Annotated in this window: 49 protein-coding genes, 4 tRNA genes, 1 rRNA gene and 1 pseudogene; 29 read left to right on the top strand and 26 right to left on the bottom strand. The window is 73.0% G+C overall.

All coding sequences use genetic code 11. From position 1 onward, the window contains the following. Positions 1–107 (top strand): 5S ribosomal RNA (gene rrf / locus L6241_RS15660); the annotation flags it as partial. Between the two features lie 60 nt (positions 108–167). Here the strand turns inward: rrf and L6241_RS15665 are convergent. From L6241_RS15665 to trxA, 6 genes are all read right to left on the bottom strand, one after another. Beyond that, entirely contained in the window at positions 168–908 is a 741-nt protein-coding gene (locus tag L6241_RS15665; protein ID WP_368247011.1) for an MBL fold metallo-hydrolase, read from the bottom strand. Between the two features lie 150 nt (positions 909–1,058). Then, entirely contained in the window at positions 1,059–1,295 is a 237-nt protein-coding gene (locus L6241_RS15670; protein ID WP_191682586.1) for a hypothetical protein, read from the bottom strand. Positions 1,296–1,362: 67 nt separating this feature from the next. Continuing rightward, on the bottom strand, positions 1,363–2,196 hold the full coding sequence (locus L6241_RS15675; RefSeq protein WP_368247012.1) for a sigma-70 family RNA polymerase sigma factor: 834 nt from the start codon (positions 2,194–2,196) through the stop codon (positions 1,363–1,365). A gap of 154 nt (positions 2,197–2,350) precedes the next feature. Then, a complete protein-coding gene (locus tag L6241_RS15680) occupies positions 2,351–4,219 on the bottom strand; it encodes an acyl-CoA dehydrogenase (RefSeq protein WP_191564489.1) in 1,869 nt (622 codons plus the stop codon). A gap of 220 nt (positions 4,220–4,439) precedes the next feature. Next, a complete protein-coding gene (locus tag L6241_RS15685) occupies positions 4,440–5,867 on the bottom strand; it encodes a cytochrome P450 (RefSeq protein WP_368247013.1) in 1,428 nt (475 codons plus the stop codon). Between the two features lie 49 nt (positions 5,868–5,916). Continuing rightward, positions 5,917–6,282: a thioredoxin gene (trxA, locus tag L6241_RS15690; protein ID WP_068272517.1), complete on the bottom strand. Its 366-nt coding sequence runs from the start codon at positions 6,280–6,282 to the stop codon at positions 5,917–5,919. A gap of 88 nt (positions 6,283–6,370) precedes the next feature. Here trxA and L6241_RS15695 point away from each other — a divergent pair. After that, a tRNA-Gly gene (locus L6241_RS15695) sits at positions 6,371–6,441 on the top strand. Positions 6,442–6,564: 123 nt separating this feature from the next. Here L6241_RS15695 and L6241_RS15700 read toward each other — a convergent pair. Continuing rightward, entirely contained in the window at positions 6,565–7,116 is a 552-nt protein-coding gene (locus L6241_RS15700; protein ID WP_252975959.1) for a hypothetical protein, read from the bottom strand. Positions 7,117–7,274: 158 nt separating this feature from the next. Here L6241_RS15700 and L6241_RS15705 point away from each other — a divergent pair, with 158 nt between their 5' ends. The 4 genes from L6241_RS15705 to L6241_RS15720 all read left to right on the top strand — a co-directional run bounded on the left by L6241_RS15705 (position 7,275) and on the right by L6241_RS15720 (position 10,053). After that, positions 7,275–7,940: a hypothetical protein gene (locus tag L6241_RS15705; RefSeq protein WP_368247014.1), complete on the top strand. Its 666-nt coding sequence runs from the start codon at positions 7,275–7,277 to the stop codon at positions 7,938–7,940. Positions 7,941–8,061: 121 nt separating this feature from the next. Beyond that, positions 8,062–8,721, top strand: coding sequence for a hypothetical protein (locus tag L6241_RS15710; RefSeq protein ID WP_368247015.1), 660 nt, complete (start codon positions 8,062–8,064; stop codon positions 8,719–8,721). Between the two features lie 76 nt (positions 8,722–8,797). Further along, on the top strand, positions 8,798–9,352 hold the full coding sequence (locus L6241_RS15715) for an RNA polymerase sigma factor (protein ID WP_123091490.1): 555 nt from the start codon (positions 8,798–8,800) through the stop codon (positions 9,350–9,352). Continuing rightward, positions 9,352–10,053: a hypothetical protein gene (locus tag L6241_RS15720; protein WP_368247016.1), complete on the top strand. Its 702-nt coding sequence runs from the start codon at positions 9,352–9,354 to the stop codon at positions 10,051–10,053. Before L6241_RS15715 ends, L6241_RS15720 begins: the two co-directional genes overlap by 1 nt. Positions 10,054–10,110: 57 nt before the next feature. Here the strand turns inward: L6241_RS15720 and L6241_RS15725 are convergent, their stop codons facing one another. After that, positions 10,111–11,235 carry an alkene reductase gene (locus L6241_RS15725; RefSeq protein WP_368247017.1) on the bottom strand — a complete coding sequence of 375 codons (1,125 nt, stop codon included), beginning with the start codon at positions 11,233–11,235 and terminating at the stop codon, positions 10,111–10,113. Positions 11,236–11,387: 152 nt separating this feature from the next. On the opposite strand from L6241_RS15725, the gene dcd reads away from it, so the two are divergent. The 6 genes from dcd (at position 11,388) to L6241_RS15755 (ending at position 15,840) form a co-directional block, all read left to right on the top strand. After that, a complete protein-coding gene (gene dcd, locus L6241_RS15730; protein WP_368247018.1) occupies positions 11,388–11,969 on the top strand; it encodes a dCTP deaminase in 582 nt (193 codons plus the stop codon). Beyond that, positions 11,966–12,493, top strand: coding sequence for a MauE/DoxX family redox-associated membrane protein (locus tag L6241_RS15735; RefSeq protein WP_368247019.1), 528 nt, complete (start codon positions 11,966–11,968; stop codon positions 12,491–12,493). The genes dcd and L6241_RS15735 overlap by 4 nt, the downstream gene beginning before the upstream one ends. Next, positions 12,490–13,260, top strand: a complete 771-nt coding sequence (locus L6241_RS15740) for a hypothetical protein (protein ID WP_368247020.1) — start codon at positions 12,490–12,492, stop codon at positions 13,258–13,260. The genes L6241_RS15735 and L6241_RS15740 overlap by 4 nt, the downstream gene beginning before the upstream one ends. A gap of 92 nt (positions 13,261–13,352) precedes the next feature. Further along, positions 13,353–13,961: a sulfite exporter TauE/SafE family protein gene (locus L6241_RS15745; protein ID WP_368247021.1), complete on the top strand. Its 609-nt coding sequence runs from the start codon at positions 13,353–13,355 to the stop codon at positions 13,959–13,961. Continuing rightward, complete coding sequence (locus tag L6241_RS15750; RefSeq protein WP_201465204.1) at positions 13,958–14,455, top strand: hypothetical protein; 498 nt, start codon at positions 13,958–13,960, stop codon at positions 14,453–14,455. The genes L6241_RS15745 and L6241_RS15750 overlap by 4 nt, the downstream gene beginning before the upstream one ends. Continuing rightward, the gene (locus tag L6241_RS15755; protein WP_368247022.1) at positions 14,452–15,840 is read left to right on the top strand and encodes an LGFP repeat-containing protein; all 1,389 of its coding nucleotides are present in this window, start codon (positions 14,452–14,454) and stop codon (positions 15,838–15,840) included. The genes L6241_RS15750 and L6241_RS15755 overlap by 4 nt, the downstream gene beginning before the upstream one ends. 12 nt (positions 15,841–15,852) lie before the next feature. Here the strand turns inward: L6241_RS15755 and L6241_RS15760 are convergent, their stop codons facing one another. Beyond that, positions 15,853–17,274 (bottom strand): MFS transporter, encoded by a 1,422-nt coding sequence (locus L6241_RS15760; RefSeq protein WP_368247040.1) that lies wholly within the window; start codon positions 17,272–17,274, stop codon positions 15,853–15,855. Between the two features lie 33 nt (positions 17,275–17,307). On the opposite strand from L6241_RS15760, the gene L6241_RS15765 reads away from it, so the two are divergent. The 6 genes from L6241_RS15765 to L6241_RS15790 all read left to right on the top strand — a co-directional run bounded on the left by L6241_RS15765 (position 17,308) and on the right by L6241_RS15790 (position 23,227). After that, on the top strand, positions 17,308–18,735 hold the full coding sequence (locus tag L6241_RS15765; protein WP_368247023.1) for an amidase: 1,428 nt from the start codon (positions 17,308–17,310) through the stop codon (positions 18,733–18,735). 84 nt (positions 18,736–18,819) lie between these two features. Further along, positions 18,820–19,944 carry an ABC transporter ATP-binding protein gene (locus tag L6241_RS15770; RefSeq protein ID WP_123091481.1) on the top strand — a complete coding sequence of 375 codons (1,125 nt, stop codon included), beginning with the start codon at positions 18,820–18,822 and terminating at the stop codon, positions 19,942–19,944. Continuing rightward, positions 19,919–20,569 (top strand): ABC transporter permease, encoded by a 651-nt coding sequence (locus tag L6241_RS15775; RefSeq protein ID WP_368247024.1) that lies wholly within the window; start codon positions 19,919–19,921, stop codon positions 20,567–20,569. The genes L6241_RS15770 and L6241_RS15775 overlap by 26 nt, the downstream gene beginning before the upstream one ends. Next, entirely contained in the window at positions 20,566–21,312 is a 747-nt protein-coding gene (locus L6241_RS15780; protein WP_123091480.1) for an ABC transporter permease, read from the top strand. The genes L6241_RS15775 and L6241_RS15780 overlap by 4 nt, the downstream gene beginning before the upstream one ends. Next, the gene (locus L6241_RS15785; RefSeq protein WP_123091479.1) at positions 21,309–22,235 is read left to right on the top strand and encodes an ABC transporter substrate-binding protein; all 927 of its coding nucleotides are present in this window, start codon (positions 21,309–21,311) and stop codon (positions 22,233–22,235) included. The genes L6241_RS15780 and L6241_RS15785 overlap by 4 nt, the downstream gene beginning before the upstream one ends. Then, a complete protein-coding gene (locus L6241_RS15790) occupies positions 22,232–23,227 on the top strand; it encodes an enoyl-CoA hydratase/isomerase family protein (RefSeq protein ID WP_123091478.1) in 996 nt (331 codons plus the stop codon). The genes L6241_RS15785 and L6241_RS15790 overlap by 4 nt, the downstream gene beginning before the upstream one ends. 15 nt (positions 23,228–23,242) lie before the next feature. Here L6241_RS15790 and L6241_RS15795 read toward each other — a convergent pair whose 3' ends face one another. Together L6241_RS15795 and L6241_RS15800 are read right to left on the bottom strand one after the other, a co-directional pair. Continuing rightward, on the bottom strand, positions 23,243–23,938 hold the full coding sequence (locus L6241_RS15795) for an MOSC domain-containing protein (RefSeq protein ID WP_123091477.1): 696 nt from the start codon (positions 23,936–23,938) through the stop codon (positions 23,243–23,245). 97 nt (positions 23,939–24,035) lie between these two features. Beyond that, positions 24,036–27,713, bottom strand: a complete 3,678-nt coding sequence (locus L6241_RS15800) for a heterodisulfide reductase-related iron-sulfur binding cluster (protein WP_368247025.1) — start codon at positions 27,711–27,713, stop codon at positions 24,036–24,038. A 230-nt stretch (positions 27,714–27,943) separates the two neighbouring features. Between L6241_RS15800 and cysK the strand changes: the two genes are divergently transcribed. Together cysK and cysE are read left to right on the top strand one after the other, a co-directional pair. Beyond that, positions 27,944–28,873 (top strand): cysteine synthase A, encoded by a 930-nt coding sequence (gene cysK, locus L6241_RS15805; protein ID WP_229300404.1) that lies wholly within the window; start codon positions 27,944–27,946, stop codon positions 28,871–28,873. 4 nt (positions 28,874–28,877) lie between these two features. Further along, positions 28,878–29,519: a serine O-acetyltransferase gene (gene cysE / locus L6241_RS15810; protein WP_224767028.1), complete on the top strand. Its 642-nt coding sequence runs from the start codon at positions 28,878–28,880 to the stop codon at positions 29,517–29,519. Positions 29,520–29,602: 83 nt separating this feature from the next. Here the strand turns inward: cysE and L6241_RS15815 are convergent, their stop codons facing one another. Next, positions 29,603–29,893, bottom strand: coding sequence for a hypothetical protein (locus tag L6241_RS15815; protein WP_068272581.1), 291 nt, complete (start codon positions 29,891–29,893; stop codon positions 29,603–29,605). Positions 29,894–30,002: 109 nt separating this feature from the next. Between L6241_RS15815 and L6241_RS15820 the strand changes: the two genes are divergently transcribed. After that, positions 30,003–30,087: transfer RNA gene (locus L6241_RS15820), tRNA-Ser, on the top strand. Between the two features lie 29 nt (positions 30,088–30,116). Here the strand turns inward: L6241_RS15820 and L6241_RS15825 are convergent. After that, positions 30,117–30,692, bottom strand: coding sequence for a TetR/AcrR family transcriptional regulator (locus L6241_RS15825; RefSeq protein ID WP_191681640.1), 576 nt, complete (start codon positions 30,690–30,692; stop codon positions 30,117–30,119). Then, positions 30,692–32,224: an MFS transporter gene (locus tag L6241_RS15830; RefSeq protein ID WP_368247026.1), complete on the bottom strand. Its 1,533-nt coding sequence runs from the start codon at positions 32,222–32,224 to the stop codon at positions 30,692–30,694. Before L6241_RS15830 ends, L6241_RS15825 begins: the two co-directional genes overlap by 1 nt. An 81-nt stretch (positions 32,225–32,305) precedes the next feature. Here L6241_RS15830 and L6241_RS15835 point away from each other — a divergent pair, with 81 nt between their 5' ends. The 5 genes from L6241_RS15835 to L6241_RS15855 all read left to right on the top strand — a co-directional run bounded on the left by L6241_RS15835 (position 32,306) and on the right by L6241_RS15855 (position 36,428). After that, positions 32,306–33,727 carry a protealysin inhibitor emfourin gene (locus tag L6241_RS15835; protein WP_368247027.1) on the top strand — a complete coding sequence of 474 codons (1,422 nt, stop codon included), beginning with the start codon at positions 32,306–32,308 and terminating at the stop codon, positions 33,725–33,727. Positions 33,728–33,736: 9 nt separating this feature from the next. After that, a complete protein-coding gene (gene aroQ / locus L6241_RS15840; RefSeq protein WP_368247028.1) occupies positions 33,737–34,219 on the top strand; it encodes a type II 3-dehydroquinate dehydratase in 483 nt (160 codons plus the stop codon). 199 nt (positions 34,220–34,418) lie between these two features. Then, positions 34,419–34,622, top strand: coding sequence for a cold-shock protein (locus L6241_RS15845; RefSeq protein WP_068272603.1), 204 nt, complete (start codon positions 34,419–34,421; stop codon positions 34,620–34,622). A gap of 129 nt (positions 34,623–34,751) precedes the next feature. Further along, on the top strand, positions 34,752–36,290 hold the full coding sequence (locus tag L6241_RS15850) for an LCP family protein (protein ID WP_368247029.1): 1,539 nt from the start codon (positions 34,752–34,754) through the stop codon (positions 36,288–36,290). Between the two features lie 48 nt (positions 36,291–36,338). Continuing rightward, positions 36,339–36,428, top strand: a tRNA-Ser gene (locus L6241_RS15855). Between the two features lie 77 nt (positions 36,429–36,505). Here L6241_RS15855 and L6241_RS15860 read toward each other — a convergent pair. Together L6241_RS15860 and L6241_RS15865 are read right to left on the bottom strand one after the other, a co-directional pair. Beyond that, positions 36,506–37,756: a glycosyltransferase gene (locus L6241_RS15860; protein ID WP_368247030.1), complete on the bottom strand. Its 1,251-nt coding sequence runs from the start codon at positions 37,754–37,756 to the stop codon at positions 36,506–36,508. After that, entirely contained in the window at positions 37,753–39,834 is a 2,082-nt protein-coding gene (locus tag L6241_RS15865) for a glycosyltransferase family 39 protein (protein WP_368247031.1), read from the bottom strand. Before L6241_RS15865 ends, L6241_RS15860 begins: the two co-directional genes overlap by 4 nt. Before the next feature lie 184 nt (positions 39,835–40,018). Here L6241_RS15865 and L6241_RS15870 point away from each other — a divergent pair, with 184 nt between their 5' ends. Continuing rightward, complete coding sequence (locus L6241_RS15870) at positions 40,019–40,288, top strand: hypothetical protein (protein ID WP_368247032.1); 270 nt, start codon at positions 40,019–40,021, stop codon at positions 40,286–40,288. Positions 40,289–40,319: 31 nt separating this feature from the next. Here the strand turns inward: L6241_RS15870 and L6241_RS15875 are convergent, their stop codons facing one another. The 8 genes and pseudogenes from L6241_RS15875 to L6241_RS15910 form a co-directional block, all read right to left on the bottom strand. After that, on the bottom strand, positions 40,320–41,366 hold the full coding sequence (locus tag L6241_RS15875) for a sulfate/molybdate ABC transporter ATP-binding protein (protein ID WP_368247033.1): 1,047 nt from the start codon (positions 41,364–41,366) through the stop codon (positions 40,320–40,322). Further along, on the bottom strand, positions 41,363–42,178 hold the full coding sequence (locus L6241_RS15880) for an ABC transporter permease (RefSeq protein WP_123091466.1): 816 nt from the start codon (positions 42,176–42,178) through the stop codon (positions 41,363–41,365). Before L6241_RS15880 ends, L6241_RS15875 begins: the two co-directional genes overlap by 4 nt. Next, a complete protein-coding gene (gene modA, locus L6241_RS15885; RefSeq protein ID WP_368247034.1) occupies positions 42,135–42,893 on the bottom strand; it encodes a molybdate ABC transporter substrate-binding protein in 759 nt (252 codons plus the stop codon). The genes L6241_RS15880 and modA overlap by 44 nt, the downstream gene beginning before the upstream one ends. Further along, positions 42,890–43,294 (bottom strand): molybdopterin-binding protein, encoded by a 405-nt coding sequence (locus L6241_RS15890; protein ID WP_068272616.1) that lies wholly within the window; start codon positions 43,292–43,294, stop codon positions 42,890–42,892. The genes modA and L6241_RS15890 overlap by 4 nt, the downstream gene beginning before the upstream one ends. Positions 43,295–43,324: 30 nt before the next feature. After that, the gene (locus L6241_RS15895; RefSeq protein WP_368247035.1) at positions 43,325–44,788 is read right to left on the bottom strand and encodes a sensor histidine kinase; all 1,464 of its coding nucleotides are present in this window, start codon (positions 44,786–44,788) and stop codon (positions 43,325–43,327) included. Next, positions 44,785–45,516, bottom strand: a pseudogene (locus L6241_RS15900) (response regulator transcription factor). The gene L6241_RS15895 and the pseudogene L6241_RS15900 overlap by 4 nt, the downstream one beginning before the upstream one ends. A 483-nt stretch (positions 45,517–45,999) precedes the next feature. Then, a complete protein-coding gene (locus L6241_RS15905; protein WP_368247036.1) occupies positions 46,000–46,797 on the bottom strand; it encodes a GNAT family N-acetyltransferase in 798 nt (265 codons plus the stop codon). A 142-nt stretch (positions 46,798–46,939) separates the two neighbouring features. Then, positions 46,940–49,960 (bottom strand): M36 family metallopeptidase, encoded by a 3,021-nt coding sequence (locus tag L6241_RS15910; RefSeq protein ID WP_368247037.1) that lies wholly within the window; start codon positions 49,958–49,960, stop codon positions 46,940–46,942. A gap of 140 nt (positions 49,961–50,100) precedes the next feature. Here L6241_RS15910 and L6241_RS15915 point away from each other — a divergent pair, with 140 nt between their 5' ends. After that, entirely contained in the window at positions 50,101–50,952 is an 852-nt protein-coding gene (locus L6241_RS15915) for a class I SAM-dependent methyltransferase (protein ID WP_368247038.1), read from the top strand. A gap of 88 nt (positions 50,953–51,040) precedes the next feature. Here L6241_RS15915 and L6241_RS15920 read toward each other — a convergent pair whose 3' ends face one another. Further along, positions 51,041–51,364: a hypothetical protein gene (locus L6241_RS15920; RefSeq protein WP_123091459.1), complete on the bottom strand. Its 324-nt coding sequence runs from the start codon at positions 51,362–51,364 to the stop codon at positions 51,041–51,043. Then, positions 51,361–52,560: an acyclic terpene utilization AtuA family protein gene (locus L6241_RS15925; RefSeq protein WP_368247039.1), complete on the bottom strand. Its 1,200-nt coding sequence runs from the start codon at positions 52,558–52,560 to the stop codon at positions 51,361–51,363. The genes L6241_RS15920 and L6241_RS15925 overlap by 4 nt, the downstream gene beginning before the upstream one ends. Before the next feature lie 49 nt (positions 52,561–52,609). Here L6241_RS15925 and L6241_RS15930 point away from each other — a divergent pair. Then, positions 52,610–52,682: transfer RNA gene (locus L6241_RS15930), tRNA-Arg, on the top strand. Positions 52,683–52,809 lie beyond the last annotated feature (127 nt).

Raw genomic sequence — 52,809 nt, forward strand, 5'->3', positions numbered from 1 at the left:
ATAGCGAAGGGGAAACGCCCGGCTCCATTCCGAACCCGGAAGCTAAGCCCTTCAGCGCCGATGGTACTGCACTGGTGACGGTGTGGGAGAGTAGGACGCAGCCGGACAACCATTCACCACCCCCGATTGTGGGGTGGACAAGAAACGCCCCGCGAGACCATTCATGGTCACGCCGGGGCGTTTCTTGCGTTCGGATGCGGCGAGCCCCCGAGAGGGACGCGTCGCCGCCGGCGGGGCGTCGCCAGCACATGCACAGCGTTAGCGATAGCGTTGCGCTGCAATGGAACCCACAGCCCTCCGGGTCGTCGTGCTGGACGACGAGCCCGGACCGTGGGTGCGGTGCCGCCGCCGAACTTGGGCTGCTGGCCGCCGGCCGGGCCGGGGCCGAGGACCGGCACCCGACGCTCGATGTGGTCGCCGTTCTGGTTCTTGATGTGCCCGCCGAGCATTAAGAAGTTGTAGTAGTCGGCGATGTGATCGGCGTGCAGGTGGGTGAGGAAGATGCCGCGGATGGAGTCCAGCCGCAGCCCGGCCTTGACGAACTGGGTCACCGAGGCGCGGCCGCAGTCGACGACATAGGTCTGGCCGTCGACGAGGGCGGTCGCGGCGCCCACCTGGTGCAGGTCGACCGGCGGGCCGGCGCGCGTGCCGAGCAGGACGAGCTCGAGACCCCGCGTGCCCGGGGCTGCGGGCGGGCGGTGCGCCGGGCTCGCCGCGGCAGCGGGGGCGAGGGCGGCGCCCGCGGCGGCCAGGCCGACCCCGGCGACGATGCTGCGTCGAGAGAGCGACAGCCCGGAGCGGGCCTGGTCGATCGCCTCGTCACGCTCGCTCGTCACCGCCTCGACGGGCAGCCGGTCGCACAGGCACTCGGCTCCGTGGTCGTGATGGTCGTGCGGTGCGCGCACCATGAGAACTCCTTCGTCCAGTGGGTGCGCGTGACGCTATGGGTGGAGCAGGCGCCCCAGGGACGACGTTCCCCTGCGACGAACCGTCCTCGGCGCGCACGAAGGGGGCGAGGAGACTCGCGTCTCCTCGCCCCCTTCGCCCCGCCGCGCCGCTCAGCTCTCCGGCAGGTCCGCGAAGGTCTGCTTCATCTCGCGGTACCAGCCGAGCGACTTCTTCGGGTGGCGCCAGCGGCCCTTCATGTCGTCGCGGGCCGGCTGGTGCGCGGCGTCGCCCGCCCGCTCCATCTCCTTGAGGTGCTGGTCCTGGGCGTTGATGACGTCGTCCGCGTTCTCGCCCCGGTGGGCGAGGTCGCACGGGCCGCCGAGCTGGCTGCAGGTCATGGTCTTCATCTCGTGCTCCTCCTGTGGGTGGGGTCCGTCGTCGAGATGACGAGCGGGATCGCGCAGGTGTGACAGGTCATCGCTCCCGGTCCTCCTCGCGGCGCACCACCGCGGCGAGGACGTCGGGGTCGGCCCGGAAGTCGACCCGCGTCACCACGCCGTCGACGACGGTGAAGTCGAAGGCGACCATGGCCGCGCCCCGGTGGTACCACGCGTACCCCGGGCGGCCCTCGACGAGCGCGGGCAGGGCGGCATGGGCGCTGCCGTCGAAGAAGCCGGCGACGCTCTCGCGCCCCGACATCCGCGCGGGCGTGCCGACGAGCACCGCGGCCGCGTCGCCCTCGACGACGGCGTCGGGCGCGAGCAGGCGCAGGAGCCCGGCGAAGTCACCCTCGCGTGCCGCCGCCATGAAGGCGTCGACGACCTGCCAGTCGTCGAGCCGGTCGGCGGGTGCGGGCCGGCTGACCTTCGCCCGGGCCCGGGACGCGAGCTGACGGGCCGCGGCGGGCGTCGTGCCGAGGATGGTGGCGACCACGGGGAAGTCGACGGCGAAGCTGTCGTGCAGGACGAAGGCGACCCGCTCGCGGGGGGAGAGCCGGTCGAGCACCGCCTGGAGGGCCACCCCGACGGTGTCGGCGAGCGCGACGTCGTCGGCGGGGTCGGGCGCGACGTCGGCGACGCCGAGGTCCTCGACGGGCATCGGGGTGCGGGCGCGCAGGCGGTCCAGGCACAGCCGGGTCGTCACGGTCGTCAGCCAGGCGGGCAGGCTCTCGATCTCGGCGTCGGTCCGGTGCATCCTCAGCCACGCCTGCTGCACGACGTCCTCGGCCTCGCCCGGGTCGCCGAGCACCTTCGTCGCGATGCGCTGCAGCCGCGGCCGCTCCGCCTCGAACGCCGCCGTCGTGTCCATCCACTCATCGTCTCGTCTCATGCCCTGATGACGCACGCGGCGGGCGAGATGTGACGCGGGAGAGGGGTCCCCCTTCGCCCGGTGCCGGGGGACGACGAAGGGGGCGCCCCCGGGTCGACCCGGCGGCACCCCCTTCGTCGTGGGGCGAGCTGGCTCAGAAGGCCGCCTCGGGCACCTCCATGAGGGCGTTGTCCGTCGCCTCGGCGATGGCGCGCTCGGAGGCCAGGCGCGGGAGCACCTGGGTGGCGAAGAAGCGGGCGGCCGCGATCTTGCCGGTGTAGAAGTCGACGTCCTTGCCCTGCGCGCTCTCGAGCGCGTCGACCGCGACGGCGGCCTGGCGCAGGAGCAGCCAGCCGATGACGAGGTCACCGGCCGCGAGGAGCAGGCGGGTCGTGTTCTGGCCGACCTTGTAGAGGTTGGTGACGTCACCGCCCTCCTGGCGCGGGTCGGACGCCGTGAGCGGGCCGACCATCGCTCCGAGGATGCCCTGGGTGTCCTCGAGCGCCTGGGCGAGGAGCCGGCGCTCCTGGGTGAGCCGACCGCCCTGGGCCTCGACGTCCTGGGCGAACTGCTGGATCTGCGTGGCGAGGTGGCCGAGGGCCTGGGCCTGGTCCCGGATGATCTTGCGGAAGAAGAAGTCCTGGCCCTGGATGGCGGTCGTGCCCTCGTAGAGGGTGTCGATCTTCGCGTCGCGGACGTACTGCTCGACGGGGTAGTCCTGGAGGTAGCCCGAGCCGCCGAAGGTCTGCAGCGACTCGGTGCCGAGGAGCACCCAGGCCCGCTCGGAGCCCAGACCCTTGACGAGCGGCAGGAGCAGGTCGTTGACCCGGCCGGCCATCGCGGCGGGGGAGTCGGGCGCGATCTGCTCGGCGCCGGTGCGACGCTGCTCGAGGTCGACGACGTCCTGCTGGGTGGCGGTGAAGAGCACGAGCGCGCGCAGGCCCTCGGCGTAGGACTTCTGCAGCATGAGGCTGCGGCGCACGTCCGGGTGATGGGTGATCGTCACGCGGGGCGCGGCCTTGTCGCTCATCTGGGTGAGGTCGGCGCCCTGGACGCGCTGCTTGGCGAACTCGAGGGCGTTGAGGTAGCCGGTCGACAGGGTGGCGATGGCCTTCGTGCCGACGAGCATCCGGGCGTTCTCGATGACGCGGAACATCTGCGCGATGCCGTCGTGGGTGCCGCCGAGGAGGGTGCCGATCGCCGGCTCCTTCTCGCCGAAGGTCACCTCGCAGGTCGTCGAGACCTTCAGACCCATCTTCTTCTCGAGGCCGGTGACGTAGGCGCCGTTGCGCTCGCCGAGCTCACCGGTCTCGAGGTCGACGTGGTACTTCGGGACGATGAAGAGGGAGAGGCCCTTCGTGCCGGGGCCGGCACCCTCGGGGCGGGCGAGGACGAAGTGGATGACGTTGTCGGTCATGTCGGACTCTGCCGAGGTGATGAAGCGCTTGACGCCCTCGACGTGCCACGTGCCGTCCCCGGCGTCGACGGCCTTCGTGCGGCCGGCGCCGACGTCGGAGCCCGCGTCGGGCTCGGTGAGCACCATCGTGCAGTGCCAGCCGCGCTCGATGATCCAACGGGCGAGCTTCTTCTGCTCGTCGGTGCCGAGGATGTAGAGCAGGTTGGCGAAGGAGTAGGACGCCGAGAACATGCCGATGGCGGGGTTGGCACCGAGGACCATCTCGTTCATCGCCCACTTCAGCGACGGGGGCGCCGGGGTGCCGTCGAGCTCGGCCGGCACGTCGACGGACCAGAAGCCGGACTCGGTGTAGGCCTGGTAGCTCTTCGCGAAGGAGCCCGGCATCGTCACCGACGACGTCGTCGGGTCGAAGATGGGCGGGTTGCGGTCGGCGTCGGCGAAGGACTCGGCGAGCTCGTTCTCGGCGAGGCGGGAGACCTCCTTGAGCATGTCGCGGGCGGTCTCGCCGTCCACCTGGTAGGGCTCGACGCCGAGGACCTCGTCGCGGCCCAGGACCTCGAAGAGGTTGAACTCGATGTCACGGAGGTTGCTCTTGTAGTGACCCATCGCGGGCTGTGCTCCTGGACGTGCTCGGGGACGTGAGGTAGGTGAGCGCTTGCTTACCTACCGCCATGGTCCGTCCGAGGCCCGCGCTGCTGCAAGGCAGGGCCTGGTGATGTGGCGCACACGGGCTCGCCTCTGTCGTCGAGGTGAGCGATCTCGATGGTCGAGGTGCGAGCGCCGGCGAGCCTCGAGACCACGACCCGACCTCCCCCTTCGCCCGTCGTCAGCGCGGCCGCAGGGACAGCCGCAGGTCCCGCGGCATGAGCGTCAGCCGCTCGGTGATCTCCAGCTCGTACCCCGGGTCGGCCTCGATCTCGAAGCGGTGGAGGACGCGCGCGAGGACGAGGACGGCCTCGTGGAGCGCGAACTGGCGCCCGATGCACGCGCGCTCGCCGGTGCCGAAGGGCTTGTACGTGTGTGCGGGGCGGGCCTTGACCTCGACCGGGAGGAAGCGGTCGGGGCGGTACTCCTCGGCGTCGTCTCCCCAGACCGCCGGGTCGCGGTGCACCGCGGGCAGCAGCGCCATCGCCCAATCACCAGGCTCCATCTGCCAGCGCCCGCCGAGCACCGTCGTCTCGCGCGGCCCGCGGGCGAAGGCGGGGGCGGTCGGCCACAGCCGCAGCGCCTCGTCGAGGCAGCGGCGCAGGTGCCGCAGCTTCGGCACCTGCTCGAAGGTCGGCCGGGCGTCGCGGTCCGGACCGAGGACGGCGTCGGTCTCGGCGTAGGCAGCAGCCAGGGCCTGCGGGTCCCGCGAGAGGTAGTGCAGGGCGAAGGAGAGCGCGCCCGAGGTCGTCTCGTGCCCGGCGACGAGGAAGGTCTGGATCTGGTGACGGATGTTCTCGTCGTCGAGCATCGCGCCGGTCTCCGGGTGGGCGCTGCCGAGCATGATGCCGAGCAGGTCACGGTCGTCGACCTCGCCGGACGAGCGCCGCTCGGCGACCCACCCGTCGATCATCGCGTGCACCTCCTCCCGGTGCTGCGACATGCGCGCGTCGACCCGGTCGGCGAGACGCCGGCCGACGAGGGGGAGGGAGCCGACGGCGGCGATCCGCTGACCCGCGCCGAGGGTGCGCTCCATGCCCTGGACGAAGGGGTGGACCTCCGCCGAGGTGAAGGAGCCCATGTCCTTGGAGAAGGCGCAGCGGCTGATCGTCTCGAGGGTGAGCCGGGTGAGGTCGCCGGGGACGTCGACGGGCTCGTCGGCGGCGGCCGCGGCGTCCCACTTCGAGACGAGCTCGTCCGCGGCGCCGAGCATCGTCGCGTGGTAGCGCAGCATCGCGGGCCGGGCGAAGGCGGGGAGCAGCCGGTCGTGCGCGAGCCGCCAGTTCGTCTCGTCGTTGTAGGCGGTGAAGAGCCCGTCGCCGGCGTTGCGGCGCAGGGCGACGAGACCGGGCGGGAGCGCCTTGACGAAGCGGCGCTCGTCGCACAGCTCGGCCATGAGCTCGCCGGTCGTCACGAGGACGAAGCGGTTGCGGAAGGCCTTGAACTCGCAGATGTCGCCGAGCCCCTCCACCCCGCGCAGGATCGTCTGGACTGGCGTACGGGGCAGCCCGCTGAGGTCGCCCACGAGCGGGCGACGACCTGGGGGGTGCGGGAAGGTCGTGCGAGCGAAGCGCGGCAGGGCCTGCGACCTCGCCGTGGTCGGGCTCATCGAGCCACGATATCGGCGCGGCGACGTCGAGGTCGCCGCGCCGAGAGGGTCACTGCTGCTGCTGGGTCTCCAGCTGGCGACGGATGTCGTCCATGTCGAGGTCGCGGACCTGCGAGATGACCTCCTGGAGCGCGGCCTCGGGCAGGGCGCCCGGCTGCGAGAAGACGAGGATGCCGTCGCGGAAGGCCATCGTCGTGGGGATCGAGGTGATCGACGCGGCGGCGGCGAGCTCCTGCTCGGCCTCGGTGTCGACCTTGCCGAAGACGACGTCGGGGTGGGCGTCGCTCACCTTCGAGTAGACCGGGGCGAACTGCTTGCACGGTCCGCACCACTCCGCCCACCAGTCGACGAGCACGATGTCGTTGCTCGTGATGGTCTTCTCGAAGTCTTCCGTGGTCAGGTCGGTGGTGCTCATGACGCTCCTGTCCGCCGGGACGCGACTGGGTCCGGGGGGCGCTCGGGGGTGGGTTACGATGGCCGCCGCACCCGCTGGTCGGGTGCGCGCCGGTGTAGCTCAATGGTAGAGCGCCAGCTTCCCAAGCTGGACACGCGGGTTCGATTCCCGTCACCGGCTCAGCAGCGCGAAGGGGAGGTGGCCACCGGCCACCTCCCCTTCGCCGTCCCCGCCCCCGCGAGCCCGGTGGTTCGAAGAAGGATCGTCACCTCGAGGTGCCGATCCCTCTTCGAACCAGGTGCCTCACCCGGTGCAGGCCGTCCCCACGGCGAAGCGGAGATAGGAGCGGTCGGTGCGCAGGACGTCAGCGCTGCCCTCGACGCGATAGTCGACGGTCAGCCCCTCGAATCTCGCCCCGTCCGCTCCCCGCAGGTGCAGGACCAGGCCCGGTTGCTTCTCGCCCTCGCGGACGTCGGCGGCGGGCAGGACGACTGCGCCCGGGACGGGCAGCAGCGCCTCCTGGGTGCGCTTCGACACGGCGTGGCCCGGCCAGCCCGTCAGGCCACCGAAGTCGCCCCGCACGGGCTCGGGCGCGACGTAAGCCTGCACCAGGTCGAGACCTTCGGCGTCGACGAGGTTCACGGCGACGAGCTCCACCGGCTCGGTGCCGGCGACGGTGACGGTCTCCATCCCGAACGACATGTCCTGCGGGTCGGTACTGCCTGGCAGGCACAGCTCACCGGCGTCCGACTCGCCAGTCAGCACGATGTCGTCGCCGTGAGAAGGGGAGGAGCCGCCGCACGCGCTGGTGACTGCCGCCGCGAGGAGCAGCGCCAGCCCGGTCCTCATCGGCACGGGTTCCTCCCTTCGCGGTGTCATGGGTGGGCAGTCTCTCAGGTGCCGGTCGAGCGGTGCGGGTTCTGCCGAAGCGGTGCGGGAGGTGGGTGGTGGTCGCTACGGTGCACCTGTCGCGGTGCAGGGTCGCGGCATCCACGACTCACGAAGGACTCGCCATGCTCGCGCGCGTCGCGGCGGTCGCCGCCATCTCCCTCGTCCCCACGGCTGTCGCCGTCGCCCCGGCCCAGGCCGCCGGCAGCTGCTCGATCAGCGTGCCGAGCAAGGTGTCGATCTACTCGCCGTACCGCGAGATCACCGCGAAGTTCAGCGCCGGCTGCGTGAGGTACGCACAGGACGCGTGGTGGGACATCGTCCACCCGACCCAGGGCTACTCCGGGGGGTTCAATTACGACGGGACCCACTCGACGGACACGATCGACTGGTACGACTTCGAGGGCACGGGGACCTTCAAGATCCGGCCCGAGGGCGCGTACGACGACGACTACGACGACCTGCCGCAGAACTCCACGACGATGACCGTCAAGCTCGGCTCGCGCACGACCGCGAGCAGCACCCGCTCCGGCAAGTACGTCACCGTCAAGGGCACGGCGAAGCGCTACTCGCCCGGCGCCGGCGGCTACCGCCCCTGGTCGGGCGCGAAGGCCAGCCTCCAGATGAAGTCCTGCTCGTCGTGCTCGTGGAAGTACGTCAAGAGCGGCACCGCCAACGGCTCGGGCGTCGTCACGATGAAGTCCTACGCCTCGACGAGCCGCTACTGGCGCGTCGTCACCTCCGACACCTCCTCCACCTGGGGCCGAGCCTCCAGCTACACGAAGCGCTGACGGGCGAACCCCGACCCCGTATGTTGCCGATCCGCCTCTGCCGCAGGCAGATCGGCGCTAGGTTGCGCTAGCCACCGGCGCTGGGCCGGGGTCTGATCCCCCTTCGCCCGACAGGACCCTCATGCTCACGCGCCTCGCGGCCCTCGCCGCTGTGTCCCTCGTCCCGCTCGCCGTCGCCGCCCCTGCCCAGGCCGCCGGCAGCTGCTCGATATCCGTGCCGAGCAAGGTCTCGGTGAGCTCGCCGACCCGCGACCTCACGGCGACCTTCAGCGCCGGCTGCTCGAAGTACGCCGTCTACGCGTGGTGGGGCGTCATGACGCCCGCGGGCGAGGACGCTGACATGTTCCACTTCGACGGCGCCCGGACCGACACCATCGAGTGGTACGACGTCAACCGCACCGGGACCTTCCCGGTCCAGGCGGACGAGGCGTACGACGAGGCGCACAACCTCGTCCCGCAGAACTCCACGTCGATGTCGGTCCGCTTCGCCTCACGCACCGCCGTGACGAGCACCCGCTCCGGCAGCACCGTCTCCGTCACCGCGACGACGAGCCGGTACGCGTGGAGCGCCTCCGCCTTCCGCCCGTGGGCCGGCGCGAAGGCCACCCTCGAGTCGCGCAAGTGCTCCACGTGCGCGTGGATCCCGATCAAGACCGGCACGACGAGCACGAAGGGGGTCGTCACCCTCACGGCCTACGCCTCCACCGCTCGCTCGTGGCGCGTCGTCACCGCCGACAGCCCCTCGACATGGGGCAAGGTGTCGAGCACGACGACCCGCTGACCCGTCTCGTGAACCCCTCGGTCCGCTTCGGGCAACTAGGGGTGTGAGGACACCCGAGGGGAGACGAGGACTCGTCATGACAGCGAGCAGCAGCCCGCCTCTGGCTCTGGGCGCGGACCCGCTGGCAGCGGTCTTCGAGCGCCACTACGCCGAGGTCTACCGCTACCTGGCGCGACGCGTGCCGCGTGCCGTGGCGGAGGACCTGGCGAGCGAGACCTTCGCGCAGGCGGCCGCCCGACCCGGCGGCTTCGACCCGGCGCGGGGGAGCGCGCGAGCCTGGGTCTTCGGCATCGCCACCCACCTGCTCTCGCGGCACCACCGCGACGAGGTACGGGCCTACCGGGCCTGGGCGCGGACCGGGGTCGACCCGGTCACGACAGGTGACGAGACCGAGCACGTCGACGCCCGCGTCGACGCCGGCCGTCGCGCGAGCGGCCTGCCGAGCGCCCTGGCGGCGATGACGGACGGCGACCGCGACGTGCTGCTGCTCGTCGCCCTGGCCGAGCTGTCGTACCCCGAGGTGGCGCAGGCGCTCGACATCCCCGTCGGCACCGTGCGCTCCCGTCTCCACCGCGCCCGCCGCGACCTGCGTGCGGCGCTGTCGACCGACGACCCGAAGGGGGAGCAGTGATGGACCTGGACATCGAGGACGCACCGGAGCTGCGCGCGCTGCGCGAGATGCGCGCGGACGTGGAGGGACCGACGCAGGACCAGCGACGTGCCGCTCACGAGCGGTGGCAGCTCGCGTCGGTCACGCCCGCGCAGCCACCCCGGCGTCACGGCCGCGCCGCGCTGCTCGTCTCCGTCGCCGCAGCCGCCGCGCTCGTCGCGGCGCTCGCCGCGATCCCGGCACTCACCCGTGACGAGGGAGCCGCCCCCGCCACGACGGGCACGAGCACGACGAGCGCTGCACCGACGCCCTACCGGACCGGTCGTGTCTGGCAGCCGTACGGGGCGAAAGAGACCGCGAGGCTCGTGGAGTACCGCTCCGAGCGGGTCGAGCGCCTCCCCGACGGCCGGGTGCGCATCGACGTCAGCCTCGAGGGCCTGGATCTCGGCACCCTCACCCGGGCGACGAACGCCGAGGGGATCCCGGTGCGCTTCTGGGGCGACGACGGAGAGACCGGCGACTGGCGCACGGAGCGGGCCTGGAAGATCGACCCCGATCGTGGGCTGGTCATGAACGAGTACGAGGACGAGTCCGCCGCGGCCTACCCACGATCACGGATCACCGCGGAGCACGTCGACGGACCGGGCAGCGAGCTGAGATACCTCACCTTCGACTCCGTCCCGACCGAGCCGGTGCTGATCCGCATCGTCACCAACTGGTGAGCCGACGACGAAGGGGGAGGGCACCTGCCCTCCCCCTTCGCCATGCCCGTCGACCGCTCAGGCGGTGCGACCCTCCTGCGACTCGATCTCCTCGAGCGTCGGGTAGTCGGTGTAGCCGTCGGCGCCACCGCCGTAGAAGGTGGCCTGGTCGGGGGTGTTGAGCTGCGCGTCGTCGCCGTGCTCGCGCCAGCGCCGCACGAGGTCGGGGTTGGCGAGGAAGGGGCGGCCGACGACGACGGCGTCCGCGACGCCCCCGGCGAGCAGCTCCTCGACCTCGGCGTAGGTCGTGATCTTCGAGAAGCCGGTGTTGAGCAGCACCGGGCCGCCGAAGATCTCGGCGAGCTCACCGGTGAGCGCCATCGACGCGGCGTCGAAGGCGAGGATCGACAGGTACGCGAGGTCCATCGGGGCGAGCTGCTCGAGCAGCGAGGTGTACGTCGCGCGCAGGTCTGCGGCGTCGGGCTCCTCGATACCGCTGGCCGGGTGCCCGGGGCTGATCCGGATGCCGACGCGGTCGGCGCCGATCTCGTCGGCGACGGCCTGGGCGACCTCGACGACGAAGCGGGCGCGGGCCTCGGGGGAGCCGCCGTAGGAGTCGGTGCGCTGGTTCGTGCTCGGCGCGAGGAACTGGTGGAGGAGGTAGCCGTTCGCGGCGTGCAGCTCGACCCCGTCGAGACCGGCGTCGACGGCCAGGCGCGAGGCGGCGACGAACTCGTCGCGCACGCTCGCCAGCTCGTCGGTCTCGAGGGCACGCGGCTCGGCGAAGGGCTTCGAGCCGTCGGCGGTGACGATCTCACCGGGGGCACGGACCGCGCTCGGCGCGACCGTCTCGAGGCCGTCCTTGTTGTCCGGGTGGGCGACGCGACCGGCGTGCATGAGCTGGACGACGACGTGGCCGCCGCCCTCGTGGACGGCGTCGGCGACGAGACGCCACCCCTTCGCCTGCTCCTCGCTGTGGACGCCGGGCGTCGCGAGGTAGCCCTGGCCGACGGCGCTGGGCTGGCTGCCCTCGGTGATGATGAGACCGGCGCTCGCGCGCTGCCCGTAGTAGCGGGCGTTGAGCTCGGTCGGGGCCTGGCCCTCGCCGGCGCGGTTGCGGGTCAGGGGCGCCATGACGAGACGGTTGGACAGGTCCCAGCGACCGATCGTGACGGGGGAGAAGGGGGAGGGGGTACGGCTCACGAGAGCCTCCTTCGCGAAGGGGGGATGTCGGGGGTCGACGACGCGGCAGCGGGTCGTCGCACGGGTCTCACCCAGGGCGTAACCGCGCAGGGGCGTCGGGGATTCCCGGCCGTCCGGTGCCGGCCGTCAGGGCGCCAACTAGGGTGTGCGCCATGCTGCTCTCCGACCGTGACATCCGCGCCGAGGTCGACGCGGGCCGGGTCGTGCTCGACCCGTGGGACCCCGCGATGGTCCAGCCGAGCAGCGTCGACGTGCGGCTCGACCGGTACTTCCGGCTCTTCGACAACCACAAGTACCCGGTCATCGACCCCGCGCAGGACCAGCCCGAGCTCACCCGGCTCGTCGAGGTCGACCCCGCCGAGGGCTTCGTGCTGCACCCGGGCGAGTTCGTCCTCGGCTCGACGCTCGAGACGATCACCCTGCCCGACAACCTCGCCGCGCGGGTCGAGGGCAAGTCGAGCCTGGGCCGGCTCGGTCTGCTGACCCATGCGACGGCGGGCTTCGTCGACCCGGGCTTCTCCGGGCACGTGACCCTCGAGCTGAGCAACGTCGCGACCCTGCCGATCATGCTGTGGCCGGGGATGAAGATCGGCCAGTTCTGCTTCATGCGGCTGACCTCGCCCGCCGAGGTGCCCTACGGCAGCGCCACCTTCGGGTCGCACTACCAGGGCCAGCGCGGACCGACCGCCAGCCGCAGCTTCGAGAAGTTCCACCGCAGCGGTCTCACCCCATGACCGACGCGCTCGTCCCCTTCGTCCTCGCGGCCGCGGTGCTCCTCGTCGTCGCCGGGGCGCCGAAGGTGCTCGACCCCGCCGACACCGTGCGCGGGCTGCGCTCGGCCGGTCTGCCGGGCAGCCCCGCGCTGGTGCGGGTCCTCGCCGTCGCCGAGGTCGTCGCCGGCGCCGGCGCGCTCCTCGGCCCCAGCCGTCCGGCCGCTGCCGTCGTCGCCCTCCTCTACGCCGGGTTCACCGGCTTCGTCCTGCTGGCGCTCGCCCGCGGCGGCGTCGTCGAGTCGTGCGGCTGCCTCGGCCGTTCGGACACCCCGCCGACCCGGGCGCACGCCGTCGCGACGGGCCTCGTCGCGCTCGCCGCCGCCGCGCTCGTCGTCTCCCCGCCCGCCCAGCCCTGGTGGTCCGTGCAGCCCGCGCTCGTCGTCGTGCTCGCGGCCGTCCTGGGCTTCCTGCTCTGGCAGGTCATCGCCGTCCTGCCCACCGCCACCGCCGCCGCTGCCCGATCTGCCGGGAGATCCATCTCATGAGCACCCCCGTCCTCACGACCCTCGTCGTCGTCCTGCTCATCGCCGTCGTGCTCCTGGCGATGCTCGTCCTCGGCCTGCTGCGCAGCCACGCCCTCATCCTCAAGGCCCTGCACGACCTCGGGGCCGGTCTAGAGCTCGACCGCCAGGCGGAGCGCGAGAGCGCGGCGGGCGGCGCCGGTGGGCCCGTGCCCGTCGAGATCGAGCGCGGCGTCATGGCTCCCGCCCGCTCCCAGCACGTGCGGGTCGCCGGCATCTCCGGCGCGACCCTGGACGGTGCTCCCGCCCAGGTCGACCTCACGAGCGGCCGCTACCTCCTGGCCTTCCTCAGCACCGGGTGCACGGTGTGCGGCGCCTTCTGGCAGGCCTTCCGCACCGAGACCGAGGTGCCCGGCCAGGCCCGCCTCCTCGTCGTGGCGAAGGGGGACGACGGCGAGTCCCCGAGCGCGCTCGCCGATCTTGCGGAGGGCGGGGCCGAGCTGGTCCGCTCCTCGGCCGCGTGGGACGACTTCGTCGTCCCGGGCTCGCCGTACTTCGTCTACCTCGTCGACGGCGACATCGTCGGCGAGGGCTCGGCCTCGTCCTGGCCGCAGGTCAGCGACCTCATGGGCCAGGCCGTCGCCGACCACGAGCACCGCACCGCCGCCCCCGTCGAGGACCGCGGCGAGCGCGACGACCCGACCTCCGTCGACGCCGAGCTGCGCGCCGCCGGTCTCGGCCCGGGTCACCCGAGCCTCTACCCCGACCCCTCCGGGCGGGACGGCGCGTGAGCCCCGACCCCACCATCCTCGGGCTCGCGCTCGGGGTGCCGGTGGCGATCGTCGCGGCCGTGCGCGCCACGTGGTCGCCTTGAGGCGAGTCGATGCTCTCGAGCATCACCCCGCTCGGTGAGCGGGGACGCGCCTCCCGGTGGTCCGTCACGGCCGCCGCCTACGTCATCTCCTCAGCGCTCGCGGGCGCCCTCCTCGGAGTGCTCCTAGGTGCGGTCGGCTCGGTCGTGCCCGACGGGGTGCTCGGCTCGCCGGCGGTCCTCGGGCTGCTCGCGCTCCTGCTCCTGCTCGGTGCCGTCCTCGACCTGCGCGCCGGCGGGCACGCCGTGCCGTCCTGGCGCCGGCAGGTCGACGAGGCGTGGATCGGGCGCTACCGCGGGTGGGTCACGGGGGTCGGCTTCGGGGCACAGCTCGGGCTCGGCTTCGTCACCATCATCACGAGCACGACGACGTACGCCGTCTACCTCTTCGCGCTGCTCGCCTCGACGTGGTGGGCCGGCGGGCTGGTCGGGCTGACCTTCGGGCTCGTGCGGGCGCTCCCGCTGCTGCGGGTCCGCCGGGCGCAGACCCCCTCTGCCCTCCACGACACCTTCCGTACCCTGAGGCGGTGGGCGCAGCCCGTTGCTAGGGTCGCGGCCATCGCGCTCGTCCTCTCGGGCGCCGTCCTGCTCGCCGCCGCACTGACAGGGGTCCCCGCATGAGGTCCATCGACCGTCACGGGATCGAGCTCCAGCTCCCCGACGACTGGGACGGCCGGGTGCAGCGCCGACCCGTCCTGCAGCCCGCACCGATGACCGACGGGCGCGCGGCACCGGGGGCGCGCGACGTCAGCCGCCCCGTCCTGCACGTGTCGAACCGCGCCCTGCCGAGCAGCCTGTCCGACTTCGGCGGCGACGTCGTGCCGGGCATGCGCGCCGACGACGTCTTCCTCGCCCTCGTCGACTACGGCGAGGAGTGCGCCGACACCGCGCTCTTCGCCGCCCGTGGCGTGCCGACCCTCGCGCCGTCCCACTTCGCCCAGAACAGGATGGCCCGCTACGTGCCCGGTCGCAGCGCCTCGCAGAAGTTCTTCACCGCCGGCGGTCGGGGCTTCTGCCTCTACGCCGTCGTCGGCTCGCACTCGCGCCGGATGATCACCGTGCCCCGGCTCTCGCGCGTCGCCTCGACGCTGAAGATCCGCGCGGTGGTCTCATGAGCGCCGAGCGCCAGCCCGCGAGCGTCCGGGTCGTCGAGGCCATCGCCCGCCGCCTGGGCGGCCGCGGCGTCGACCGGCGCAGCGTCCTGCTCGGCACGGCCGTCGCCGGCAGCGCGATCGCCACCGACCCGAAGGGGTACGTGCTGCGCCCGCAGACCGCGTACGCCTCGATCTGCGGCCCGGGCACCGGCCCCGGCGCGGGCTGGACCGTCTTCTGCGCGAGCATCAACAACGGCAAGAACGCCTGTCCCGAGGGCAGCTTCGCCGCCGGGTGGTGGAAGGCCGCGGACTCGTCGTGGTGCGGCGGGCGCTACCGCTACATCGTCGACTGCAACGCCCGGTGCACGAAGTGCACGACCGGCTGTTCCGACGGCATCTGCGACAGCAAGTGCTGGAACTGCTCGTGCTCGCACGGCGTCTCGGGCAGCTGCGACGACCGCCGCAACTGCTGCAGCGCCTTCCGCTACGGGCAGTGCAACACCCACGTCGCCTGCAGCGGTGGCGTGCGCTGCCGCCTCGTCAGCTGCACCCCGCCCTACGAGTGGGAGAGCTGCACCTCGCTCTCGCTCGTCGACAACCGCACCTCCGAGCACAGCTCGGACAAGCTGCCCCAGTGGGGCGCCATCAGCGCGAAGTACTTCGCGATGGGCGAGCAGAAGTCCTATCTCGGCTACTCCATCGGCCCTGTGCGGCCCGGGGGCGTCGGCACCGGCCGCTTCGTGCGCTACAGCGGTGGCCGGATCTACCAGGCGACGTCGAAGGCAGCGGCGGTCCCGGTGCGCGAGGCGGTCGTCAAGGCGATGTCGACCGTCGGCTCGATCCCGACTCTCGGCTACCCGGTGGCGACGGAGTTCATCGGCAGCACCGGCAGCACCCAGCGCTTCCAGAAGGGCGCGATCACCGCGCCGAAGGGCAAGCCCCTCGTCGCCGTCCACGGCACCGCGTACGAGGTCTGGGAGCGGCTCGGGCGCGCGGGCGGCACGCTCGGCTACCCGACCGGGGGCCGGCAGGTCGTCGCCAACGGCTACCAGCAGATCTTCGAGCGCGGCGCGGTGTGCCAGAACTGGTCGGGCGGCGAGACCCGCGCGGTCACTGGCGTCCACTTCACCGCGTGGACGACCTTCGGGCGCGGCACGGGCACGGCGCTCGGCATGCCGACCACCGATGTCTCGACGCTCGCGCGAGGCACCCGCCAGCGCTTCCAGCGCGGTGAGACCTGGTCGCTCGGCACCGGCGAGGCGTGGGCGGTCTACGGCCCCGTCCTCGACGCGTGGAAGGCGGCGCGCAGCCACGTCGGCAGCTACGGCTACCCGACCGGTCACGTGCAGCAGCGCAGCGACGGCCAGTGGGAGGGCACCTTCGAGGGCGGGACGATCGTCGCCTGAGCGACGGGGGAGTCAGCGCTGCGTCGTCGTGCCGCGGGTGCCGGCCAGACCGAACCACGACACGAGGCCGCCGGCGAGGAGCAGCCCCGCGACGACGAAGGTCGCCAGCCGGTAGCCCTGCGTCATCGCCGTCGGGTCCGTGTAGTCGTCGCCGGACAGCCCGACGAGCGGGGGGATGGCCGCGACCGCGAGCAGCGTGCCGGTGCGCGCGACCGCGTTGTTGATGCCGCTGGCCGACCCGGCGAGCCGGTCCGGCGCCGCCGCGAGCACGGCCGCGGTGAGCGGGGAGACGAGCGTGGCCAGGCCGAGGGCGAAGACGACCATCCCGCCGAGGACGAGACCCCAGCCGGCGCCCGGCCCGATCGCCGACAGGACGAGGACGCCGGCGGCGCACAGCAGCGGCCCGAGCGACATCGGCAGGCGAGGGCCGGTGCGCTGCGCGAGCTCGGCCATGCGTGGTGAGAGCACGAGCAGGAGCACCGTGACCGGCAGGGTCGCCAGACCGGACTCGAGGGGCGACCACCAGGCGGAGGTCTGCAGCTGCACGACGAGGACGAACATGATGGCGCCGAGCGCCCCGTAGACGAGGAAGGTCATGAGGTTCGCCGTCGCGAAGACCCGCGACGCGAAGAGTCCGAAGGGGACGAGCGGCTGGGCGGCGCGGCGCTCGGCGACGACGAAGCCAGCGGCCGACCCGACGGCGACGACGAGCCCGACGAGCACGAGGGCGGCGCTCGCCTCGGGCCCGCTGATGAGCAGCCAGGTCGTCGCCCCGAGCGCCACCGCACCGCACACGGTCCCGGCGACGTCGAAGCCGCCGGTCACCGAGACGTCCCGGCTCTCCGGCACCGCCCGCAGGGTGAGCACGACGACGAGGACGCACAGGGGCACGTTGATGGCGAAGAGCCAGTGCCAGCTGAGGTGGTCGAGCACCCATCCGCCGAGGAAGGGGCCGATCGCGGTCGCGATGCCCGAGACGCCGGCCCAGGTGCCGATCGCCCGCGCCCTGTCCTCGGGACGGAAGCTCGACTGGATGATCGCGAGCGCGCCCGGGGTGAGCAGCGCGGCTCCGATGCCCTGGACGACCCGCCCGACGACGAGCGACTCGGTCGACCAGGCGAGCGCGCAGCCCAAGGAGGCCAGGGCGAACCACACGACGCCGACGAGGTAGACCCGGCGCCGGCCGAGCCGGTCGCCGAGGCTCCCGCCGAGCAGGATGAGCGAGGCGAGCGCGAGGACGTAGCCGTTGTTGACCCACTGCAGGCCGGAGAGGCTGCTGCCGAGGTCGCGCCCGATCGTCGGCAGCGCGATGCCGACGATCGTCCCGTCGAGCAGGGCGATGCCCGAGCCCAGGGTCACGGCGGTGAGCGCGAGCCGTCCCTGCGCCGAGGTGCGGCTGACGAGCTCGGGGGAGGGTTCGGTCACGACGACCATCATGGGCTCCTACCCGCGGGTAACGTGGTGGTCATGACGACGACGTCCGCGACCCAGACCCGCGTCCACGCCTTCGCCGACGACGCGCTGCGCGACGACGACGCGACGGGCGTGGCTGCTCGCGTGCGCTCCGGCGAGATCAGCCCGCGCGAGGCCGTCGACGCGGCGATCGCCCGCATCCGCTCGGTCGAGGTGCTCGGCGCCGTCGCCGAGTGGGACGACGAGCGTGCCCGTCGCCGCGCCGACGCGATCGGGGCCGGCGGGCCGGGCGCCTTCCACGGCGTGCCGACGGCGATCAAGGAGAACGTCGTCGCCGCCGGTCTGCCCCTGCGGATGGGGTCCGACGCGGTCCCCGAGCGCCGCAGCAGCCGGGACGGCGACGTCGCGACGCAGCTGCTCTCCACCGGGGCCGTCCCCGTCGTGCAGACGACATGCCCTCCCTTCGGCTGGACGGCGACGACCGAGCGCATCACCGACGTCACCCGGAACCCCTGGGACACGACGCTGTCCTCCGGCGGCTCGTCCGGGGGCACCGCCGCGCTCGTCGCGTCCGGGGCGCTCCCCTTCGCCCACGGCAACGACGGCGGCGGCTCGATCCGCATCCCGGCCGCCGCGTGCGGTCTCGTCGGTCTCAAGACGACCCGCGGCCGGCTGGCCGGCGACGAGACGACGAAGGGGATGCCCGTCCCGATCGTCGTCGACGGCGTGCTCACCCGCACCGTGCGCGACACGGCGCGCTACCTCGCCGCCGCCGAGCGGCACCGCCCCCCGCGCTCGCTCGAGCCGATCGGGCTCGTCGAAGGGCCGGTCGAGCGACGGCTGCGCGTCGGGGTGCTCGTCGACAGCCCGCTCGCACCAGCGACCGACGCCCCGACGGCGGCCGCGGTGCGCGCGACCGGCGAGCTGCTCGCCGGGTTCGGGCACGACGTCGAGGACTACGACGCCGCGGTGCCGCTGCGCTTCAAGGAGGACTTCCTCCACTACTGGTCGATGCTCGCCTTCGGGATCCACCGGAACGGGCCGCGGATGTTCGGCGCGGGCTTCGACCGCGACCGGCTCGACCCCTTCACCCTCGGGCTGTCGCGCCGCTTCGCCCGCAAGATCTGGCAGACGCCGTACACGCTGGCCCGAGTCGCCGCGGCGGGCGCCGTCTACGACCGCACCTTCGGCGACGTCGACGTCGTCGTCAGCCCGGTGCTCACGCACACGACCCCGCCGATCGGCTACCTCGCGGCCGACCTCGACTTCGAGACCCATCTCGAGCGGGTCTCCGCGTACGTCGGTTTCACCCCCCTGCACAACGTCACCGGGGCACCTGCGATCTCGCTGCCGCTCGGGCGCACGCACGACGGCACACCCATCGGCGTCATGGTCCAGGCGCGGCGGGGGGCAGACCGCCTCCTGCTCGAGCTCGCCTTCGAGATCGAGGCCGCTCGGCCCTTCGCCCGGATCCAGGACTGACCTGGGCAAAGAGCCTCGACATGCGCGGGGCGCTGTCGGTGGTCCTCGGTTAAGTTTGGCGAGCCAACGGCAGGAGGCCTGAAGATGATCCGGCTCGACGGAGTCACCAAGCAGTACCCGGACGGCACGACCGCGGTGGACGACCTCAGCCTCGTCGCCCCGACCGGCAAGATCACCGTCCTCGTCGGGCCGTCCGGCTGCGGCAAGACGACGACGCTGCGGATGATCAACCGCATGATCGACCCGACGAGCGGGACGATCACGGTCGGCGACGCCGACATCATGTCGATGGACGCCGCCGAGCTGCGCCGCGGCATCGGCTACGTCATCCAGCACGGGGGCCTCTTCCCGCACCGCACCATCGAGCGCAACATCGCCACGGTGCCGATGCTCCTCGGGCAGGACAAGCGTCAGTCGCTGAGCCGCGCCCGTGAGCTCATGGAGCTCGTCGGTCTCGACGCCTCGCTGGCCAAGCGCTACCCCAGCCAGCTCTCGGGCGGCCAGCAGCAGCGTGTCGGGGTCGCCCGCGCCCTGGCCGCGGACCCGCCCGTCATGCTCATGGACGAGCCCTTCTCCGCCGTCGACCCCGTCGTGCGCGAGCAGCTGCAGGAGGAGTTCCTGCGGCTGCAGGACGAGCTCGGCAAGACCATCGTCCTCGTCACCCACGACATCGACGAGGCGATCAAGCTGGGCGACCACATCGCCGTGCTGCGCGTCGGCGGGCAGATCGCCCAGCTCGCCACGCCCCACCAGCTGCTCACCCACCCGGCCGACGCCTTCGTCGCGGACTTCCTCGGCAAGGACCGCGGCTACCGCGCGCTCGGCTTCGACGGGGCCCGCATCCCGCTGCACGACGAGGCGAGCGTCGTCCTCGGCGACTCCGGCGACGCGGCTCGCCGGGTCGGCGTCGGCGGCTGGGCCCTCGTCGTCGACGAGGAGTCGCGCCCGCTCGGCTGGGTGCAGCCGGAGCGTCTCGGCGACTCCTTCGTCGAGGCCGACCTCGCGCTCGGCGGCACCCTCGCTCGCGAGGGCGGCTCGCTGCGCTCCGCGCTCGACGCGGCGTTGTCCTCGCCGAGCCGGCGCGGTGTCGTCGTCGACGCCGACGGCGTGCTCGTCGGCACGTGCCGGGCACCCGAGGTCGTGCGTGTCATCGAGGAGCAGGAGCGTCCCGAGGGAGGCGACGATGGAGTGGATCCTCGAGCATCCTGACGACATCGCCCGGCTGGCGCTGCGGCACACCTGGCTCGCCGGGCTGCCCCTGATCATCGGCCTGGCCATCTCGCTCGTCCTCGGCTGGCTCGCCCACCGGCTGTCCTGGCTGCGCGCCGTCGCGCTCACCGGCTCCGGGCTGCTCTACACGATCCCGTCGCTGGCCCTCTTCGTGCTCATGCCGCTGCTGCTCGGCACGAGCATCCTCTCGCCGGTCAACGTCGTCGTCGCGATGACGATCTACACGATCGCCCTCCTCGTGCGCACGGTGGTCGACGGGCTCGACTCCGTGCCCGCCGAGGCGACCCAGGCGGCGACCGCGATCGGCTACGGCCGCGTCCAGCGGCTGCTCTCCGTCGAGCTGCCGCTCGCCGTGCCGGTCATCGCCGCGGGCCTGCGCGTCGCCGCGGTGAGCAACGTGAGCATCGTCAGCGTCGCCTCGCTCGTCGGCGTCTCCCAGCTCGGCGACCTCCTCGTCGACGGCTTCAACCGCGCCATCGGCGGCGAGCTCGTGGCCGGTGTGCTGGGCTGCGTCGTGCTCGCCCTGTTCTTCGACGCGATCATCCGTCTCGCCGAGCGACTGCTCACCCCCTGGCGCCAGAGCACGAAGGGGGCGCGCGCATGACCTCCTCGATCATCGAGTGGCTGACGAGCGCGTCGTCCTGGCAGGGTGACGGCGGCATCGGGGCCCGTCTGCTCGAGCACCTCATGTACACGGCGATCGTCCTCGTCCTCGCGGCTGCCATCGCGATCCCGCTCGGTCTGTGGGTCGGGCACACCGGCCGCGGCCGGTGGCTCGTGTCGCTGGCCAACGCGCTGCGCGCCGTGCCGACCCTCGGTCTGCTCTTCGCGCTCGTGCTGTGGCTCGGACCGCGGCTGAGCGGTGAGCTGTACTTCCTCCTGCCGAGCGTCATCGTGCTCGTCCTGCTCGCCGTGCCCCCGCTGCTCTCGGGCACCTACGCCGGTGTCGAGGCCGTCGACCCGGCTGCCCGCGACGCGGCGAAGGGGGTCGGCCTGTCCTCCGGGCAGGTGCTGCGCCAGGTCGAGATCCCCTGCGCGCTGCCGCTCATGCTGTCCGGGCTGCGCTCCGCGCTGCTCCAGGTCGTCGCCACGGCGACCATCGCCGCCTACGTCGGCCTCGGCGGTCTCGGCCGCTTCATCATCGACGGCCTCGCCGTCCAGGACTACGCGCAGACCGCCGGGGGCGCCGTCCTCGTCGCCCTCCTCGCCGTGCTGCTCGACCTCGTCGCCTCGAGCGTCGGCCGGCTCGTCGTCTCACCAGGCCTTCGGGCCGACCCCACCCGCGCCACCCATCGGCGCACCCCCCTTCGCCGCTCGACGGCACCCACCACAGGAGACATCGCATGAGCACCGTGACCCGCCGATCGGCCCTCGCCCTCACCGGCCTCGCGGCCCTGACCGGACTCGCCGCCTGCGGCGGCGGGGACGACCCGCTGGCCAGCTCGTCCACCTCGCAGGAGGGCGGCGGCGGCTCGGGCAGCGTCGTCGTCGGCTCCGCCGACTTCTCCGAGTCGATCCTGCTCGCCGAGATCTACGCCGGGGCCCTCAAGGCCAAGGGCGTCGACGCCTCGACGAAGACCGGCATCGGCGCCCGCGAGGTCTACCTCAAGGCGCTCGAGGAGGGCTCGGTCCAGGTCGTGCCCGAGTACACCGGCGCGCTCGCCCTGTACTACGACAAGGACTTCGCCGAGACCGACCCGGAGAAGACCTACGAGGCGCTCGAGGCCGCCCTGCCCGACACCCTCGCCGTCCTCGACAAGTCGGCCGCCGAGGACAACGACTCCATCGTCGTCACCAAGGAGACCGCGGACAGCAAGTCGCTGACGAAGGTCTCGGACCTCCAGCCGATCGCCGGTGACCTCACCCTCGCCGCGCCGCCGGAGTTCAAGAGCCGCGCGCAGGGCATCCCCGGGCTGAAGAAGACCTACGACATCACCTTCGGCAGCTTCCGGCCGCTCAAGCCCGGTCAGGCCACGGTGCAGGCGCTGAAGAACGGCCAGGTCGACGCGGCGAACATCTTCAGCACCGACCCCTCGATCGCCGAGAACGACTTCGTCGTGCTCGAGGACGACAAGAAGCTCTACGGCAGCCAGAACATCGTGCCGCTCGTGCGCAAGGACCAGGAGGAGGCCGTCGCCGAGACGCTCAACGCGGTCTCGGAGAAGCTGACGACCGAGGTCGTCGCGGACCTGCTCAAGCGCACGGACATCGACAAGGAGGACCCGAAGGACGTCGCGCAGGCCTTCCTCGAGGAGCAGGGTCTCGCGTGAGCGAGCCCTCGGTCCTCACGCAGGTCCGAGGTGTCCTCGGCGTCATCACGCTCAACCGGCCGCGCGCGATCAACGCGCTCGACCTGTCGATGATGCAGTCGGTCACCGAGGTGCTCGACCGGTGGCGTGACGACGACGCGGTGCACGCGGTCGCGCTCGTCGGGGCGGGGGAGCGGGGGTTCTGCGCGGGGGGCGACGTCCGCGCGGTGCGTCAGGCCCACCTCGACGGCCACGACGCGGCCGCCTTCTTCGCGCAGGAGTACGCGGTCGACCTGGCCCTCGCCGAGTACGCCAAGCCCGTCGTCGCCGTCATGGACGGCATCACGATGGGCGGCGGCGTGGGGCTTGGGATGAACGCCGACCTGCGGCTCGTCACCGAGCGCACGCGGATGGCCATGCCCGAGACGGGGATCGGCTTCTTCCCCGACGTCGGCGCGACCTACCGCCTGTCGCGCTCGCCCGACGAGCTCGGCACGCACGTGGCTCTGACGGGCGCCACCTTCGACGGGCCGGACGCCGTCGTGCTCGGGCTCGCCGACGTCGTCGTCGACTCCGGTGAGGTGGAGGGGCTGCTGGCCTCGATCGCCGACGGAGCGCCCGTCGAGGTCCCGGCGACGGGCGAGGTCGCGTCGTCGCTCGACGCGCAGCGCAGCTGGACCCGCGCGTGCTACGCGGGCGACGACGCCTCGGCAGTCGTCGCCCGGCTCGAGCAGAGCGGCGTCGAGGCGGCACATGAGGCTGCGCAGGTCATCCGTTCGCGATCTCCGCTCGCCGTCGCCATCACCCTGGCGCACCTGCGCCGCGCGGCGTCGGCGGGCTCGCTCGCCGAGGTGCTCGACGCCGACGCGGCCCTCGCCGCGGCGATGCTCGACGGCTCCGACTTCGCCGAAGGGGTTCGCGCCCAGCTCGTCGACAAGGACCGCACCCCCCACTGGCAGCACGAGCGGGTCGAGGACGTCACCCCCGAGCAGGTCGCCGCCTACCTCGGCTGACGAGGACCCGCGCGCTCACCCGAGCGGGCCGACGACGACCTCGTCGCCGACCCGCAGCACCCCGCCGCGCTCGACGTCGAGGTAGACGGCTGCGCACGTCTCGCGCTCGGCGGCCAGGCGCTTGAGCCATCCGTCGCCGGGCGCGATCGCCCCGTCCTGGTCGATGTCGATCATGCGGCACCGGGGGATCCGCTCGGCCACGACGAGGGTGACCTCGCCGACGGCGACCGGGCGGCCGACCCAGTCGTCCTCGACGAAGGGCTCGTCCGTCTCGACGACGAGGTTGGCCCGGAGCCGACGCGGGTCGGCGGCCACCCCCCAGCGCTCCTCGCACCAGGCGAGGGTGGCGGTCCCGACGAGGGAGACGTGACCCGAGTCGAAGTGCGGGGTGCTCGTCTCGGGGAGCACCCGGACCATCGCCCCCATCGCCTCGCTGAGGTGAGCATCGAGGACCGGGTCTTCGGCCGACGCGGACCCACCACCCCACGACACCTCGACGGTGCCGTCGGACCGCGTGGTGGCCCGGTGCTCGAAGACCGCGTCGCGCCGGCGGAAGCGGCGGCTGCTCTTGCCCGACGCGAGCTTGCCGTCGTCGTCGACCACCGCGTACCAGCGATCCCCGACGAGGCCTCGTCGGTCGACGTCGACGTGCTGCAGGTCTTCGCCGCCCATCGACTTCACCGGGTAGCGACGGATGCTGCGCAGGGTCATGGGCACCCGACGACGCTATCGGGTGCCGGCCGGCCGGGTCGCAGACATGACGAAGGGGGACCCGCCGATCCGCGAGTCCCCCTTCGTCATCGGGTGGTCACTCCCAGGAGGGCTTCGCGTTCTGCTGGCGGAGGTCGTCGAGATCGGTGTCCTCGGACGTGGCCGTGGCGGACGGCTCAGCGGGCGAAGGGGTGTCCGCCGCGGGCTCGGTCGGGGTGACCTCGCCCTGGGTGGGCTCCTCGGAGCCGGTGACGGTCTCCTGACCGCCGACCTCGGGCTCCGTGGCCTCGCCCGCGGCCGGGGACTCCGGCTCGGGCTCGGGCTGGGCGGCCGGGGCGGGGGAGGAGGTCTCCCAGGACGGGGCGGCGTTCTGCGCCGCGAGGTCGCCGTCCGACGCCGTGTCACCGGCCGGGGTCGGCGCATCTGACGCCGGCTCGGTGGGGGTGACCTCGCCCTGGGTGGGCTCCTCGGAGCCGGTGACGGTCTCCTGCCCGCCGACCTCGGGCTCCGTGGCCTCGCCCGCGGCCGGGGACTCCGGCTCGGGCTGGGCGGCCGGGGCGGGGGAGGAGGTCTCCCAGGACGGCGCGGCGTTCGCCGAGGCGACCTCGGTCTCCCATGAGGGGGCGGCGTTGGCCGCGGCCTGGTCGGTCGCGGGGGAGGGCTGGTCCGCCGCGGGCTCGGTCGGGGTGACCTCGCCCTGGGTGGGCTCCTCGGAGCCGGTGACGGTCTCCTGACCGCCGACCTCGGGCTCCTTGGCCTCACCTGCGGCCGGGGACTCCGGCTCGCCCCCGCCGGTGGGGGCGGGCGAGCTGGTCTCCCACGACGGTGCGGCGTTCGCTGCCGCAGCGTCGGACGGTGCCGTGGCCGGCTCGTCCTTCGCCTCGGTCGGGGCGGCCTGCGGGGTCTCGGTCTCCCACGACGGTGCGGCGTTCGCTGCCGCAGCGTCGGACTGCGCCGTGACCGGCTCGTCCTTGGCCTCGGTCGGGGCGGCCTGCGGGGTCTCGGACTCCCACGACGGTGCGGCGTTGGCCGATGCGGCGCCCTCGGACTCCCACGACGGTGCGGCGTTGGCGGCCGCAGCGTCGGAGGGAGCCGTGGCCGGCTCCTCCTTGGCCTCGGTCGGGGCGGCCTGCGGGGTCTCGCTCTCCCAGGACGGAGCGGCATTGGCCGACGCGGCACCCTCGGACTCCCACGACGGGGCGGAGTTCTGGTCGGCGACGGTCTCGCGACCCTCGACCGCCTCCGGGTCCTCGCCGGCCTCCTCGACGGCCGCAGCCGTGGCGGCGGTCTCGGCCGCGCTCGGGGGCTCGGGGGTCGCCCCCTTCGCGTCCTGGCCGTCCTGCGGGGCGGGCACGGCCGTCTTGGGCTCGGCCTGCGCCTGCTCCTGCGACTCGGTCGTCCCCGTCGTCTCCGGGGCCTCACGGACCGAGGCGAGGAGCATCTGGGCGATGTCGACGACCTCGATGTCCTCGCTCGCGCCCTCGGACTGCTTGGCCGTCAGGCCGTCGCTGAGCATGACGCGACAGAAGGGGCAGCCGACGGCGATGCGCTCGGCACCGGTCGCGATGGCCTCCTCCGTGCGGTTGAGGTTGATCCGCGAGCCGAGCTGCTCCTCCATCCACATGCGCGCGCCACCGGCGCCGCAGCAGAAGGACTTCTCCTTGGTGCGCTCCATCTCGCGCAGCTCGACACCGGGCAGGGCCCCGATGAGCTCCCGCGGCGGGGCGTACACCTGGTTGTGCCGACCGAGGTAGCACGGGTCGTGGTAGGTCACGCTCGTGCCCGTGGAGGCGACGTTCTTCAGGCTCGACTTCTCCGGGGCGCTCGGGCGGCGCACCGGGGCGAGCTTCTTCTCCCGGACGAGACGGTTGAGCAGCTGGGTGTGGTGGAGCACCTCGTAGGTGCCGCCGAGCTGCGGGTACTCGTTCTTGATGGTGTTGAAGCAGTGGGCGCAGGTGACGACGATCTTCGTCGCGCCGACCTCGTCGAGCGTCGCGACGTTCTGCTCGGCGAGCATCTGGAAGAGGACCTCGTTGCCCGCGCGGCGGGCGGAGTCACCGGTGCACGTCTCGCCGTTGCCGAGGACGGCGAAGTCCACCCCGGCGATGTCGAAGAGCTCGGCCACGGCGCGCGTCGTCTTCTTCGCGCGGTCCTCGTAGGCGCCGGCGCAGCCGACCCAGAAGAGGTAGTCGACCTCGTCGGCGGACTCGACGTCCTCGCCGAGCACCTTGACCGTGAAGGGCAGGTCCTTGGCCCAGTCCATGCGCGCCTTCGCGCCCATGCCCCACGGGTTGCCCTTGCTCTCGAGCTTCTTGAAGAGGCCGCCGAGCTCGCTCGGGAAGGCCGACTCGATGAGGTTCTGGTAGCGGCGCATGTCGACGATGTGGTCGACGTGCTCGATGTCGACGGGGCACTGCTCGACGCAGGCGCCGCACGTCGTGCACGACCACAGGACGTCCTCGTCGATGACGGCGTCGGGCCCGTGCGGGTTGTAGGCCGACAGCGGGTTGTCGACGTCGTAGCCGGTCTGGCCGACGAGCGACATCGCATCCCAGTCGATCGCGGTCGCCGTGGCGACCGATCCACCGTCGGTGGCCGTCTCGTCCGGCCCGGTGGCGAAGGCCGAGGCGGGGATCGCCCCCTTCGCGGTCTGCGGGCTGGCCGAGCCGCTCGAGATGATCCCGGAGACGTCGCGGGCGGCGGCGACGAAGGGGGCCTTGGCGTGCGCGTGATCACGCAGCGTCATCATGAGCATCTTCGGCGAGAGCGGCTTGTCGGTGTTCCACGCGGGGCACTGGCTCTGGCAGCGACCGCACTCCGTGCACGTGGAGAAGTCGAGCAGGCCCTTCCACGTGAAGTCCTCGACCTTGCCGACGCCGAGGCTGATCTCGTCCTCGGTCTCCTCCATCTCCTCCATGACCTCCATGGAGAAGGGCTTGCCGCCCACCGTCATCGGCTGGAGCGCCCCGAGCGAGGTCGCGCCGTCCGCGTGCCGCTTGAAGTAGATGTTGAAGAACGCGAGGAAGCGGTGCCAGGCGACGCCCATCGTCGGGTTGAGCGAGACGGTGATCATCCACGCGTAGGAGATGAGCAGCTTGACGAGCGCGACGACGACGATCGCCGCCTCGAGCGCCCCGACGGACAGACCGCCGAAGATCGCGCCGAGCCATGCGGTGAGCGGGAAGTGCAGCAGCGTGGCCTGCTCGGCCTCGCCCGTGCTGCGCAGGAGCGCGTACTCGAGACCGCGCAGCAGGGTGATGCACAGCGCGACGCCGAGGATCGTCGCCTCGACGTAGTACGCCTGCCAGAAGGTCGAGCCGTAGAAGCGCGAGCGGCGGCCGTCCTCGCCCGCCGCCGAGCGCGGGTGGTTCTTCTGGCGGATCGCGATGAGCGCGACGATGCCGACGAGACCGCCGACGGCGAAGAGCTCGGTGACCCACTCGTAGGGCCAGAAGTGCCCGATGAGCGGGAGCACGAAGTGGGGGTCGGCCAGCTGGAAGGTGGCCTGGACGAGGGTGAGGAAGAGGATCCCGAAGGAGAGCATCGTCACCCAGTGGGCGATCGCCACGACCGGCAGACGGGCCATGCGGGTGTGCCCGAGGAACTCCCGGAAGAGCGTCGTCGTGCGGACCGCGGGGCGGTCCGTGCGGCTCGAGTCGGGCTGGCCGAGCTTGAAGGTGCTGACGAAGTGCCGCACGGCGCGGGCCAGCATGGCCCACCCGACGACGGTCACGGTCAGCCCGATGACGAGGGCGACGATCTCCAGAGCGGACATGTCGCAAATCCTACGGGGGGTAACGGGCTCGTCGCCCCGGCTGTGACCTTGCTCGCCGCCCCCGGCGTGGCCGGCGTCGGCCGGCTCGGGGCTCGACGCCGACGGCCTGCCGGGCCGCAGTCTTGGGGGCCGGACCAGGTTGTCGCGATCAATAACAGGGTGTTGGAATAGCCATAACGCGATGTTCGTTATGGCGACGAGCATCACCGACCCCTCCCGGAAGGACCGCCGTGCCCATCTACGACGACGTCACCAAGCTCATCGGCCGCACCCCGCTGGTGAAGATCAACCGGATCATCAGCAGCGACGCGACCGTCGCGGCGAAGCTGGAGTTCTACAACCCCGCGAGCTCGGTCAAGGACCGCATCGGCGTCGCGATCGTCGACGCCGCGGAGGCGTCCGGTCAGCTCAAGCCCGGCGGCACCATCGTCGAGGCCACCTCCGGCAACACCGGTATCGCGCTGGCGATGGTCGGCGCCGCCCGTGGCTACGACGTCGTGCTGACGATGCCCGAGACGATGAGCAAGGAGCGTCGCGCGCTCCTGCGCGCGTACGGCGCCGAGCTCATCCTCACCGAGGGCCCGAAGGGCATGAAGGGCGCGGTGGAGAAGGCCAACGAGGTCGCCGCGGAGCGCGAGGGCGCCGTCCTCGCCCGCCAGTTCGCGAACGAGGCCAACCCCGAGATCCACCGCCGCACGACGGCCGAGGAGATCTGGGCCGACACCGACGGTCAGGTCGACATCGTCGTCGCGGGCATCGGCACCGGAGGCACCATCACCGGTGTCGGTCAGGTCCTCAAGGAGCGCAAGCCTGGCGTGCAGATCGTCGCGGTCGAGCCCGAGGAGTCCGCCATCCTCAACGGCGGCCAGCCCGGCCCGCACAAGATCCAGGGCATCGGCGCGAACTTCGTCCCCGAGATCCTCGACACCGAGGTCTACGACGAGGTCATCGACATCAACGCCGAGACCTCCGTCGAGTGGGCCCGCAAGGCCGCCACCGACGAGGGCCTGCTCGTCGGCATCTCCTCCGGTGCCGCCCTCGCCGCGGCCGACCAGCTCGCGAAGCGCCCGGAGAACGCCGGCAAGACCATCGTCGTCATCATCCCCAGCTTCGGCGAGCGGTACCTGTCGACGATCCTCTTCTCGGATCTGCTCGACTGACCCCATGGACCTGCTCGCTCCCCCTTCGCCGATGCCGGATCACCCGACCCCGTGGATGACCGTCCGTGAGGACGTCGACGCGGCGATGCGGCGTGACCCCGCGGCGACGTCGCGGCTGGTCGTCCTGCTCACCTCGGCCGGGCTGCACGCGATCTGGCTGCACCGGATCGCCCACCGCTGGTGGCAGCGGCCCGCGACGAGGTGGCCGGCGCGGCTGCTCGCGTACGTCTCGCGGGCGGTGACGGGGGTCGAGATCCACCCGGGGGCGCACATCGGGCGCCGCTTCTTCATCGACCACGGGATGGGCGTCGTCATCGGCGAGACCGCCCAGATCGGTGACGACGTCATGCTCTACCACGGCGTGACGCTCGGCGGGACGTCGCACGCACGGGTCAAGCGGCACCCGACGCTCGGCGACTCCGTGCTCGTCGGCGCCGGGGCGAAGATCCTCGGCCCGGTCCACGTCGGCAGCAACGTCAAGGTCGGCGCGAACTCGGTCGTCGTCAAGGACGTGCCGACGGGCGCGGTCGCGACGGGTGTGCCCGCCGTCTACCGCTTCCCGCAGGTGGAGGAGCAGCGTGCCGTCACCGAGCGTGACGTCGACCCGCTCGACCTGCCCTTCCTCGACCCGGCGATCTTCATCTGAGGACCGTCACGAGGCATGGCGAAGGGGGTGCGACCAGGTGGTCGCACCCCCTTCGTCGTGCGTGGGGAGGGTCTGCGTCCGGGCTAGCGCTCGACGCTCGAGCGCACGTCACGCTCGGAGTCGGCGCTGATCCGGCCGGCGCCCTCGCGCAGGCGGTCGCCTGCCGCGGTGGCCGCGGTGCTCACGGCGTCGAGCGCGGCGGGGGCGACCCGGGTCTTCGCGACGTGGCGCGCAGAGGCGACCTGGCGCTGCACCGGCTGCGAGCGCCACAGCTGGCCGGAGCCGGCCTTGATCTGGGCGTAGCGCTCTCGTCCGGCGCGGGTGCCGAGGACGTACCCGGCCGCGGCACCGGCGATGAAGGTCAGCTTGGCCATGCAGGTCCTCTCGTCGCTCCCGGGCGGGCGGGGCCCGCTCGGATGTGCTGCGACACTACCCGCCGCCTCGGGTTACGGTGAGGCCCGGCGGCCCCCTCGTGGGGCCTCTGGCGGGTTCGCATAGTGGCCGAGTGCAGTCGCCTTGAAAGCGACCAGGGGGAGACCCCTCGTGGGTTCAAATCCCACACCCGCCGCCCTGGACGGGCCGGCTCGGTGCCAGGTCCTACGGCGCGCTCCACCGGGTCGGCTCGCGCGTCATCTCGACGAGCCGGCTCTGCAGCCGGCGCAGACGGGCCGCGTCGACCTCGCCGCCCCACAGCAGGGCCGCGCTCGCCCCGTCGGCTGCGGCGAGCACGAGCTCGACGACGTCCTGCGGGAGGCCGTCGGCCGCGAGGTCCCGCTCCCAGCGCAGCTGGTCGGCGTGCGCGAGCTCGCGCACCGCGGGGATCGTCATGAGCTGGGCGGTGAGCAGGATGTCGTCGCGCAGCCCGTGCGGGTCGAGCGGCTCGTCGAGGCACGTGCGGACGTAGGCGCGGGTGAGCCGGCCCGGGGCCCCGTCGTCGGGGTCGTCCGCGGCCTCGACCGCCGCCCGGAAGCGCTCGGTCTGGTCCTCGGCGAGCGCGAGCAGGAGGGTCTCCTTGCTCGCGAAGTGGTAGACGAGCCCGCCCTTGGACAGGCCCGCCTCGGCCGCCACCGCGTCGAGCGTGGCTCCGGGGCCGGTGCGACGGACGACGGCGGCGGCCGCGTCCAGCACGAGACGTCGGGTCTGCTCGGGGCTGCGGCCGGCGGTGCGGGGCATCAGGCTCGGGTCTCCAGGAGCTCGGGGACGGGTGCGGCCTCGGGGGCCGTCTCGGACGGGATGGTGCGCCAGGCGACGAGCGCCGCCACGGCCATGATGGCTGCTGCAGACAGCGAGGCCACCTGCATGGCCCCGACGAAGGCCTCGCGCGCGGCCTCGCCCGCGGGCGAGCCGGCCTCGAGCACGCCGGTGGCCCCGGCGAAAGAGTCCTGCGCCGTGGCTCGGGCCGACGCGGTGATCCCGTCTGGCAGGTGCAGTCCGGACCGGTAGGCGAGGGTGACCACGGACCCGAGCACCGCGATGCCCAGGGCGACGCCGAGCTCGTAGGCCGTCTCGGACACCGACGCCGCGGCGCCGGCGCGGGCGCGAGGCACCGCCGAGACGACGGCATCGGTCGCGAGCGTCATCGCCAGCCCGACGCCGAGCCCGATCGGCACGAGGGCCAGGCCGAGCCAGAGGTACCCGGGGGCAGCCTCGGCGACCGCGACCGCGACGAGGCCGACGGACGCGACGGCCAGGCCTGCGGCGATGGCGCGGCCCATCCCGAGGCGGCGCCGGGCCGCGCCGACGAGCACGACGACGGCGATGGACGCGAGGGTCGCCGGCATCTCGGCCAGCCCGGCGACGAGCGGACGCATCCCACGGGCCAGCTGCAGGTACTGCGAGAAGAAGAAGAGCAGCCCGGTGAGGGCGAAGATCGAGATGAGGGTCGCGAGCACCGCGCCGGTGAAGGCCGGGTTGCGGAAGAGGCCGACGTCGATCGTCGGGTCGGGGCTGCGGCGCTGCCGGCTGACGAAGGCGAGACCGGCGAGGACGCCGAGAGCGACGAGCCCGGCCGTCGTGAGGTCGAGCCCGTGCGTCGTGGCGTGCTTGACCGCGTAGACGACCGGCACCACGGTCACGGCCGACAGCGCGGCGCTCACGAGGTCGAAGCGACCCGGTGCGGGGTTGCGCGACTCGGGCAGCAGGAGCAGGCCGCCGACGACGATGGCGAGGACGACCGGCACGTTGATGAGGAAGACCGAGCCCCACCAGAAGCGCTCGAGCAGCACGCCGCCGACGAGGGGGCCGAGGGCGAGCCCGCCGCCCGAGGCCGCGGCCCAGACGGCGATGGCGCGGCTGCGCTCGACCGGGTCGACGAAGAGGTCGCGGATGATCGACAACGTGCTCGGCATGATCGTCGCGCCGGCGACGCCGAGGAGCAGGCGGGCGGCGATGAGGGCACCTGCGGTAGGGGCGAAGGCCGCGGCGGCCGAGGCGGCTCCGAAGGCAGTGGCGCCCGCGAGCAGGGTGCGGCGCCGGCCGAAGCGGTCCGCGACCGTGCCCATCGTCACGAGCAGCCCGGCGAGGGCGAGCGAGTAGATGTCGCCGATCCACAGGACCTGGGTCCCGCTGGGCGCGAGGTCGCGCGTCAGGCTCGGCACCGCCAGGTAGAGGACGGTGCTGTCGATCGCGAGGAGCAGCACGGCCCCGACGAGGACGGACAGCGCCGCCCAGCGGCGTCGGGGGGAGAGGGGCGTGGCGGTGCTCATCCATTTACTATACCGACTGGTCGGTGCAGTAATCCACTCGTCCCTGTTGTGGCTGTCGGTGCACGGGAGTTACATGGATCCATGAGCCCCTGCGCGATCGTCCCGCCGCACCTCCTCGACGCCCTCGCCGCCTCCGGCGACCCCGAGCTGGCCGCCCGTGCGAGGCACGTGCGGGCGGTCGACGCCGAGCTGCGCCGGGCCCGGCGCACGCGAGGCGCGCTCCCGGACGAGGGGGCGACCCCGGACGCACCTGCCGGGGGCGGCGCCCGCAGCGTCCACGACGCGAAGGGGGAGCAGGAGCTGCCCGGTGACCTCGTGCGCGGCGAGGGCGACCCCGCGACGGGTGACGCGGCCGTCGACGAGGCGTACGACGGGCTCGGCGCGACCCGCGACTTCTGGCGGACGGTGTACGGCCGTGACTCCCTCGACGGGCGCGGCATGGGCCTCGTCGGCACCGTCCACTACGGCCAGCAGTACGACAACGCCTTCTGGGACGGCTCGCAGATGGTCTTCGGCGACGGCGACGGCGTGATCTTCACCCGCTTCACCGCGAGCCTCGACGTCATCGGCCACGAGCTCGCCCACGGGGTCACCGAGCTCACCTCCGGCCTGGTCTACCAGGGCCAGTCCGGTGCGCTCAACGAGCACGTGTCCGACGTCTTCGGGGTGCTCGTCAAGCAGCGCCACCTCGGCCAGGCCGCCGACGCGGCCGACTGGCTCGTCGGTGCCGAGCTGCTCGCCCCGGGGGTGCAGGGTCGGGCGCTGCGCTCGATGTCGGAGCCGGGCACAGCCTACGACGACCCCCGCATGGGCAAGGACCCGCAGCCGGGTCACATGGACGACTTCGTCGTGACGAGCGCCGACAACGGCGGCGTCCACATCAACTCCGGCATCCCGAACCGCGCCTTCTACCTGCTCGCCACGGCGCTGGGCGGCCCCGCGTGGGAGCGCGCGGGGCAGATCTGGGTCGACACGATCCTCGGCGACATCCGGGCCGACTGCGACTTCGCCCGCTTCGCCGCGCTCACCGTGGTCGCCGCCCGGGCCCGCTACGACGACGAGGTCGCCGCCCAGGTGCTCGCCGCCTGGCAGGGCGTCGGCGTGGTCCCGGCCGAGGGCGAGAGCCCCCAGGGGTCCTCGGACGCGTCGGCGGGCGAGCCGCAGCCCGCTCCGACCCACACGACCGAGCTCACGCTCACCCGGTCCGGGGGTGTCGCCGGTCTCGTACGCCGGCGGACCGTCACCCTCGGCGAGCTGCCCGACGACGACCGCACCGCCCTGGCCTCGCTGCTCACCGATCCCGAGCTCGCCGCGTACGCGGCCGCGGAGCCGAGCCGCCCGGACGCCTTCTGCTACGGGCTCTCCTGCGACCAGCCGCCCCTCGACGTGCAGGTCCCCGAGCCGGTGCTCCCGCCTCCGACCCGAGCGCTCCTCGACCGCACCATCGCCGCGGGCGGTCCGCAGGCCGAGCCGTCGGCCGAGCCCGGCGCCGGCCAGTCGTAGGGTGCCCGGGTGAGCGAGCAGGGGCAGACGCAGACGAGCCGGCGCACCGTCGTCGTCCTCAACGGGCCCAACCTCAACCTCCTCGGCGAGCGAGAGCCCCACATCTACGGGCACGAGACGCTGGCCGACGTCGAGGCGATGTGCGCCGCGCGGGCCGGCGAGCTCGGGTGGACGCTCGACTTCCGCCAGACCAACCACGAGGGCGTGCTCATCGACGCCGTCCACGAGGTCCGGCATGACGCCGTCGGCGTCGTGATCAACGCCGGTGGCTGGACCCACACCTCGGTGGCCATCCGCGACGCGCTCACCAACGTCAGCGGCCCGGTCGTCGAGGTCCACATCAGCGACATCCATGCCCGCGAGGCCTTCCGGAGCCACTCCTACATCTCCGACATCGCCGACGACGTGATCGTCGGACGCGGCACGGCCGGGTACCTCGAGGCGCTCGACGCCATCCGCGCCCGGGTGGCCCCGTCCAGGCCCCCGGCCTGAGGCGGTCTCGTCTCACCTCCTCCGCTCAGGGCGAGCACGTCAGCGGCATTGCTGATAGCGTCGTCGCTGAGTTGCAGTACGACTTCGCACGTTGTCGCGGGTCCGGCCCACCAGTCGGTCTGTTGTCGCGGGTAGGGGATCTTTGCAGCTAGCACAAGGAGCTACCTGCTCCACAGATCACACGAAAGAGATTCACCCCATGGCACAGGGCACCGTTAAGTGGTTCAACGCTGAAAAGGGCTTCGGCTTCATCGCCCAGGACGGCGGTGGCCCGGACGTGTTCGTTCACTACTCCGCCATCGACACCACCGGCTACCGCAGCCTCGAAGAGGCGCAGCGCGTCGAGTTCGAGGTCACCGAGGGTCCCAAGGGCCCCCAGGCCGACCGCGTCCGTCCCGTCTGAGGATCTGACGCACGGCGCGCGCAGCGCGCCACCAGCACCACACCGAGGCCCCCGGCACTGCCGGGGGCCTCGGTCTGCGTCCCGCAGCATTCGGGCTGGATGGTCACGGGTTGATATCGTCGCCGGGCGATGACGGATGACAGCGAGCTGACGCAGCCCGAGGGCGAGCACGAGGGCCACGGCTCCGAGTCCGAGGGGTCGGCTGCCGCGACCCGCTCACGGCGCCTCGAGGGGCGGCTCCAGCGGCGCCGCCGGCGGCGGCGTCGTCTGCGTGTCGCGGGCATCGCCGCCGCGTGCGTGATCGGGCTCGTCGGCGCCGGCGTGGCTGTCGCGGGCTACCGCCTCAACGGCAACATCACCCGGGTCGACATCGGCACCGGTTCGACCGCCCGCCCCGAGAACAGCGGCGGACCCGCGGGCCCGCTCAACATCCTCGTCGTCGGCTCCGACACCCGCCAGGGGCTCGGGACGACCGAGTACGGCACGGACACCGTCGAGGGCGGGGCGCACTCCGACACCAACCTCGTCGTGCACATCTCCGCCGATCGCAGGTCCGCCTTCGTCGTCTCCATCCCGCGCGACTCGATGACCATGGCGCCCAAGGACTGCGAGGACCCCGCCTCGACCGTGGAGAACGGCGAGATGCGGCAGTGGAACTACAACTTCAACAAGGGCGGCCCGGCCTGCACGGTCAAGACCCTCGAGGGTCTGACCGGGGTGTACGTCGACCACGTCGTCGTCGTCGACTTCTCCGGCTTCCAGAAGATGGTCGACGCGCTCGGCGGCGTCGAGGTGTGCCTGCCCCAGCCGCTCGAGGACTCCGACGCGCACGTCACGCTGCCTGCCGGGCGGCAGAAGGTCGACGGCAAGGAGGCGCTCGGCTACGTCCGTGCCCGCAAGTCGCTCGGCGACGGCTCGGACCTCGGGCGCATCGAGCGCCAGCAGGCCTTCATGTCCTCGATGGCCCAGGAGGCGACGAAGAGCTCGCTGCTCCTGCGCCCCGACCGCCTCTACTCCTTCCTCGACGCCGCGACGGAGTCGATGACCGCTGACGAGGACCTCTCCCTCGGCGTCCTGCGCGAGATCGCGAGCAGCCTGCGCGGCTTCGGCATCGACAACCTCTCCTTCGTCACGGTGCCGACCGAGCCCTACCCGGCCGACTCCAACCGCGTGCAGTGGCAGGAGAAGCCGGCGGCCGAGCTGTGGGACGCCGTGCGCGACGACACCGAGCTGCCGGGCGCGAAGAAGAAGACCACGCCCGCCACGCCGCTCACCGTCACCCCCGACAAGATCTCGGTCTCGGTCGTCAACGACACGAGCGCCGAGGGCCTGGCGACCCAGGAGTCCACGGCGCTCGGCGTCCAGGGCTTCGGGGCCACCGTCGCCGGGACCGGGCCCACCGGGCGGGTCACCGGCGTCCAGGTGCGGTACGCCCCGGGCGAGAAGGAGGCGGCCCGGACCGTCGCCGCCGCCTACCCGGGGGCCAAGCTCGTCGAGGACGACAGTGCCACCGACGCGGTGGTCCTCGTGCTCGGCATGGGTGCGCCGACGGCCCGCGAGGTCGAGGGACGCACGGGCACGAAGGACATCCCGGCGCCGACGGTCTCCGCGCCCCCGGCGCCCGGCAAGATCACCGCGCGCACGGCCACCGAGGACATCTGCGGCTGATCGCTTTGGAGACCACGCACTCCGCCGGTTAGTGTGTGCGGGTTGTCTGGAGGCGTCGCCTAGTCCGGTCTATGGCGCCGCACTGCTAATGCGGTTTGGGCTAACCGCCCATCGAGGGTTCAAATCCCTCCGCCTCCGCAGCAGAAGGGCCCCGCACCTCTGGTGCGGGGCCCTTCGTCATGTGCGGTGACCCGCAAGGGGCGCCTCGCGCTCGCTCACCAGCGACGCATGAGGGCGAACTTGGCCACGGTCGCCGCGACGGTGCACCCACCGACCACGAGAGTCTGCAGGGGCGTCGGCGCGTGCGGCAGGACCGCCCCGAGGGCGGCGAGCCCTCCTGCGGTCATGGCCCACGTCGCACCGAAGATCGCCAGGCCCTGGGCCTGGTGACGCAGGGCACCCCTCGCCCCCGACAGGCCGAAGGTCCACCTCCGGTTGGCCGAGGTGTTGACGACGGTCGCGACGAGCAGGGCGAGCAGGTTGCTCGGCTGCGGCGCGAAGGCTGTCGCCAGGACTGCGAAGAGCGCGAGGTGGAGCAGCGTCGTGGTCGCCCCGACGAGCGCGAAGCGCACGACCTGCCCGCCGACGACACCGCCCACGGGGGCGTTGCGCCCGACCCGCTCCCGGATCTGCTCGACCGGCAGATCGCCGCGACGCAGCGCCCGGTGGACCCGGCGCATCCCGCGCAGGTCGTCCAGCGCCGTACCGACGACGTCGACCCGGCTGTCCGGGTCGTCCCACCAGTCCACGGGCACCTCGTGGATGCGCAGGCGGCAGCGCTCGGCGAGGACGAGCAGCTCGGTGTCGAAGAACCACGCGGTGTCCTCGACGAGCGGCAGCAGCTCGGCGGCGACGTCGGCGCGCACCGCCTTGAAGCCGCACTGGGCGTCGCTGAACCCGACCCCGAGACCGGCCCGCAGCAGCAGGTTGTACCCGCGCGACGTCGTCTCGCGCAGCGTCCCCCGCACGACACGACTCGTGCGGTGCAGACGGGTGCCGATCGCGAGATTGCTGTGCCCGGACATGAGCGGCGCGACGAGCGGCCACAGCGCGTCGAGATCGGTGGAGAGGTCGACGTCCATGTATGCGAGCACCGGGGCGTCCGACGCCGCCCACACAGCACGCAGGGCGCGTCCACGCCCCTTGGCGTCGAGGTGCACGGCGGCGACCTCGGGCAGCACCTCGACGAGGTCCAGCGCGACCTGCCACGTGCGGTCCGTGCTCGCGTTGTCGGCCACGGTGATCCGGTAGGGGTAGGGGAAGGTGTCGCGCAGGTGCGCGTGCAGCCGGCGCACGCACGCCGCGAGCGTGGCCTCCTCGTCGTAGACCGGCACGACGACCTCGAGCACGGGCGGCGGCCCGGGGCGCTCCTGCTGCACCCGGGTCACCGGGTCGGGGGTCGTCGCCGGGGCGAAGGGGGGACCTGTCACCTCGGGCGTCGGCTCGGTGCGCACGAGGGTGCTCATGACGCCGCCTGCGTCGTGGCGAGCGGCGCGGTGAGGTCGTAGAAGGTCGTCCCGTCGATGCTCACCTGCTCGTACCGGCTCGAGGCCCACTCGAGGATCTGCGCGGCCGACCCCGAGCCCGACCCACCCATCCCGCTGCCGGCGAGCAGGTAGTGGATGTCGCCGTCGGCGACGAGCTGCTGCATCTCCTCGAGGGTCGGGCTCGGGTCTGAGCCGTTGAAGCCTCCGATCGCCATGACGGGCAGCTCGGTCGCGAGCTGCAGGCCCGCGGCGTTCTGGCTGCCGACCGCCGCCGCGACCCAGCGGTAGCGGGACGCGTCCTGGGAGAGGGCTGCGACGACCTCGGTGCTCGGGGTGCTGGCGTCGAGCAGCCCACCCATGCCACCGGCACCGCCACCGGCCGGAGCGCCGCCCGGTGCTGCACCCGGCGCGGTGCCCTGCCCGGGCATGGCCTGGGGAGGCTGAGCGCCCTGTCTTCCCGGGCCCCCGGGACCTCCCTGGTTCCCAGGTCCGCCCTGCCCGCCCGGACCTCCCTGACCCCCGGGCCCGCCCCGGCCAGCGGTGCTCGGGCCTGCCGTGACGATCGACCCGGTGTGCGCCTGCGAGATCGTCGTCGCGGAGTAGGCCGTCGGGCCGAGCAGGAGCGCGACGACGGCGGCGCTCGCGACGGCCGCGGCTGCCCGGCGGCTCATCCGGTCGGCGAGGAGCAGACCGAGGGCGGCTGCGAGGCCGAGGACGAGGACGCTCACCCGCAGCCAGTCGCCGTACGCGGTCGTGCGGCTGAGCAGGACGGCGGACCACGCCGTTCCGACGGCGGTCGCGCCGGCGAGGACGAGCCTGCCCCCCAGGCGTCCACGAGCCGACCACACGTCCGCGGCGCCCATGCCGACGAGCGCGGCCACGGCCGGGGCGAGAGCGACGGTGTAGTACTCGTGGAAGATCCCGGCCATGAAGGAGAAGGTGAGGGCGGTGACGACGAGCCAGCCGCCCCACACGACGTAGGCGGCGCGACGCAGGTCGGTGCGCGGGGCGCGTCCCCGCAGCCACAGCCCGGCGACGAGCAGGACGAGCGCGGTGGGGACGAGCCACGAGATCTGCCCGCCGATGCTCGACGAGAAGAGGCGACCGATGCCGGTCTCGCCCCAGCCACCACCGCCGCCGACCGAGCCCGTCTCCTCGCCGTTGATCCGGCCCAGGCCGTTGTACCCGAAGGTCAGCTCGAGGAAGGAGTTGGTCTGGCTGCCGCCGATGTACGGTCGCATGCTCGCGGGCACGAGCTCGACGACCGCGACCCACCACCCCGCGGACACGACGGCGGCTGCCGACGCGACCAGCGCGCCGAGGGCACGCCGCCGTCCGCTCGTCCGGGCGGCGAGGAGCCAGGCCAGCCCCAGCGCGGGGACGACGAGCAGGACCTGCAGGGTCTTCGTGAGGAAGCCCAGGCCGACGAGCACGCCGACGAGGCCCATCCACCGCACGGAGCCGCGCTCGACGGCACGGACGGTCGCCCAGGCGGCGAGGGCCATGAGCAGCACGAGCAGCGCATCAGGGTTGTTGAAGCGGAACATGAGCACCGCGACCGGGGTGAGGGCGAAGACCGCACCGGCGAGCAGCCCGGCACCGGCCCCCGAGACCCGCTTGGCCGTCGATACGACGACGCCGGTCGTCGCGACGCCCATGAGCACCTGCGGCAGCAGGATGCTCAGGCTGCTCAGCCCGAGCAGGCGCACCGACAGGGCCATGACCCACAGCGACGCCGGCGGCTTGTCGACGGTGATCGACCCGCTCGCGTCCGACGCCCCGTAGAAGAAGGCCTCCCACGACTGGCTCCCGGCCTGCGCGGCCGCCGAGTAGAAGGAGTTCGCCCAGCCGCTCGCCGTGAGCTGCCAGCTGTACGTCGCGAGGGTGAGGGCGAGCAGGGCGACGAGGGCGGGGCGGGCCCACGCCGGGTCGTCGGCCGGGCCGCGCCACATCTGCGCGAGACGGTGGCGGGCCTCGGCCGGCCGGGTGCCGACCTGGCGGGCGAAGGGGGAGCCGGCGGCGCCGTCGGCGGTGCGGGGGAGGGTTGTCGAGTGCATGCCGACACGCTCGAGCCCGCCGCTGTGGTCGGCCTGTGGCGGTCCTGAGGTGCGCTCCTGACTGCCTCACGCCGCCGGCGGTGCAGGGACTCCCTTCGCTGAGCGCACGGTCCTCGCCACCGTCGGATGGCGGCCCTAGCCTGGGGCGGTCATGGCTCGGGGGACGAGAGCGGGGGACACGGTGATGGAGGTGCCGGGGAAGCGGGCGGACCGCGAGGTGCTCACGATGTCGGAGGAGCTCGCCGAGCGCGGTGAGGTGCTCATCGGCACGACGACGTACGAGCCGTCGGTGCAGGAGGCGGAGGCGATGCTCCAGGCCGTGCGCAAGCGCGCTGACGGGTGGCGCAACGGGGTGGGGGCGACCCTCACGCTCGTCCTGGCCAGCCCCGCCGTGAAGCCGGGCGAGTCGTGTCGCTGCTGCTCTTCTGCGGTGCGGTCCTCGCGACCTGGCTGACGCCGCTGCCCTGACGCGGTCCGCCGCGCCGTCAGACCGTGTCGAGCCGCACCGCTGCCGCCTTGACGACGAGGTGGACGGTCTCGCCCGGCCCGAGACCGAGGTCGGCCACCGCGGCCGGGGTGAGGTCGGCGACGAGGGCGCCGAGGTCCGTCGTGGCACGCAGCCGCGCCGCCGAGCCCGAGGGCTCGACGGAGACAACCGTGCCGGCGACGACGTTGCGCGGGCTGCCTCCGGGCGGACGGCGGTGCACGGCGACCGTCTCAGGACGGAAGGTCGCGACGGCCCGCGTGCCCTCCGGCGAGTCGACGGGCAGCCCGTGCAGGACGCCGCCAGAGGTCCGCAGCTCGCCAGGCGGTCCGAGCACACCGCTGACGAGGTTGACCCCGGCCAGCCGGGCGGCGAAGGGGGAGCGCGGGGCGCTCACGAGGTCGCGGACCGGGCCCTGCTCGACGACCCGCCCGCCGTCGACGACGACCGCGTGATCGGCCAGCAACGCTGCGTCGACGACGTCGTGGGTGACGACGACGGCCGTCCTCCCCCGCAGCACCTCGCGCAGGACGTGACGCACCTGGGGCGCGGCGTCGACGTCGAGCGCGGAGAGCGGCTCGTCGAGGAGCACCACGTCGGGCTCGGCGGCCAGGGCCCGGGCGAGCGCCACACGTGCGGCCTGGCCGCCGGAGAGGGTGCCCGGACGGCGGTCGGCGAGGTGCCCCGCGCCGACCCGCTCGAGCCAGCGGGCCGCTGACGCGCGTGCCGCGCGCCGGCTCGCACCGCCCGCGCGCGGACCGAAGGCGACGTCGTCGAGCGCGCTGAGGTGGGGCAGCAGCAGCGGGTCCTGCGACAGCAGCGCGACCCGGCGACGATGGGGCGGGAGGTGGTCGAGTCGTCGACCGTCGAGCAGCACGCTCGACCCCGCGGGACGGTGCACGCCCGCGATCGTCGCGAGCACGGTCGACTTGCCGGTCCCGTTGGGTCCGAGCAGCGCCGTCGTCTGCCCCCCGGGCACGACGAAGGACACGTCCACCCCGCGGTCGGCGTCGCGGACCTCGACCTCGAGGCCGGCGGACGTGCTCATCGGCGCACGTCCGGCCGGGCGAGCGCCATGACGACGACGGCGACGACGACGAGGAGGACCGAGAGCGCGACGGCAGCGTCGGGGTCGCTCTCGCGCTCGAGGTAGATCTGCAGCGGCAGGGTCCGGGTCGTGCCCTGCAGGGACCCGGCGAAGGTGAGGGTCGCCCCGAACTCGCCGAGCGAGCGGGCGAAGGCGAGGACGGTGCCGGAGACGAGCGCCGGTCGCACGAGCGGGAGGGTGACCCGTCGGAAGACGACGGAGGGTGAGGCACCGAGTGTGGCGGCCACCCCTTCGTGCCGGCCGCCGACCGAGCGCAACGCCCCGTCGAGGCTCACGACGAGGAAGGGGAGTGAGACGAAGGTCTGCGCGATGACGACGGCGAGCGTCGTGAAGGCGACCCGGACGCCGAGCGCGTCCAGGTGCGACCCGAGCAGACCCTGCCGCCCGAGGAGGGTGACGAGGGCGATGCCCGCGACGACCGGCGGGAGCACGAGCGGCAGGAGCACGAGGGTGCGCACGACGACGTTGTCGAAGAGGCGGAGCCGGGCGAGCGCGAGGGCGAGCGGCACCCCGAGGAGCAGGCAGAGCACGGTCGACGCGCTCGCGGTGCGCAGGCTGAGCCACAGGGCGTCGAGCGCGCGCTCCGAGGTGAGCAGGGCGGGCAGCCCGGCGACGTCGACGCTCGCGAGCATCCCCACCACGGGCGCGGCGAGGACGAGCGCCCCGAGGACCGCGGGCAGCAGGGCCCAGCGCGGCACCGTCGCGACGTCAGGGCGCGGCAAAGCCGGCCGCCTCCAGGTGCCCCTCTGCATCCCCCGTCGCGTCCGCGAGCACGGCCGCGACGAGCTCGTCGGCGAGGTCGCGGTGCTCGCTGTCGGCGAGCGTGGCGACGGGGTAGGTCGTCGTCGTGTTGTCCTCGTCGGGGATCTCCACCGTGCCGACGTCGTCCGAGCTCTGGGCGTCGGTGACGTAGACGATGCCCGCGTCGGCCTCGCCGCTGGCGACCTTGCCGAGGACGCCGGTGACCTTGGCCTCCTCGGAGACGGGGGCGAAGGTGAGGCCCGACGCCTCCTCGACCCGCTCCGCGGCCGCCCCGCAGGGCACCTGCGGGGCGCACAGGACGAGGTCGACGTCGCCCTCGAGGTCGGCGAGCGAGGTGATCTTCGCGGGGTTGTCCTTCGGCACGACGACGGTCATCGAGTTCGTCGCGAAGGTCTGCGGCGAGCCGGAGACCAGGTCGGCGTCCTCGACGGTGCCCATCGTCCGCTCGTCCGCCGTCGCGAGCACGTCGGCGGGCGCGCCGTCGACGAGCTGGGCGGCGAGGTCCGAGGAGCCGGCGAAGGAGAAGCGCACCGTGACGCCCGGGTGGTCCGCCTCGAAGTCGTTGGCGATCTGCTCGAAGGGGCGCTGCAGGCTGGCGGCGGCGAAGACGGTGAGCTCGCTCGACCCGCCGTCGGCGTCACCCCCGCTGCACGCCGAGAGCCCGAGGGCGACGACGGCCAGGGCCGCGAGGCCGGCGCGGGTCATGCCCGGCCGTCCGGGGTCTCGATGACGACCTGCGTCGACTTGATGACGGCGACCGCGACGACGCCGGGCTCGAGACCCATCTCGCGCACGGCCTCGGCGCTGAGCAGCGAGACGACGCGGAAGGGGCCGCACTGCAGCTCGACCTGAGCCATGACCGTGTCGGCGACGACCTCGGTGACGATGCCGACGAGCCGGTTGCGCGCCGACGTGTGCCGCCCGACCGGGTCGGGCAGCGCGCGCAGGTGCTCACGGGCGTGGTGCGCTACTGAGACCGCGTCGACCGTGCGGCGACCGCCGTCGTCCTCGCCGGCGACGAGCGTGCCCGCATCGACCATCCGTCGGATGGTGTCGGTGCTCACGGCGAGGAAGTCGGCGGCCTCATGGATACGCAGATGCGGCATATGAGCGACTCTACAGACGCACCTGCGACCTCAGGTCGAGGGTCGGTCGGGCAGGTGCACGGCGAAGGAGGTCTGCCCCGGGCGCGACGCGAGCTCGATGCGGCCGCCGTGCGCGCCGACGACCGACTCGACGATGCTCAGGCCGAGCCCGGTCGACCCGCCGGCGCGGTTGCGCGCGTCGTCTCCCCGGGTGAAGCGCTCGAAGACCTCGGGCTGCAGCTCCTCGGGGACCCCGGGCCCGTCGTCGGTGACGACGAGGACGACCTCGCCGTCCTCCCTTCGCAGGCTCGTCGTCACCGTCGTGCCCGCAGGGGTGTGCGTGCGGGCGTTCGCGAGGAGGTTGACGAGCACCTGACGCAGGCGACCCTCGTCCCCGACGACCTCGACCGGCTCGTCGGGCAGGTCGAGGCGCCAGCGGTGCTCGGGAGCGGCCGCGTGGATGTCGCCGACGGCCGTCATCGCGATCATCGTGAGGTCGACTGGCTCGCGCTCGAGGGCCCGACCCGCGTCGAGCCGCGCGAGGAGCAGGAGGTCCTCGACGAGACCTTGCATCCGCAGCGCCTCGGACTCGACCCGGCCGAGGGCGTGGCGCACCGAGGTCGGCACCGGCTCGCTCTCGCGCCGGGAGAGCTCGGCGTAGCCGCGGATCGAGGCGAGGGGCGTGCGCAGCTCGTGGCTCGCGTCGGCGACGAACTGCCGCACCCGGGACTCCGAGCGCTGGCGCGCCTCGAGGGCCCCGGCGACGTTGTCGAGCATCGAGTTGAGCGCGTGGCCGACCTGGCCCACCTCGGTCCGGGGGTCGGTGTCCTCCTCGGGCACCCGCTCGGCGAGGGCGACCTCGCCGGAGTCGAGGGGGAGCCGAGAGACCTGCGTGGCCGTCGCCGCGACGCGGCGCAGCGGCAGCAGGGAGCGGCGGATGAGCCAGCTGCCGACCGCCACCGTCGCGAGCAGCCCGGCGAGCGAGGCGGAGCCGAGCACGACGAGGAGGCTGCGGGTCGCGTCGGTGGCCGGGGCCAGCGGCTGACCGGTGACGACCGTCGCCCCGCTCGCGGTGCGCAGCGCGACCATCCGGTAGTCGCCGAGCCCCGAGACGTCGACGGTGCGCGGCGCCGGGGCGATCCCGGCGTCGGCCACGGCGGACAGCGCCGCGCTGGGCAGCGCCACCCGCTCGCCCTGCCGGACGACGTACCCGGTCGCCTGGCCGTCCACGAGGCAGACGAGGACCGAGCCCTCGCCGCGACCGGGGCCGCCACGGGTGCACGGGGCCGGGTAGGCGCCGTCGCCGTCGCCGTCACGGTCCTCGTACGGCGGTTCGCGGCGCAGCGTGTCGACCTGGGTCGCGACCTGCTCGTCGATCTGGGCGATGAGCTGGTGGCGCATGAGCAGGACGGTCGCGGTGCCGGTGACGATGGTGACGACGACGAAGAGGGCGACGACGGAGGCGACGAGCTGGGTCGTCAGCGAGGTCCCGCGACCGGGGCGGGCGGTGGTCATCCGACCGGCTTGAGCACGTACCCGGCGCCACGCATCGTGTGGATCATCGGGTCGCGGCCCGCGTCGATCTTCTTGCGCAGGTAGGAGATGTAGAGCTCGACGACGTTGGCCTGCCCGCCGAAGTCTTAGCTCCACACGCGGTCGAGGATCTGCGCCTTCGAGAGCACCCGGCGGGGGTTGCGCATGAGGTAGCGCAGCAGCTCGAACTCCGTCGCGGTGAGCGAGATCTCCTCGCCGCCCCGGGTCACCTCGTGGCTGTCCTCGTCGAGGGTGAGGTCGCCGACGACGAGCAGCGGGCTGCCCTCCCCGGTGCTCACGGCGGTGCGGCGCATGAGGGCCCGGACCCGCGCGACCACCTCTTCGAGGCTGAAGGGCTTCGTCACGTAGTCGTCGCCCCCGGCGGTGAGCCCGGCGACACGGTCCTCGACGGCGTCCTTCGCGGTGAGGAAGAGCACCGGCACCGCCTCGTCGTGCTCGCGCATCCGGCGCAGCACCTCCATGCCGTCGAAGTCGGGCAGCATCATGTCGAGGACGACCGCGTCGGGCCCGAAGTCCTTGGCCGCGCGCACCGCCGCGGTCCCCGTGCCGGCCGTGCGCACATCCCAGCCCTCGTACCGCAGCGCCATCGACAGCAGCTCGGTGAGGTTGGCCTCGTCGTCGACGACGAGGACGCGCACCGGAGAGCCGTCGGGTCGGGTGAGTCGCGGGGCGGCGGAGGAGCTCGTCATGCGGCCAGTAGACACCTGGGGTCCGGGCGTGCGCTATGGCTCACCTGTGCGATCCCTGTGGGCGACGAAGGGGGGAGCCTCAGCCCGGCGAAGGGGGAGGGACAGCCCCGCCACAGCCGAGCCGGTGAGCCTTCGGTCATGGACACGACGACCACGCCCACGACCCCGTCGACCGCACCTGCTCTGCGCCGCCCGTCGTGGTCGGGCAGGAAGCCCCCGGTCGCCGCCACCCGCGCGAGCGTCGAGGGTCGAGGTGCGAGGACCGCCGGCCTGGATGACGAGCATCTCGCCGGCCGAGTGGCGAGGGTCTCCCGGCCCGGGTGACCCGGCGCGTGCCGGGGAACCCAAGACGGGCCGGGGAACCCAAGACGAACCGGGATACCCGAGACGGGCCGGGACGTGTCTCGGTCAGCAGCGGGTCAGCCGGTCCGGGCCGGGGTGCGCGGTCAGCCCTCGGCCTCGAGACCACGTCGTCGGTGGCGGTCAGCTGCCGGGCGAGTACCAGCCGTAGGCGTGCTCGCCGGGGGTGAAGCCGGCCTCGGCGTAGAGACGGGCGGCGGCGGTGCCGTCCTCGGCGACGATGACGAGCTCGCGTGCCCCTCGCCGAACCGCCCAGCGGGCCGCGACCCCGAGCAGGTGCCGGGCCAGGCCCTGCCGACGGTGGGCGGAGCCGGTGAGGACGGACTGGTAGCGCGCGGTCGTCGGCTCGAGGTCACGCAGCACGACGATGCCCAGCGATGCGGCCAGCCGGTCGTCCTCGTCGAACGCGCCGAACCACGCCGCGTCGCCGTCGGCGACGAGGCGCCGCCGGATCACCGTCTGGCGCATGACGAAGGCCCGGTACTCCTGCGCGGGGTGCTCACCGGTCTCGGCGTTGTGCTCGAGCTCGGCGACGAGCCGGGCGCCCCAGTCGGCGTCGCTCTCGAGCGAGGTGACCCGGTAGCCCGTCGGGAGCGGTGTCGTCGGCGGGGCGATCTCGCTCGTCAAGCTCTCGACGACGTCGGGCCGCAGCCCCGCCTCGCGCCAGGCCCTCGCGCAGGACGGCTGCGGCAGGCCGATCGCGCGGTGACGTGCCCGGGGGAACTCACCAGCGAACCGCGCGAGCCATGTCGCCGCGTCATCGGGGTCGCCCGTCGTCACCTGGATGAAGTTGCCCCAGTGGTAGTCGGGCGCGCTCGGCGTGCGCACGACGAGGTGGTCACCGTGGTCGACGACGTCGGCGCCGCCCAGCACGTCGACGGCGATGTCGGTGCGAGTCGAGATGGGCAGCCCGGCGAGCATGCGTCGAACCTAGCCCGACCGACGCCTCCCGGCGCGGTGAGGAGGGCCCGGCGTACGCCCCCTTCGCCCCGCCGGTGCGACGCACGAGCGCGCCCGGGCCGAGTCGGCCCGGGCGCGCCCGGTCATGCGATGCGGATCGGCGTCAGCGACGCAGCACCTGGACCTCGGTCACCGCCATCTTCGCGGCACCGGAGTACGCGGTGGTGCAGTCGGTCGCGTTGTTCGGGTCGTTGTCCTGCTCGCCCTGGAAGGCGGGCCCGCCCGAGCACTGGTTGGTGACCAGCTCGACCTTGACGTGGGTCGCCGGGGTGCGCGGGATCTCGAAGGTGCGCATCTTCAGCTCCGGGGCGACCGGCCGCGGGGCGTCCCCGGGGAAGGCGTCCGCGGGAGAGGTGTAGGCCTCGCTGAAGTCGGCGTCCTGCGAGCAGGTGACGCGACCCTTGGCGTCGCACGTCGAGATCGTGAACTGACGCACGTTCTGGAAGCGACCGGCGACACCCGGCTGCGGGAGAGCGCTCACCTGGACCTTGCGGACCTGCTGGCGGCCACCGACGAGGTCGATGGTGAAGGCGCGCTGAGCCGCCGTGGGGGTCGTGACGGTGGTGCCCGTCGTGCCCTCGTCGCCGTCGGCCATCGCCTGCACCGCGGTGCCCTCACCGGTGATGGTGGCACCGGCGGTGGTGTCGGAGAGGTTGTCGATGAGCTTGACCGGCAGGTTGCGGGTCTGACCGGCCTTGGCGGAGAAGGTGACGCGGGTCTGCGCCTTGCCCGGTGCGGTCACCGTGTAGGTGCGCTCGCCGGCACCGATCTCGAAGGTCGCCGGCAGGGCCGTCGCCGGGTCGGTGTCGGCCACCGGGGTGGACCGAGCGGTGTACTCGCCGACGTAGACCTTCGTCCCGGGGACCGGACGGCCGTCCTCGTCGGTCGGCGCCGCGGTGAGCGTGGCCGAGCGGGAGTACGGGGAGCGGAAGGACGGGATCGGGTCGGAGTCGGCCGCGTTGCGCGACGAGGCCCCGTCACCCATGCCGCGACCGGCGAAGCCGTCCCACAGCAGGTCCTGGTTGGCCCCGCCGAAGCGGAGCAGGTCGGCGGCGAGCATCGCGTTGCGCGCGTCGATCATGCTCACCGAGCCCGACGGCATGAGCAGCCAGGCGTCGAAGACGAGCTGCATCCAGCGACGGTTGCCCGGGCAGGTGTTGACGGCCTTCGTGCCCGAGGCGCACGCCTTCTGCTCCTCGGCCGTGCCGGCGCCGTAGCGACCGATGAAGGCGCTGCGGATGTCGCCCTGCGTGGCCGACCAGATCTCGCCGTCCGCGTGCACCTGCGGGCCGGTGAGGTCGTAGCCGACGTTGCTGTAGTTCAGCGGGCTGTCGCTGAAGTTGTAGTTGCGGATGCCGCGGTCCGGGTTGCCCGTGACGAAGGAGCCCATCGGGGTGGCCTTCGGGCCGACCGGCGCGTAGCCCCACTCCTGGAGGTACTCGGTCGCCATGAGGTCCGACCAGCTCTCGCCCATCGCACCGGCCTGCAGGCCGGACAGACCCATGTCGGGACCACCCGCCATGCGGTTGCTGATGCCGTGGCCGTACTCGTGGCCGATGACCGACATGTCGTAGTCGCCGTCGACGCACGGGGCGTAGAAGGCGCCGGCGAGCGGCTGCCACAGGTACATGTTGCTGTAGCCGCTCACGCCGTCCGGCGGGGTGCCGAAGTTGGCGTTGTTGCGGTCACCGCGCAGCGCGCCGGACTGGGAGTAGCCGAGGGTCGGGTCGTTGCCGATGCCGCCCTTGCCGTAGTTGTCGCGCTGGAAGTTCCAGGCCTTCTCGGTGAAGCCGAGGTTGTAGGCCCAGTCGTGCATGCGGTTGTGCATGCCGAAGAGGTTCGCGGTCGCGGCATCGATGTCGTTGCGCGCCGCGCTCGTGTAGCTCGCCGGGTCGCACTTGCTGTTCGCCCACTGGTTGGTCCAGCTGTAGACGTAGCTGCGGTCGCCGCGCAGCGCGGCGGGGGTGACGGGGCCTGTGCCCAGCCAGCGCTCGCCGGCGAAGGTGTTGTTGCCGCTCGTCGTCGTCGTGCTGAGCTTCGTGGCGGGGTCGACGTCCCAGGCGAGGGGGGAGGCGGGGTTGGCCACCGTCTCGGCACAGCCGGCGGCTGCCGTCCAGCACCACTCGACGCGGGTGTCGGGGGCTCCCTCGACACCGCTGGGGGTGCCGGTGAAGACCTTCCACCGCGGGTTGTCGGAGTCGAAGTCGACGAGGGCCTCGCGGGCGATCGTCTCTCCGCTCTGGGCGTCGACGTAGACGGAGTAGCCGCTGTCCTGGTCCTCGCGGACGACGACCTGGTAGGCCTGGCGGGCGTCCTCGCCCGGCACCGGGACGGCGACGAGCTTGGCCTGCTGGGTGCCGTGCAGACCGGAGGCGGTCATGTCGGTCCAGCCCTTGCCGGAGCTGCGCTGCGCGGAGCCCGCGCGCTTGATCCCCTTCGCGTCCGCGCCGACGTCCTCGGCGGCCTTGTCGAGGGCCTCCTCCGGGGTGAGCGCGGCCGCCTTGCGGGCGCCGGTGGCTCCGTCGACGGGGGCGAGGGTGGAGCTGACGTAGCGGACAGAGCCCTTGTCGACCGCGACGACGACCATGCCGTCGATGCCGGCGGGCACGCCGTCGATGACCTGGCGCAGCATGACCACCGAGCTCTTGCCGACCTCGTTGGTCGTCACGTGCTCCATCGCCGAGATGTCGGCCGAGGTGAGCCCGAAGGCAGTGGCGTTGTCCTCGAGGTAGGCGCGAGCCGCGTCGACCGGGTCGGAGCCGAGACCGGTGGCCAGGGGAGAGCTCGCCGACGTCGGGGTCACGGTGTCCACGGAGCCGAAGCGGTTCCACGTGACAACCGGCTCCGAGGTGGCCGAGCGGGCGGTGGCGCTCTTGGCCGACAGACCCTTGCCGGCGGAGCGCTGGGCGCTCGACGGCTTGGCGCTGCCCTTGCGGTTGTCGACGTCGGGCAGGAGGTCGTGCGCGTGCTCGTCCCCGGCGGCCGGTACCCCGGTCGGAGTGGAGGGCGAGGGCGGTGCGCTCGGGGCGGCACTCGCCCCGTCGACGGCCATCGCGAAGACGAGGGCTGCTGAGGCGGCGACTGCTGCCGACGTGGTCAGCCCACGGCGTGGGTGTCTGGTCATGGATGCTCCCTGGTCGGCCCCGGTAGGGGCGGCTGCACGGTGCGGTCAGTCAATCCAGGAAGCGGTATGAGGCGCATCACCTCTTGGTCTGGGTTTGTTCAGGATCTGCCGGTGGTAGGGGCCGGTGGCACACTCGCGGCGTGAGCGACGACTACCTCGCGGTGAACCGCGCGAACTGGGACGACCGGGCCGGTATCCACGAGCACTCGCCGGGCTACGACCGCGAGCGGCTGCTGTCCGGTGAGCACGAGCTGAGCCATGTCGTCGCCTTCGACCGCCCGCGCCTGGGCGACATCGGCGGGCTGCGCGCGCTGCACCTGCAGTGCCACATCGGCACCGACACGCTGTCGCTGCACCGGCTCGGGGCGCAGGTCGTCGGGCTCGACCTCTCGCCCTCCTCGCTCGCCGCAGCACGCCGCCTCGCGGCGGACGCCGGGGCCGACGTCGAGTACGTCGAGGCCGACGTCTACTCGGCGCCGAGCGCGCTCGCCGGGCACGCCCCCTTCGACCTCGTCTACACCGGGATCGGCGCGCTCGGCTGGCTGCCGAGCATCGACCGGTGGGCCCGGACGGTCGCCGCGCTGCTGCGGCCCGGCGGCCGGCTCTTCATCCGTGAGGCGCACCCCGTGCTGTGGGCGTGCGACGACCCGCGCCCGGACGGTCTCGTCGTCCTCGCGTATCCCTACTTCGAGACGCCGGAGCCGACGGTGTGGGACGACGCCTCAACCTACGTCGAGCCGGCGCCGGGGAGCGACGGGGCCATCACCGCCACCGTGACCCACGAGTGGAACCACGGGCTGGGCGAGATCTTCACGGCGCTGACCCGCCACGGCATGGACGTCGTCGCGCTCGAGGAGCACCGCACCGTGCCCTACCTCGCGCTCGGCGACCAGATGGTGGCCGACCCCGAGCTGCCGGGGGAGTACCGCCTCGCCGAGGGCGACGACCGGCTGCCGCTGACGTACACCTTGCAGGCCGTCCGGCGCGGCTGACCGACGCTACCCAGCAGTGACGGGACCCGTGGGGGCCTTGCCCCCGCATGGAGCGGGCTAGGCCCCCACAGGTCCCGTTACTGCCGGGTCACCGCGCCGGGGCGGGGACGCGCATGGCCAGCAGCCGGCTGCTCAGCGCCTTGCCGTGCGTGTCGACGGCAAGCGACGTCGTGACGCCGCCGTCGAGCGCGTGCTGGCACACGAGCTGGACGCCCTGCACGAGCGGCACCTCGTAGCGGGTGACATGACCGCGCAGGTGCTCGCCGAGGTGCTCGACGACGCGCTCGACGGTGAGCACCTCGCACAGCCATCCGTAGTCGGCGTCGTCGAGGGGGAAGACGGACAGGATCGAGGTGTCGCCCTTGTCGCCGGCGCGGGCGTGGGCGAGCTCGTGGAGCAGGACGTCGGTCATCGGGTCTCCAGGACGTCGACGTGGGTACGCACGGCAGAGCGGTCGACGAGCGTCGAGACGATGCCGATGACCTCCTCGACGCGGGTGCGCACGCCACCGCCACCGGCCGGGCCGTTGACGTAGAGCGCCTCGACCTCGTCGCACACCTCACGAGCGGTGTCGGCGTCGGGCGCGGTGGCGGCCACTCGCAGCCGGGTGTCGGAGAGGTCGACACCCGTGCCCGCGCCGACGACGTCGACGCGCGGGGTGATGCCGAGCGCGGCGAGCCGCGTCGCGACCACCTCACCGGCGAGCCGGGCGCGCTCGACGCACCCGGTCCCCGCGTAGGAGATGCCGCCCTCCGCGCGGTAGCCGACCGCGTACCCGACGCTGACCTTGAGCTGCTCGGGGGCGGGACGTCCGCGGGCGCCGCTGACCCGCACGCGGTTCGGCCCGGCCGTCTCGAGCCGCACGCCATAGAGGTCGAGCGTGACATCGGGGGTGAGGTATGCGCCGGGGTCGCTGATCTCATAGAGCAGCTGCTCTCGCACGGTCGCCCGGTCCAGCCGGCCGCCGGTGCCGTCGACCGTGCCCAGGGTCGCCGTGCCGTCCGCGCTGACGTCGGCCCAGGGGAGGCCGACGTGGGCGAGGTCGGGCACCCCCTTCGCGCCGAAGGGGGACGTGGGGTCCGCGAAGTAGCCGCCGCTCACCTGGGTGCCGCACTCGAGGAGGTGGCCGACGAGCGTGCCGTGGGCCGCGAGGGCCGGGTCGTCGAGGTCCCAGCCGAGCCGGTGGGCGAGCGGGGCGACGAAGAGCGAGGGGTCGGCGACGCGGCCGGCGAGGACGACCTCCGCGCCGGTGTAGGCATTCGCCGAGATGATCTCGCCGTAGGACGACAGCGGGCGGCCGTGCTCGAGGGAGGGCTGCTCGAGGTCGAGCCCGGCGAGCACGTCGTCACCGGTGACGGCCGCCACCCGGCAGCGCAGCCCGAGCTGCTCGGCGACCGCGACGGTCTCGCGGGCGGCGGCCGCCGGGTTCGCGGCGCCGAGGTTGCTGACGATGCGCGTGCCACGGGGGAGGGCCTCGGGCAGGAGCGCGCGCAGCCGTCGCGAGGTCCGGTCGGACGAGCCGGTCGTGCTCCCTCCCGGAGCGGGCTGGGCGGGCGCCGCGACGCGCTGAGCAGAGGTGCGCGACGGCCGATTTCGTCTGCTCGGCACGGACGGGGTAAAGTCGGCCCTCGTCGCCAGGCGTCACGCCAGGAGACACGCGCCCGTAGCTCAACGGATAGAGCATCTGACTACGGATCAGAAGGTTAGGGGTTCGAATCCCTTCGGGCGCACTCTTGTCCTGTCTCAGGACATATGAAACCCCCGAACCTACGGGTTCGGGGGTTTCGTGCTGTTCTGGGGCTGGTAGTCGCGGGTGGGGTCGAGGGTGAGCTGGCGGATGATCTCGCCGGTGTCGGC

This window comes from Janibacter sp. Y6 (assembly GCF_040900765.1).
Lineage (GTDB): Bacteria > Actinomycetota > Actinomycetes > Actinomycetales > Dermatophilaceae > Marihabitans > Marihabitans melonis.

Excerpts from the sequence above, each read along its gene's own strand:
- L6241_RS15680 (WP_191564489.1), bottom strand. The coding sequence starts at position 4,219 with ATGGGTCACTACAAGAGCAACCTCCGTGACATCGAGTTCAACCTCTTC.
- L6241_RS15735 (WP_368247019.1), top strand. The coding sequence starts at position 11,966 with ATGACCGACGCGCTCGTCCCCTTCGTCCTCGCGGCCGCGGTGCTCCTC.
- dcd (WP_368247018.1), top strand. The coding sequence starts at position 11,388 with ATGCTGCTCTCCGACCGTGACATCCGCGCCGAGGTCGACGCGGGCCGG.
- L6241_RS15780 (WP_123091480.1), top strand. The coding sequence starts at position 20,566 with ATGACCTCCTCGATCATCGAGTGGCTGACGAGCGCGTCGTCCTGGCAG.
- L6241_RS15710 (WP_368247015.1), top strand. The coding sequence starts at position 8,062 with ATGCTCACGCGCCTCGCGGCCCTCGCCGCTGTGTCCCTCGTCCCGCTC.
- L6241_RS15715 (WP_123091490.1), top strand. The coding sequence starts at position 8,798 with ATGACAGCGAGCAGCAGCCCGCCTCTGGCTCTGGGCGCGGACCCGCTG.
- cysE (WP_224767028.1), top strand. The coding sequence starts at position 28,878 with ATGGACCTGCTCGCTCCCCCTTCGCCGATGCCGGATCACCCGACCCCG.
- L6241_RS15850 (WP_368247029.1), top strand. The coding sequence starts at position 34,752 with ATGACGGATGACAGCGAGCTGACGCAGCCCGAGGGCGAGCACGAGGGC.
- L6241_RS15770 (WP_123091481.1), top strand. The coding sequence starts at position 18,820 with ATGATCCGGCTCGACGGAGTCACCAAGCAGTACCCGGACGGCACGACC.
- L6241_RS15760 (WP_368247040.1), bottom strand. The coding sequence starts at position 17,274 with ATGGTCGTCGTGACCGAACCCTCCCCCGAGCTCGTCAGCCGCACCTCG.
- L6241_RS15905 (WP_368247036.1), bottom strand. The coding sequence starts at position 46,797 with ATGCTCGCCGGGCTGCCCATCTCGACTCGCACCGACATCGCCGTCGAC.
- L6241_RS15860 (WP_368247030.1), bottom strand. The coding sequence starts at position 37,756 with ATGAGCACCCTCGTGCGCACCGAGCCGACGCCCGAGGTGACAGGTCCC.
- L6241_RS15880 (WP_123091466.1), bottom strand. The coding sequence starts at position 42,178 with ATGCAGAGGGGCACCTGGAGGCGGCCGGCTTTGCCGCGCCCTGACGTC.
- L6241_RS15835 (WP_368247027.1), top strand. The coding sequence starts at position 32,306 with ATGAGCCCCTGCGCGATCGTCCCGCCGCACCTCCTCGACGCCCTCGCC.
- L6241_RS15685 (WP_368247013.1), bottom strand. The coding sequence starts at position 5,867 with ATGAGCCCGACCACGGCGAGGTCGCAGGCCCTGCCGCGCTTCGCTCGC.
- L6241_RS15740 (WP_368247020.1), top strand. The coding sequence starts at position 12,490 with ATGAGCACCCCCGTCCTCACGACCCTCGTCGTCGTCCTGCTCATCGCC.
- L6241_RS15815 (WP_068272581.1), bottom strand. The coding sequence starts at position 29,893 with ATGGCCAAGCTGACCTTCATCGCCGGTGCCGCGGCCGGGTACGTCCTC.
- L6241_RS15890 (WP_068272616.1), bottom strand. The coding sequence starts at position 43,294 with ATGCCGCATCTGCGTATCCATGAGGCCGCCGACTTCCTCGCCGTGAGC.
- L6241_RS15910 (WP_368247037.1), bottom strand. The coding sequence starts at position 49,960 with ATGACCAGACACCCACGCCGTGGGCTGACCACGTCGGCAGCAGTCGCC.
- L6241_RS15785 (WP_123091479.1), top strand. The coding sequence starts at position 21,309 with ATGAGCACCGTGACCCGCCGATCGGCCCTCGCCCTCACCGGCCTCGCG.
- L6241_RS15825 (WP_191681640.1), bottom strand. The coding sequence starts at position 30,692 with ATGCCCCGCACCGCCGGCCGCAGCCCCGAGCAGACCCGACGTCTCGTG.
- L6241_RS15800 (WP_368247025.1), bottom strand. The coding sequence starts at position 27,713 with ATGTCCGCTCTGGAGATCGTCGCCCTCGTCATCGGGCTGACCGTGACC.
- L6241_RS15675 (WP_368247012.1), bottom strand. The coding sequence starts at position 2,196 with ATGGACACGACGGCGGCGTTCGAGGCGGAGCGGCCGCGGCTGCAGCGC.
- L6241_RS15705 (WP_368247014.1), top strand. The coding sequence starts at position 7,275 with ATGCTCGCGCGCGTCGCGGCGGTCGCCGCCATCTCCCTCGTCCCCACG.
- L6241_RS15765 (WP_368247023.1), top strand. The coding sequence starts at position 17,308 with ATGACGACGACGTCCGCGACCCAGACCCGCGTCCACGCCTTCGCCGAC.
- L6241_RS15665 (WP_368247011.1), bottom strand. The coding sequence starts at position 908 with ATGGTGCGCGCACCGCACGACCATCACGACCACGGAGCCGAGTGCCTG.
- L6241_RS15750 (WP_201465204.1), top strand. The coding sequence starts at position 13,958 with ATGAGGTCCATCGACCGTCACGGGATCGAGCTCCAGCTCCCCGACGAC.
- L6241_RS15795 (WP_123091477.1), bottom strand. The coding sequence starts at position 23,938 with ATGACCCTGCGCAGCATCCGTCGCTACCCGGTGAAGTCGATGGGCGGC.
- L6241_RS15865 (WP_368247031.1), bottom strand. The coding sequence starts at position 39,834 with ATGCACTCGACAACCCTCCCCCGCACCGCCGACGGCGCCGCCGGCTCC.
- L6241_RS15670 (WP_191682586.1), bottom strand. The coding sequence starts at position 1,295 with ATGAAGACCATGACCTGCAGCCAGCTCGGCGGCCCGTGCGACCTCGCC.
- modA (WP_368247034.1), bottom strand. The coding sequence starts at position 42,893 with ATGACCCGCGCCGGCCTCGCGGCCCTGGCCGTCGTCGCCCTCGGGCTC.
- trxA (WP_068272517.1), bottom strand. The coding sequence starts at position 6,282 with ATGAGCACCACCGACCTGACCACGGAAGACTTCGAGAAGACCATCACG.
- L6241_RS15845 (WP_068272603.1), top strand. The coding sequence starts at position 34,419 with ATGGCACAGGGCACCGTTAAGTGGTTCAACGCTGAAAAGGGCTTCGGC.
- L6241_RS15775 (WP_368247024.1), top strand. The coding sequence starts at position 19,919 with ATGGAGTGGATCCTCGAGCATCCTGACGACATCGCCCGGCTGGCGCTG.
- L6241_RS15895 (WP_368247035.1), bottom strand. The coding sequence starts at position 44,788 with ATGACCACCGCCCGCCCCGGTCGCGGGACCTCGCTGACGACCCAGCTC.
- L6241_RS15870 (WP_368247032.1), top strand. The coding sequence starts at position 40,019 with ATGGAGGTGCCGGGGAAGCGGGCGGACCGCGAGGTGCTCACGATGTCG.
- L6241_RS15920 (WP_123091459.1), bottom strand. The coding sequence starts at position 51,364 with ATGACCGACGTCCTGCTCCACGAGCTCGCCCACGCCCGCGCCGGCGAC.
- L6241_RS15830 (WP_368247026.1), bottom strand. The coding sequence starts at position 32,224 with ATGAGCACCGCCACGCCCCTCTCCCCCCGACGCCGCTGGGCGGCGCTG.
- L6241_RS15875 (WP_368247033.1), bottom strand. The coding sequence starts at position 41,366 with ATGAGCACGTCCGCCGGCCTCGAGGTCGAGGTCCGCGACGCCGACCGC.
- L6241_RS15745 (WP_368247021.1), top strand. The coding sequence starts at position 13,353 with ATGCTCTCGAGCATCACCCCGCTCGGTGAGCGGGGACGCGCCTCCCGG.
- L6241_RS15720 (WP_368247016.1), top strand. The coding sequence starts at position 9,352 with ATGGACCTGGACATCGAGGACGCACCGGAGCTGCGCGCGCTGCGCGAG.
- L6241_RS15755 (WP_368247022.1), top strand. The coding sequence starts at position 14,452 with ATGAGCGCCGAGCGCCAGCCCGCGAGCGTCCGGGTCGTCGAGGCCATC.